Annotated in this window: 39 protein-coding genes (1 of these 39 running past the window's edge); 31 read left to right on the top strand and 8 right to left on the bottom strand. The window is 39.8% G+C overall.

Features of this window, described 5'->3' with window-relative positions; all coding sequences use genetic code 11:
• On the top strand, nt 1-896 hold the 3' portion of the coding sequence (locus Q0976_RS17460) for an ABC transporter permease (protein WP_299495153.1). Its footprint begins 256 nt before the window's first position; only the last 896 of its 1,152 coding nucleotides appear in the window; its start codon lies off the left edge, out of view; its stop codon occupies nt 894-896.
• A 52-nt stretch (nt 897-948) separates the two neighbouring features.
• Here the strand turns inward: Q0976_RS17460 and Q0976_RS17455 are convergent, their stop codons facing one another.
• On the bottom strand, nt 949-4,020 hold the full coding sequence (locus tag Q0976_RS17455) for a putative Ig domain-containing protein (RefSeq protein ID WP_299495152.1): 3,072 nt from the start codon (nt 4,018-4,020) through the stop codon (nt 949-951).
• A 1,207-nt stretch (nt 4,021-5,227) separates the two neighbouring features.
• Here Q0976_RS17455 and Q0976_RS17450 point away from each other — a divergent pair.
• Complete coding sequence (locus tag Q0976_RS17450; RefSeq protein WP_299495151.1) at nt 5,228-5,815, top strand: hypothetical protein; 588 nt, start codon at nt 5,228-5,230, stop codon at nt 5,813-5,815.
• Nucleotides 5,816-5,871: 56 nt separating this feature from the next.
• On the opposite strand, the gene Q0976_RS17445 is transcribed toward Q0976_RS17450, so the two are convergent.
• On the bottom strand, nt 5,872-6,729 hold the full coding sequence (locus Q0976_RS17445) for an Ig-like domain-containing protein (protein WP_299495150.1): 858 nt from the start codon (nt 6,727-6,729) through the stop codon (nt 5,872-5,874).
• 329 nt (nt 6,730-7,058) lie between these two features.
• On the bottom strand, nt 7,059-8,822 hold the full coding sequence (gene ycaO, locus Q0976_RS17440; RefSeq protein WP_299495149.1) for a 30S ribosomal protein S12 methylthiotransferase accessory factor YcaO: 1,764 nt from the start codon (nt 8,820-8,822) through the stop codon (nt 7,059-7,061).
• 277 nt (nt 8,823-9,099) lie between these two features.
• Here ycaO and Q0976_RS17435 point away from each other — a divergent pair, with 277 nt between their 5' ends.
• Complete coding sequence (locus Q0976_RS17435) at nt 9,100-9,831, top strand: TetR family transcriptional regulator (RefSeq protein WP_299495148.1); 732 nt, start codon at nt 9,100-9,102, stop codon at nt 9,829-9,831.
• Nucleotides 9,832-9,893: 62 nt separating this feature from the next.
• On the opposite strand, the gene cysK is transcribed toward Q0976_RS17435, so the two are convergent.
• Both cysK and cysZ read right to left on the bottom strand, forming a co-directional pair.
• Nucleotides 9,894-10,862, bottom strand: a complete 969-nt coding sequence (gene cysK, locus Q0976_RS17430) for a cysteine synthase A (protein ID WP_299495147.1) — start codon at nt 10,860-10,862, stop codon at nt 9,894-9,896.
• Nucleotides 10,863-11,140: 278 nt separating this feature from the next.
• Nucleotides 11,141-11,914 (bottom strand): sulfate transporter CysZ, encoded by a 774-nt coding sequence (gene cysZ / locus Q0976_RS17425; protein ID WP_299495146.1) that lies wholly within the window; start codon nt 11,912-11,914, stop codon nt 11,141-11,143.
• Between the two features lie 254 nt (nt 11,915-12,168).
• Here cysZ and Q0976_RS17420 point away from each other — a divergent pair, with 254 nt between their 5' ends.
• The 8 genes from Q0976_RS17420 to Q0976_RS17385 all read left to right on the top strand — a co-directional run bounded on the left by Q0976_RS17420 (nt 12,169) and on the right by Q0976_RS17385 (nt 29,435).
• The gene (locus tag Q0976_RS17420) at nt 12,169-15,585 is read left to right on the top strand and encodes a chromosome segregation protein SMC (RefSeq protein WP_299495145.1); all 3,417 of its coding nucleotides are present in this window, start codon (nt 12,169-12,171) and stop codon (nt 15,583-15,585) included.
• A 23-nt stretch (nt 15,586-15,608) separates the two neighbouring features.
• The gene (gene zipA / locus Q0976_RS17415) at nt 15,609-16,832 is read left to right on the top strand and encodes a cell division protein ZipA (protein WP_299495144.1); all 1,224 of its coding nucleotides are present in this window, start codon (nt 15,609-15,611) and stop codon (nt 16,830-16,832) included.
• Nucleotides 16,833-16,901: 69 nt separating this feature from the next.
• Nucleotides 16,902-18,962, top strand: coding sequence for an NAD-dependent DNA ligase LigA (gene ligA / locus Q0976_RS17410; protein WP_299495143.1), 2,061 nt, complete (start codon nt 16,902-16,904; stop codon nt 18,960-18,962).
• A 443-nt stretch (nt 18,963-19,405) separates the two neighbouring features.
• Nucleotides 19,406-21,112, top strand: a complete 1,707-nt coding sequence (locus Q0976_RS17405; protein WP_299495142.1) for a hypothetical protein — start codon at nt 19,406-19,408, stop codon at nt 21,110-21,112.
• Between the two features lie 304 nt (nt 21,113-21,416).
• Nucleotides 21,417-21,806: a hypothetical protein gene (locus Q0976_RS17400; RefSeq protein WP_299495141.1), complete on the top strand. Its 390-nt coding sequence runs from the start codon at nt 21,417-21,419 to the stop codon at nt 21,804-21,806.
• A gap of 316 nt (nt 21,807-22,122) precedes the next feature.
• Nucleotides 22,123-24,978, top strand: a complete 2,856-nt coding sequence (locus Q0976_RS17395; RefSeq protein WP_299495140.1) for a hypothetical protein — start codon at nt 22,123-22,125, stop codon at nt 24,976-24,978.
• A 13-nt stretch (nt 24,979-24,991) separates the two neighbouring features.
• Nucleotides 24,992-28,822, top strand: a complete 3,831-nt coding sequence (locus tag Q0976_RS17390; protein ID WP_299495139.1) for a hypothetical protein — start codon at nt 24,992-24,994, stop codon at nt 28,820-28,822.
• Nucleotides 28,823-28,826: 4 nt separating this feature from the next.
• Nucleotides 28,827-29,435 carry a hypothetical protein gene (locus tag Q0976_RS17385; RefSeq protein WP_299495138.1) on the top strand — a complete coding sequence of 203 codons (609 nt, stop codon included), beginning with the start codon at nt 28,827-28,829 and terminating at the stop codon, nt 29,433-29,435.
• A 760-nt stretch (nt 29,436-30,195) separates the two neighbouring features.
• Here the strand turns inward: Q0976_RS17385 and Q0976_RS17380 are convergent.
• Nucleotides 30,196-30,933, bottom strand: coding sequence for a YciK family oxidoreductase (locus Q0976_RS17380; RefSeq protein WP_299495190.1), 738 nt, complete (start codon nt 30,931-30,933; stop codon nt 30,196-30,198).
• 272 nt (nt 30,934-31,205) lie between these two features.
• Here Q0976_RS17380 and Q0976_RS17375 point away from each other — a divergent pair, with 272 nt between their 5' ends.
• Together Q0976_RS17375 and sohB are read left to right on the top strand one after the other, a co-directional pair.
• Nucleotides 31,206-33,698 carry a VolA/Pla-1 family phospholipase gene (locus Q0976_RS17375; RefSeq protein WP_299495137.1) on the top strand — a complete coding sequence of 831 codons (2,493 nt, stop codon included), beginning with the start codon at nt 31,206-31,208 and terminating at the stop codon, nt 33,696-33,698.
• Between the two features lie 175 nt (nt 33,699-33,873).
• A complete protein-coding gene (gene sohB, locus Q0976_RS17370) occupies nt 33,874-34,905 on the top strand; it encodes a protease SohB (RefSeq protein ID WP_299495136.1) in 1,032 nt (343 codons plus the stop codon).
• 29 nt (nt 34,906-34,934) lie between these two features.
• Here the strand turns inward: sohB and Q0976_RS17365 are convergent, their stop codons facing one another.
• Nucleotides 34,935-36,380, bottom strand: a complete 1,446-nt coding sequence (locus Q0976_RS17365; protein ID WP_299495135.1) for a hypothetical protein — start codon at nt 36,378-36,380, stop codon at nt 34,935-34,937.
• A 231-nt stretch (nt 36,381-36,611) separates the two neighbouring features.
• On the bottom strand, nt 36,612-37,559 hold the full coding sequence (locus Q0976_RS17360; RefSeq protein ID WP_299495134.1) for a 2-dehydropantoate 2-reductase N-terminal domain-containing protein: 948 nt from the start codon (nt 37,557-37,559) through the stop codon (nt 36,612-36,614).
• A 285-nt stretch (nt 37,560-37,844) separates the two neighbouring features.
• On the opposite strand from Q0976_RS17360, the gene Q0976_RS17355 reads away from it, so the two are divergent.
• From Q0976_RS17355 to Q0976_RS17270, 18 genes are all read left to right on the top strand, one after another.
• Entirely contained in the window at nt 37,845-39,011 is a 1,167-nt protein-coding gene (locus Q0976_RS17355) for a nucleotide sugar dehydrogenase (protein WP_299495133.1), read from the top strand.
• A gap of 778 nt (nt 39,012-39,789) precedes the next feature.
• Nucleotides 39,790-41,328, top strand: a complete 1,539-nt coding sequence (locus Q0976_RS17350; RefSeq protein ID WP_299495189.1) for an outer membrane protein transport protein — start codon at nt 39,790-39,792, stop codon at nt 41,326-41,328.
• Entirely contained in the window at nt 41,316-42,581 is a 1,266-nt protein-coding gene (locus tag Q0976_RS17345; protein WP_299495132.1) for an amino acid deaminase/aldolase, read from the top strand. The genes Q0976_RS17350 and Q0976_RS17345 overlap by 13 nt, the downstream gene beginning before the upstream one ends.
• A 50-nt stretch (nt 42,582-42,631) precedes the next feature.
• Nucleotides 42,632-44,185, top strand: coding sequence for a GMC family oxidoreductase (locus Q0976_RS17340; RefSeq protein WP_299495131.1), 1,554 nt, complete (start codon nt 42,632-42,634; stop codon nt 44,183-44,185).
• A gap of 25 nt (nt 44,186-44,210) precedes the next feature.
• Nucleotides 44,211-44,684 carry a hypothetical protein gene (locus Q0976_RS17335; protein ID WP_299495130.1) on the top strand — a complete coding sequence of 158 codons (474 nt, stop codon included), beginning with the start codon at nt 44,211-44,213 and terminating at the stop codon, nt 44,682-44,684.
• A 111-nt stretch (nt 44,685-44,795) separates the two neighbouring features.
• Nucleotides 44,796-46,403: an aldehyde dehydrogenase family protein gene (locus Q0976_RS17330; RefSeq protein ID WP_299495129.1), complete on the top strand. Its 1,608-nt coding sequence runs from the start codon at nt 44,796-44,798 to the stop codon at nt 46,401-46,403.
• A 625-nt stretch (nt 46,404-47,028) separates the two neighbouring features.
• Nucleotides 47,029-47,313, top strand: coding sequence for a hypothetical protein (locus Q0976_RS17325; RefSeq protein ID WP_299495128.1), 285 nt, complete (start codon nt 47,029-47,031; stop codon nt 47,311-47,313).
• 33 nt (nt 47,314-47,346) lie between these two features.
• Nucleotides 47,347-47,580, top strand: a complete 234-nt coding sequence (locus tag Q0976_RS17320) for a hypothetical protein (RefSeq protein WP_299495127.1) — start codon at nt 47,347-47,349, stop codon at nt 47,578-47,580.
• Between the two features lie 364 nt (nt 47,581-47,944).
• Nucleotides 47,945-48,286 (top strand): glycosyltransferase family A protein, encoded by a 342-nt coding sequence (locus tag Q0976_RS17315; protein WP_299495126.1) that lies wholly within the window; start codon nt 47,945-47,947, stop codon nt 48,284-48,286.
• An 8-nt stretch (nt 48,287-48,294) separates the two neighbouring features.
• Entirely contained in the window at nt 48,295-49,596 is a 1,302-nt protein-coding gene (locus Q0976_RS17310) for a 1-acyl-sn-glycerol-3-phosphate acyltransferase (RefSeq protein WP_299495125.1), read from the top strand.
• 613 nt (nt 49,597-50,209) lie between these two features.
• Entirely contained in the window at nt 50,210-51,652 is a 1,443-nt protein-coding gene (locus Q0976_RS17305; RefSeq protein WP_299495124.1) for an ATP-grasp domain-containing protein, read from the top strand.
• A 39-nt stretch (nt 51,653-51,691) separates the two neighbouring features.
• Nucleotides 51,692-53,197, top strand: coding sequence for an FAD/NAD(P)-binding protein (locus tag Q0976_RS17300; protein ID WP_299495123.1), 1,506 nt, complete (start codon nt 51,692-51,694; stop codon nt 53,195-53,197).
• A 923-nt stretch (nt 53,198-54,120) separates the two neighbouring features.
• Nucleotides 54,121-54,393: a hypothetical protein gene (locus tag Q0976_RS17295; protein WP_299495122.1), complete on the top strand. Its 273-nt coding sequence runs from the start codon at nt 54,121-54,123 to the stop codon at nt 54,391-54,393.
• 45 nt (nt 54,394-54,438) lie between these two features.
• Entirely contained in the window at nt 54,439-54,669 is a 231-nt protein-coding gene (locus tag Q0976_RS17290) for a hypothetical protein (protein WP_299495121.1), read from the top strand.
• A gap of 146 nt (nt 54,670-54,815) precedes the next feature.
• Complete coding sequence (locus tag Q0976_RS17285; protein ID WP_299495120.1) at nt 54,816-56,432, top strand: GMC family oxidoreductase N-terminal domain-containing protein; 1,617 nt, start codon at nt 54,816-54,818, stop codon at nt 56,430-56,432.
• The gene (locus Q0976_RS17280) at nt 56,425-56,574 is read left to right on the top strand and encodes a hypothetical protein (protein ID WP_299495119.1); all 150 of its coding nucleotides are present in this window, start codon (nt 56,425-56,427) and stop codon (nt 56,572-56,574) included. The genes Q0976_RS17285 and Q0976_RS17280 overlap by 8 nt, the downstream gene beginning before the upstream one ends.
• A 37-nt stretch (nt 56,575-56,611) precedes the next feature.
• Nucleotides 56,612-56,944 (top strand): DUF5992 family protein, encoded by a 333-nt coding sequence (locus Q0976_RS17275; protein ID WP_299495118.1) that lies wholly within the window; start codon nt 56,612-56,614, stop codon nt 56,942-56,944.
• A gap of 347 nt (nt 56,945-57,291) precedes the next feature.
• Nucleotides 57,292-57,558 carry a hypothetical protein gene (locus Q0976_RS17270; protein WP_299495117.1) on the top strand — a complete coding sequence of 89 codons (267 nt, stop codon included), beginning with the start codon at nt 57,292-57,294 and terminating at the stop codon, nt 57,556-57,558.
• Nucleotides 57,559-57,671 lie beyond the last annotated feature (113 nt).

Below are 57,671 nucleotides of genomic sequence, written 5' to 3'. Positions count from 1 at the left end.
AAGACGCTATGCAAGCGATTACTGATGGTAAAGTCAGAGCGGCATTGATTATCCCCCATGATTTGATGAACAGGTATGCAAAGAAATTGGTGGCAGCGTCACAAGATGGTGAAACACCTCAGTTTGAATACTCTTTGGATCAGCCCATTGGTCAATGGGTCGTGGATGGCTCCGATACGACTATCGCTAGTGCCGTTAAGCAGCTTCGAAATATGCCCATGATTAACTTATCGGATTACCCGAAGAATCAAACGTCGGCAACGTTTGAAGTTGTACAATTCTATAATCCTGAGCAGCGCTCAGCGGTGAATATTGTCCCCGGTATTGTGGGGATTATTTTGACCATGACAATGATCATGTTCACTGCGATTTCGATTGTTAGGGAGCAAGAAAAAGGGAATTTAGAGTTGCTTATTACGACACCTATTCGCTCAATCGAGTTAATGATAGGAAAAATCATTCCTTATGTTTTTGTTGGGTTAGTCCAAATGGGCATTATTATTGGTGCAGGCCATTTATTTTTCAATGTCCCGATTAATGGCAGTATGTGGCAACTGTTGTTGGTCACCTTATTGTTTATTTCAGCGAGTTTAGTGCTGGGGCTCATTCTATCGACCATTGCCAAAACCCAGATGCAAGCTATGCAACTCACTTTCTTTATCTTATTGCCGTCAATTTTGTTATCTGGTTTCATGTTTCCTTATGAAGGCATGCCTGCTGCTGCACAGTGGATTGCTGAGATGTTACCGGCCACGCATTTCATGCGGCTGGTACGAGGGGTCGTGCTCAGAGATGCCGATGTCATGGGCATGATGAATGACAGTTTATGGTTACTGGGCTTTACGATAATAGGGCTTGCGGTCGCATCATTCCGCTTTAAGAAATCACTTGATTAGCGTTATTTGGAACAATCAATCAGCCCTTGATGGGCTGATTGATTAGGGGCATTTAGTGCCTTTTATACCTGCGGCCCATGTTTAATAGAGGCAAGAGTAACAATGAGAGGAGTCCTAGGCTACCACCCGAATCCCCCTCTGATCCAATATTAAGATTAATGTTGGTTTCTGAGGTCAGTGCCATTTCATCAATGGCTTTAACGTTAAAGCTATAATGACCTGTTTGATTAACAGCACCACTTATTATCCCTTGATCAGATAGGCTTAATCCACTGGGTAAGCTTGAAGTGTCAAAAGTCAGTGGGTTGCCTTCAGGATCGCTAAATAGCGTTTTTAAATCAATTGATAAAGCCTCTGAAGCCTTAAAAGTAAAGTGGCTGCTTTCTAATACAGTAGGGGCGGAATTGACGGCGATGTCCAGTGTGAGTATGTTTTGCACGCCTTCATCTAATGTGATGGTAATTATTATGCTGTGAAGTCCGGTATCAACTAAGGTCCCTGTTAATAATCCATTATCGGTTAAAGTTAGTCGGTTACTTGCTGTGCTACTTTCAGAAAGAGTGTCACTTGTCACCAAAGAAAATATCAGATCATTTGTCTCTAATGTACTGTCTTCGCCAAAAAAGTGTGTCATTAAATCCAGAGAGATAGCTTGATTGGGATTCACCATGATAACTGGGCTGGGATTGGCGTTGAAAGCAGACGCTTTAATGTCATATTCAAGGCTTAGCTCTGTGGTTAATCCATCTTTATCGGTAGCCGTAATGGTCATGAAGCCTGAAGTGGCTTGAGTTATTGAGCCGACGACATGATTATGTTCATTGAGGCTGAGGCCTTGAGGTAATCCTTCAATTTTGAAGGTTAAAGTATCATCATTGTCTTCTTCAATAAATAAACTTAATAAATCGAGTGTAATGTTACTCTCGGTTAAAAATGTGTATTTATCTTTTTGACCGCGGATCAATGGCGCCCGTTTGATTGGTAATTGGAAGATTTCTTTAATGTTATTGTTGTCTTGTAATAAGTTAATATGTTTTAGAAACCTATTATTAGAGGGAATGAAGTTCAGGCTATGTCGAGATGGTAAAGGCAATGTTTTCTCATTGAAAGACCAGATACCTGTTTTGGGATTGATATGATAAAAATTGATATTATCATTGTAGTGATTTAAGGATATTGCCAAATAGGGACTCATCAAAGTAAAGTCACTATCATTTTGTTCAAGAGGAGATAAAGATAATAATGTGAGCTCACCATTATCTTGTTTCCTATAAGCTTGTATAGATCGGCTACTGTAATTATAAAAATACAGGTTATTTTCCGTTAATAGAAGATCACGCGTGCCATAAGGAATGGCCATTTGGGCTGCTTGACTCAAGGTATTTGATTGATCATTATAAATAAATGTGGTGATAGTATCATTATCTATTGTGTAGAAATATTGGCCTAATGTCTTTAATTGGGTATTATAAAAATCATTATTTTCATTTTCAATAGAGGTGATTATTTCAAATTGAGATTGTGCATTGAGCTTGAAAAAGTAAAGTTCATTATAATTAAATGCCATTAATACGTTGTTTTCTTGATTGAATGTGGCATTTTGTGCGCTAAAAGAGAGATAATTTGTATCTGAATAATTTGTTTGGTGAATAAATGACAGTGTATTTTTCTCGTTAATAGAGAATACTATGTAGCTAGATTCACTAATAATAATGAGTTGGTTATGCTCGGTGAGGAGCAGTTGACTGTTATATAGATTGGTATTTGCACTAAGAGCGGATAGATCAATGGCTTCAGCATGAAGATAGGATTGGCTATCATCTTTGATTAATAAGTGAAGATTCTTTTTATTTTGATCGAGTAAAAATAACTGTTCTCCATCAGCAGAAAGTAATGAATACTGAATATTGGAAATACTTGGTGGGTTGAATTTTCCATCTTTTAACAGCCGAGTTGAACTGATGGTGGCATTATCATTGATTGTACTGGCGAAGATTGCATCAAGATCGGTTGCAAGACCAATTAACTGACCGTTATTAAATAATATATGCTCAAGATTAGCTGGATTGCCATAATCGTTACTATAAATATTGGTTTTTTCAAGTAATGTTAATCCAGTATCATCGATTGTAAAGCTTGCTATATTTGATTCGGGGCTATAATCTCTTTCATTAAAGTAAAGGGTATGATTATAGATTGATGCATTGCTGAGATCATAATTATCCCCAAGATCATTATAAGTATTAAGTTGCCATTTTTCGGTTAATGTGTTGTCAGCAGTATTGTATGCTAAGTTCGTTATTGTTTGATAATTCTGTATTAGGACATTATTATCATCATGACAAAGCACATTATAGCTATCATCACTTTCGTAGCTTACTTTATGAGTGAATTGATGGTTAGTTTCATCAAGCTTAAAAACAGATAATGCAGGTTGATTATTCCAAGAGTTGCCATAACCGGCAAGAAAAATATGATGACTTGTTTTATCGATACAAAAGGAGCGGATATTATTAGGCAGTAAATTTTGATTAATTGTGCCGGCTTCAATAAGTTGATTATTCTCTATATAAAAGGTTAGATTATTATAATCTGATAGGAGTATATGATTATTGAATACAGTCATAGTGGAATAATGACTATTGATTGTTAGGGAATGCTCTTCTATTAAGTTAAATGTATCATTAAATGAAAATAAGCTTAATCGCGGTTCAGTTTGATAATGATTATCTTCGGTATCGACCTTTATACTTCCCCATATGAGTACTTGTGTGCCCTCATTGATGAGTGTGACTTGGTTTATATTGCTATATTCATATCCCAAGTTGTTTAGGTTGACTTCAGTTAATAAAGCTGGAGTTTCTGTTTCAGTGCTAAATAATGCAATGTATTCTTGGCTAGTATCCCAGCCGAGTACTCTGTTTCCACTGGACGATAACTTGTTGAGTGCGTTAATGGTACCTGAATGCCAAGTTTTAACTTCACCTAATTGAATTGCCCGCTGCTGGTTTTTTTGTTGATTGTCACTAAGGGAATGAGTATCGAATTGTGCAGTATGCTCTTGAGCATGTGAGTATTGAGCAGATAATAAAGTGGCAATTGCTAATTTTTTAAAGTGTTTCATGCAAATCCTTTTGACTATTTACAGTGGTGATATTGTTCATTCTGTGAAGTATATTTTCATTTTGTAACGACGCGGGAGTATATCTATGTTATGAATATGTTTCAATATTAATTTATATTAAGTGTGTGTTATTTAACCTATTGTAATTAAATATTATTTTTTCATCGATGATGCTTTTTATACGTGGCTAATTTGTCTGGGAATGTTTGGCAAAAGCAAATGATTACATTTTAATCATGCTCAATAAATCGATCTATTAGTGGTAGTAAAAAATTGGGAGTAAAGATTTATGGATGAAATAGCCTTGCTCTGCAATAAAAGCGAATATTTAAGTGACGAGGGAAAGTATGAAGGTTACTTTAGGCTATATTGAACTTTGATGATTAAACTATATTCAGATAAAGGTGTTTAATAGAAGCAAGAGGGGGTGTCTAGTCACTCTAAGTTCCTTTTTTAAACAGCGGGGCATTTAACAAAGCGTAAAACACGTTTAGTGAACCCTGTTTTATAACAAGAATGAAGACAGCACTTGTCGCTCTTTTGTATGGCGTTATCGCTTATTGATGGACGACTTCAAGATCGTTCATTCACATGGCTGTACTGTGATCACAATATTTGTTCATCCATAAACATCTGATGGGTAAGATAGAGCAACATTTGGAATCAAAGCTGAGATTACGAGACCGTATAAGCTCTGCTTTGTATAAATAACTGAAAAACTGCTCTAATATTTACAGATGTGACTTATAATCGGTGAGAGTAACATATTGGCGGCTAATACGCTTATTGAAAGTCACCTTCATCTGCTGGATACAGCTAATTACATTTTATTTTCCTTTGTAACTTGTGGTTATAACCAGAGTATCGAAATTATTTTTATTATTAATTTAAGTCATTGAAAATAAATGAGCATATTAAAATAAAGGTTGTTTTTATTATTAACAACATTGTTAATTAAAGTGAGTTATTAGTTTCTTATGTGTTTTTTATTTTTCTGCGTACTGTAAACTAAGTAACAAACGTTTAATTTGGTTAAGATGTCAATTTTGATATTTTAGTGATTAAAAACAGATTGTTATTATTATTTTTTATGTTTTTTTTAAATCAAACTAGATTAATTAATATCATTTATATGTTTATATCTTGTATATGATTACTGTAAGCTGATGATGAAGTTTATCATTAAATATAATAAAAAGAGGGTGGTATGGGAGATATTGTTAAGCAGAAAATGTATGGAGGCTACTTTGTTTTAAAAAGTAATTACTGGGAAATTTTTGGTAATGAATATAAGTCGGTCGTTGGCAGCGAACAAAAAATTAATCTAGGTTCCTTAACGGATATCAAAATTGTTGCATCATTTGAATTTAATTTAGGCCCGAGAGTAGAAACCTCACTTTGGCATAATGTATATACGTTAAAGAACTGGAAACTGATTGCTCAAGAAGATGAGTTTAAGGGAGAGGTTAATGCAATTGTGGCAAACAAATTTGAAACAATCGCTGAAGATAGCAGTATGAAAGCATCTGAATTCCAAGCAATGCTCAATTATATGCGACTTATTACTCAGCAAATTGAAGCGGTTAATAATAGAGTTACCACGGTGAATAATGACTTAAAGTCTTCAATTACAGAAGTAAAGCAGAGAGTCACTGTTGTAGACGATGTGTCGGCAAAATTGCAAAAAGTGGCCGTTGCAGTCAATGACTGTGAAACGAAAATATCTAATAATATCATTGATATTGCACTCAATACTTTGAGTTTACAAGATAATGATCTGACAGTGATGAGCTAGAATCATCACTGTCAGATCAGTTAAGCATATGCGTTTACTTTTATGGGCGTAGTTGGTCAACTACTGAGTTTATCTTTAGTATACTGGATAGGTTGACTTGTCGAAATGGAAGATTGATTACCTGAGATGTCATAGCTCGTTAGTGTTGCTGTAATTTGTTGAGCAGCAAGCACATCTTGATAATCAATATCTAGACTAAAGTACCCGTGTGTGTCGATTCGAGTGATATATTGATGATGATTGATTGTGATAGTGACTTTATCATTTTCAGAGAATTGGTATTTGGCTAGGCCTTTTACTGTGACTTTATTGTTTGCTACTTCAGAAGGTGGCTGTTTATGAACATGTATGGGGCATAGTGTCAGGTCGATATAAGGACCGACTAACATGACGTTATATTGTTTAACTTTACTGGTACAAAATATATTATGCTTTTCATCTTTAATACGATAGCGAACCGTAATATGATCATGTTCTGCCAGAATGAAACCTGGAATATCAATGCTAAAGTGTCCACTTAAATCCAAGTGAGTACAATATTGATTGTTTTTAAGGTCGATTTGGATCTCTCCATTGGGTTCGATATCCCCTTTAACATAACCTGACACCTTAATGTCTCTAGATGCTTCAATAATATTGATGATGTTATTAGTGGTAATATCATTAATGACTAATTCTGTGAGTGGAGTGGAGGAGTATGCCATGGGCTGTGACTTTATTTGTCTATGGCAGATCTCACTCCCGTTATTTAGAGTTAAAGAGAAAATTGAGTCTTGGTTAAATAAAATCATTTCGCCTTCATTAATATAGTCTGTTTCATGCAGAGATAAAGTTTCTCCTTGATGATCTTTGACTTTCAATAATCCAGAGACAGACTTAACAATTGCACTTTGCGGGGTAATATAGATACTCATACCTAGATACTCTCAATATTCGCCAGTGAATAACAGAAAGACTTTTTACGATTAATAAGATATTGACTATTAGATAAATACTACTCAATAAAATCAATAAAAAGTGTTATGTATAAAGAATGGCAATAATAATAGCCGTGTTTTGAGGATAAAAAAACCTTCTATTTGTAGCTAAATATGTCAATTGTAAATGTTAAGTTTAGGTTCAGCTTTGTTATATGGAGTTGATTATCTGTTAATTAAATTGTTTAATAAAAAAGCCAGTTAACATCGGTTAACTGGCCTTGTTATTTAAGCGTGTTATCGTAATAAAACCTTATTGATAAGCATTAGCCCCATTGCGTGAATTTTGCCTTGGCTTGTTGTAATTTATCGTAGGCTTTCAATAAGCTTTGATGTTTATTAAAGCCAAGTAAGTCATCGATATTGACTAAATCATACCCTTGGCTTTTACCCATCACATGAGCCTTAGCCGCTTGATAATCGACTTGTGTGTACATACGAATAAGTTTAGCTTCATATTCATGCAAATCCTTACCTTCCATCAGCACTGTGATAATGGCTTTGATGGCATGATAAAAACGTAAACGTTTTTGCTGAGCTGGGCTTATTCCGCCGGCATTAAAATCGGTGGTCCACATGGCCCAGTCAAAGGCGGTGTCGTGATCGTTTGTGGCTAATGCTAATAAACACCTTAACTCACCAATACGCAAGGTCGCCCAAGGAGAGCTGGCATCCACACCTAAGCCTAAAAGTTGATCAAGTGGTTGGAATTCATCTAAATCTAACGCATCAATTTCATCAATAATCTCTTGACTTAATGTGACATTTTGACAGTCATTGATCCATTGTTGAATAAGCTTACGCAACGCCATGGCGCGGTTATTATTGACCCAGCTAAGCTCATATACAGGATAAATTTCAGAATATCCAGGCACCAGTACACGGCAAGCATACGTCTCTAAATGGGCATAGTCAGCAATATATACATCAGCGCCTAAGGCATGGAATTTATTCAGTAATTGAGTGTATTCTTCTTCTGTGTTGCCTTGAAAATTCCAATCACTAAAGGCAAAATCAGCAGTGTCTTTAAACAGATCCCAAGAAATAAGCCCTGAAGAGTCAATAAAATGGGTTTCAAGGTTGGTGTGATCCGCTACTTCGTCGTTATCAAAGGATGGACTCGGAAAAATATCCAAATCTTTAAGACTGCGACCTTGCAGTAATTCGGTGACGGTGCGCTCAAGGGCAATCTCAAATCTGGGATGTGCACCAAAAGAGGCGAAGCAGCCGCCGTTTTCAGGGTTAAATAGGGTCACGCAAATAACTGGGTATTCGCCGCCTAAAGAGGCATCAAAGCAAGTGATTGGAAAGCCTTGTTGCTCTAATTCTTTAATTGATTCAACCACTGTTGGGAAGCGGGCAATCACATCGCTGGGTATTTCAGGTAGTGAAATGGCCTCTGCAATGATTTTATTTTTAACAAAGCGCTCAAAGCACTCCGATAAAGCTTGAGTACGGGCTTCGGTTTTTGTATTGCCAGCAGACATGCCGTTACTGACAAATAAATTACCGACGATATTCATTGGAATATAGGTTAATTCACCTGTAGATTGATGCGTGAAGGGTAGGGCACATATGCCTCTATCATGGTTGCCAGATTGAATATCAATTAGTGTATTAAGATTGAGATCGCCTTCAGGATCGTAATGTTCCCATAAAGAAGCGTTCATTAGTCCATGAGGCCGAGCTTCAGTCCCGATAGGGAACCATTGCTCATTAGGGTAATGGACAAATTCACTATTAGCGACTTGTTCACCGAGATGAAAATCAGCAAAAAAGTAATTACAGGCTAAACGTTCAAAATATTCTCCTAATGCGCTGGCAAGGGCTGCGTCACGACTGGCACCTTTACCATTGGTAAAACAGGCAGGACAATTTTTATCACGAATATGAACAGACCAAACGTAGGGCACAGGGTTTAACCAAGATGCTTCTTCAATATCAAATCCTAGCTCTGCGAGCCTTTTTTGCATGATGGCAATAGAGACTTCTAAAGCTTCATCTTTACCCGGAATATATGTGTGGTTCATTACGACCTCTAAATAGCTAAATAGGATAAGTCGCTCAATAAATTGTACTGTGATTATTGAGAATATCGACTAGGCAGGGATTGTATCGTTTAGAGCATAAGAGTAGCAATCATCATAGTCATTATCCGTCATTTTTTTATCTTTTTTTTGTCAAAAAAACCGACTATGCTGGGTTTCTTGCCATTGTTCATATCCTGTATTGCAATGCAAGGAAACGACATTGCAGTGAACTCAAGCACCATGCTGCATGGATGAAAGACAACAGGGATAACAAACTATGTTGCAGCCTTTAGTATATGTGGGGCGAAAAGCGAGTCGAAAAGATGGCCAAGCACGAAGAATTGCGATTTTAGAAGCCACTTTAGCAGTGATTGTTCAAGAAGGCATAAGGGGTGTGCGTCATCGAGCCGTGGCTAAACAGGCTCAAGTGCCTCTAGCGTCTACGACTTATTATTTTAGTGATATTAAATCTTTAATCAGTGATGCGCTGACCTATTTTGCTGAGAAGCATCTATGGATGAGAGAGAAATTGGAACATAAGAGTTGGGGGTTGCTCAATGAATGGTCTCCAGAATGTTTACAACAAAATGATAAACAACAACTTATTCAAGCATTAAGTGACATTGCTTGCAGTTTTGTACAAGCGAAAGTGGCTCAAACTGATGATTGTATTATTGAAATGGCATTTCATGAGGAAGCATTACGTAACCCTCAACTTGCTGTGGCGGTGAGTCGTTTAAATGAGGCAATGCTCAATAGTATTGAACGCTTTTTAAAACAAGTGGACTCAAAGGCATCTTATATTGACGCTCATCAAGTATTAGGGGTGATAAAGTGGTTGGAGTATCAATATTTAGTGCATATCAGTGCAGCACAATATGATCATCAACATTATGGTACAAGAGGGATGTTAAAAGAAAGAACAAGTGAATTAAGTCAAAAAAATAAAATGATTGAGGGTCACCTAAAACCGATTGTCTCTGTCATGGTAGCTAATGCAATAGGCTGAATGCCCTTATTGTATATTAAAATATAAAGGGGCATTCAGCTTCTTATTGAGTTTATACCTTGTTACTGTACGTTTTCAGCGTCACTAAATTCGCCTTGGAAGAGTACAGAAGATAAATAACGCTCAGCCGCAGAAGGTAAAATAACAACAATGGTTTTATCTTTGAATTCAGGCAGTGCAGCAATTCGGTTAGCGGCAACAACTGCAGCCCCTGAAGAAATGCCGACTAAAATACCTTCTTCTTTCATGAGCCTTAACGACATATCAATGGCATCTTCATTGGTAATAGTTTCAACACGATCAATAAGATTAATGTCTAAGTTACCGGGAATAAACCCTGCGCCAATACCTTGAATTTTATGTGGGCCAGGTTGAATTGTTTGTCCTGCTAATGTTTGCTGAATAACGGGAGAATCAACAGGTTCAACAGCAACGGATGTGATGGCTTTCCCTTGGGTATTCTTAAGGTAACGACTTATGCCAGTAATTGTGCCTCCTGTTCCCACACCAGCAACAACAACATCGACTTCACCGTCGGTATCGTTCCAAATTTCTGGACCTGTGGTTTTTTCATGTATTTCAGGGTTAGCAGGGTTATTAAATTGCTGTAATAACACGTACTTTTCAGGTGCAGATTGACGAATTTCTTCGGCTTTATCAATGGCACCTTTCATGCCCTTAGCCCCTTCTGTTAGCACTAAATGTGCGCCTAACGCTTTTAGTAACTTACGTCTTTCTAAGCTCATCGTATTAGGCATCGTCAGGGTTAACTTGTAACCTCGAGCTGCTGCAACATAGGCTAAAGCAATACCCGTATTACCTGATGTGGGTTCAATGAGCTCTTTGTCTTTGGTGAGTGTCCCTTTCTTCTCTGCATCCCAAATCATATTCGCACCGATCCGGCATTTCACACTGAAACTGGGATTACGGGCTTCTACTTTGGCTAAGACATAACCTTGACTAACGCGGTTTAGGCGGACGAGCGGGGTATGGCCAATTGTTTGTGAATTATCGTCGAAAATTTTACTCATGAGCTACTTTCCTTTTTTGTGGACCTCCCAAGCATAATCTCCTTGAGCGCCAATAGAAGTGATTGTTTGTTCTTCTTTATAACTTTTGGTTATTAAAAGTCTGTTGTATATTCTATGTTATAAAAAAAAACTTTTTTCTCATAGTGTTAATTAGTATTGGCTAAAATGAAATATGGCGATACTGGCAGTGATTTAGCTATAGGGTTTGGTTAAGTATTGCGCATACTTTTATTTTAAGCAGTATGCGCTTTATTTTAATACACTGTTTTTTGAGGCCGTTAATCTGGCGCTATCAATGAATTTTTATAATCAGCACGATATTTATCATTCCACATTGCTGTTGCGCCACAAATGGCGACAGGCATCACAATGAAGTTAATAATAGGGATCATTGAAAATAAAGTGACCATAGCGCCAAAACTAAAGCTGCTACCTTTATTTTGTGTTAATGCCGTTTTCATATCACTGAAAGGCACTTTGTGATTATCAAAAGGATAATCACAATATTGAATGGCCATCATCCATGCGGTAAACAAGAACCACAAAACAGGGGCGACAGTTTGACCAAGTAAAGGCACCCAAAACAAAATTAAAAATACCAAAGCACGTGGAAGGTAATATTTCAGTTTTATCCACTCACGAGAAAGTGTACGGGGAATATCTTTAATCACGTCCAGATTTGAGCCAGTATTCATTGACTGACCCGATAGTAATTGTTCGACCTTTTCGGCCAGTAAACCATTAAAAGGGGCGGCAAGCCAATTCATGACGGAACTAAAGATGAAAGAAGAGACAACCAGTAGGGTGATAATAGCCAGTGGCCATAAAATAAAATTGAGCCAACTTAAGTAACTGGGCAGTTGTGCTGAGAGCCAATCAAACACATGGGTTAATTGATTAACAGCCAGATAGAATAATCCGCTGAAAAGGATCAAATTGATAAGCAGAGGAATAAAAACAAAGCGGCGCAATCCCGGACGTTTGATGAGACTAAATCCCATGAGAAAATAATTCACGCCGCTTTTTTTGTTTGATTGATTTTGAGGTTCCATAAAGTCCATATTTGTTGAATTTGACACTAAATGCTTAGATTGTGTTCCACTAGGCCTGAGATGACAAGTTAAAAGCGCCGATCAGGCAATAAAAGCATTACAAATTACGGCAGGCTTTGGTAAAGTGCAGAGATATTCTTATTTTTATCTATACTTGCATTATCCAAGGGAGCTTGAATGCATCATTTTGAGTATATTAACCCTTTAGGACGTGATGCAAGTTCTAGTTCTGACATGACCGACACACTGACAACATGAGACTCAAACAGATAAAATTGGCAGGATTTAAGTCGTTCACTGATGTCACTAAAATCCCTTTTATTCATCCACTGACAGCCATCGTTGGCCCTAATGGCTGCGGCAAATCCAATGTGATTGATGCCGTAAGGTGGGTGCTGGGTGAGAGTTCAGCTAAAAATCTGCGTGGTGAAGCCATGACAGATGTCATTTTTAATGGTTCCACTGCCCGCCGGCCTGTTTCTGTGGCCAGTGTCGAGCTGTCGTTTGAAAATATTGATGGTCGTTTATTAGGCGAGTATGCCAGTTATCAAGCGATTGCGGTCAAACGTCAAGTGAGCCGAGAAGGAGATTCTCATTATTTCTTAAATGGGCAAAAGTGCCGCCGCCGAGATATTACTGATTTGTTTATGGGAACGGGCCTAGGTCCGCGCAGTTATGCCATCATTGAACAAGGCACCATCTCTAGACTCATCGAATCTAAACCTCAAGAGCTTAGGGTGTTTATTGAAGAAGCGGCGGGGATCTCCCGTTATAAAGAACGTCGCCGTGAAACTGAAAACCGCATGCGTCATACTCGAGAAAATTTAGAACGACTCAGTGATATTCGCATTGAACTTGCAAAGCAATTAGAAAAACTTTCAGAGCAATCAAAAGTGGCGCTTGAATATCGGCAGTTAAAGCAGACTGAACGACAACAAGAAGCACAGCTGTTAGTCATGCGTTATCAAGAACTTCAAGATCAAAGTGATACTTTAACATCACAGTTGAGTGAACTTGAGTTAACCATGGCAGCGGAGTCGGCGAAATTACAAGCGTTGGAATTATCCTTGACTCAGTGGCAAGTCTCATTAAATCAGCTCGATAAAGAAGAACAAACCCAAGTAGAAGCATGCTATTTAGCCAAAAACCATATCAACCAACTTGAGCAGGCATTAAGCCATCGTCAGCAGCAAGAACAGAGTTTACAATCACGCCTGAGCGAGTTAAATACCGCGATGACAGGACTTGAAAAAAAGCACCAGCATGATGAGCAAATCCATAAAGGCTTGCAAATAGAGATTGAAAAACATCAGGCTGACCATACCTATATGCAGGTCGCGTTGAGTGACAATAAGTCAGTACTTGTACAATTAAATGAAAAAATGACTCGCCTCAATGAGGCGCTTAAACAACAAAATGATGTTGTGAGTCAGCTGACGTTGTCTTTTGAGTTAACCAGTAAACAACATGAACATCATCAGGTTATTTACCGTCAAAAATTGCGTCAACAAGAAAAAACCGCCGAGCAAATACAGGTATTGCAGGCACGTTTGCTTGAAGATGAATCCCCGCAGTGGGCGCAACAACTCAAAGACAAACAGCATCAGCGTGAGAAGTACACGTCACTGGCACAAGATATTCAAGGGCAAATTACGGCGCAAAGCCAAGCAAAAAACTCTATTCAAGCCGAGGAATCTTTGCTGAATCAGTCTCTGGCAGAAAAGCAAGGCCGGTTAAGTGTGGTAGAGAGTTTGTTACATACTGAAGATAACGTGCAGACTGAGCAAGCATTGTGGCAACAATTAGAGGTTAAGCCCGGCTGGGAAAAAGCGGTGGAATGGGTATTTGATGGTTTACTCAATATGCCGACGCTTGTGGGGGCGCATCAAGAAGGGTTTACTTTACATGATCTTTATAAGGATGAGGTCATTCAAGCCAAAGTGAATCTTTCTCCTTGGTTAACCCACGTTCATTGGGTGAATGATAAGGCTGCCGCATTAGCGCTGTTACCTGAGCTGAAAAGTGATGACATGATGGTCACTGCCGATGGGTTTATGATTGGGCAAGGTTTTGTGCTCAAGAAAGCCACGGCCAGTGATAATGTCGCTTGGGTGCAGCTCAAGCGTGAGCAAAGTGAATTAATCGCCCATGTGGCAGAGCTTAAGCAAGGTTTAATACAAGTTCATCAAGCCTTAGAAGAAACCCAAGAGTGTTTGGCAGAGCTCAATGCGCGGCAAGGGGATAACCGAGAGGTGTTACAAGCTTGCCAGCTAAGTATTGCCTCTTTGACTTCAAAAATGACTGAAAGGGCGCAGCAACAAGCGCATAATCAAGAACAGCTTGAGCAATTACAACAAGATAATCAAAGTCTAACCGCTGAAATGGTCACAGAACGCTCGAGAATAGATGCGTTGTCTGCTGAGCAGAGTGTATTAAACGGTAGTTTAGGGATAGAGCGAGATAAAAAACATCAATTAGAAGAGACAAGGAAGGTCGAACAATGCCAATTAAATGAAAAAAACACATCGCTAACTCAGTCCGACAGTTGTTATCAACATTCGTTAAATCAGTTGCAATCATTGACGATGCAATTAGCGGTTAATCAACAAAAAATAGATCAACATGCTCTCAGCATCAAAGAACTGCAGTCGGCAAAATCCAAGCTTAAGCAAACTCAATGTGAACAAAATGCGAATCAAGAGATTGATAGTATAGAGCAGTTACAGGGTAAGCTTTCACAAGTGTTGGCTGAACAAGCATTAAAAGATGAAAAATTAACCGAGATCCGTGCTCAACAAGCCCACATTCAGTTGTCATGTGATAGTGTCACTCAGGATAGAAAGCAATGGCAGGCTAAGGTTAACGAGTTGACGCAATCCATGAGTGCGATAAAATTGCGTCGTGAGGGAATTAACGGACAAATTAATAGCCAAATGAGCTTGTTGAAAGAGCATAATATTGATGTGTCCGATGTGATGGAAAATCTAGATTGTGAATATTCGTCACACAAGCGCCAAAAAGCATTGGGAGCATTGCGACAACGCATTTCGGCTCTGGGGGCCATTAACCTTGCAGCAATTGAAGAATATGAACAACAAAGTGAACGTAAACATTATTTAGATAGTCAAGATCAAGACTTACATCAAGCATTAAAGAGTCTTGAAGCTGCTATCAATAAAATTGATAAAGAAACCAAAGTTCGTTTTAAAGAAACCTTCGATAAAGTGAACCAAGATTTAGGGCAACTGTTCCCTAAAGTATTTGGTGGAGGCAGCGCATATTTAGCGTTGACAGACGATGATCTGTTAGAAACAGGTGTCACTATTATGGCAAGACCACCGGGTAAAAAGAACAGTACGATACATTTGCTGTCAGGTGGGGAGAAAGCGTTAACAGCATTATCTTTAGTTTTTGCTATATTTAGACTGAATCCAGCGCCTTTTTGTATGCTAGATGAAGTTGATGCACCTTTAGATGATGCCAATGTCGAACGTTTTTGCCGTTTGGTGAAAGAAATGTCGCAAACGGTACAGTTTATTTATATTAGCCATAATAAGATCACCATGGAGCTGGCAGATCAACTTATTGGCGTTACTATGCATGAACCCGGTGTGTCACGCATAGTTGCGGTAGATATTGATGAAGCGTTAGCGATGGCTGACGCAGAATAAACATAGGAAAGACAGGGTAGCCAATGGAAAATTTGCAACTGGTATTGCTTATATTAGGTGCGATAGCAATTATCGCAGTGCTTGTGCATGGTTTTTGGTCCATTAGAAAACAGCAACCAAAATCATTGAAAGAAGTATCGCAAAAAGGATGTTTTACGGAGAAAACTGACAGAGATGCTGATGGTTTTGATGCTGATGGAATTGGAAAAGTGAGGGTGAGTAAAGCCAAGCCTAGGGTTTCGCCGAATATGAATCCTGTTCAAAGAGAGTCAAAGGCCACGAGAGGAAGAGGGCAACAATCTGCCGTGATGACGCCCACTCAAGAACATCGTTCATCTCCTCAACGGACAGAGCCAGTGGGGACGGGTGGCAGGCCTGTGCACAGGCAAGAAGATGTTGAGTCGGCTCAAGTGATAGCGTCACAAAATGTGGCTTCATCTCAACCAGAGCCTTTAGCAGAACATCAGGTTGATATTGAACACTTAACTGAGATGCCAGGTATTTCTGAGCCCTTCCCTAATGAGAAGAGAACACCAGAGAAAAGCATCAAAGAAGCGCCGTTAAAGAGCAGACAAGTGGATACATTGGCTCATCAAGATGCGCTTCTGTTTGGTTATGCTGAGCAAGAGGCTGAGCAAGAGGCTGAGCAAGGAAAACAAGACGTTATTGCTGAAGGCTCTCAGCAACAAGCTTCGCTGTACAGTGCTGCATCAAGTCAAAGCCAATCTCAGGTGCTGGGCTCAGAACATCAATCAGTGAACAATACATCAAAAGCTCAAGAAGCATTACCGCAAGAACAAAAAGAGGAAGTGAGTGAAACCTCAGAGCCACAAGATGTGTTGGTGTTACATGTCACAGCCAAGGAAGGAGAGATTTTTAATGGTGCAGAACTGCTTCCTTGTTTACTGGCCTTGAACTTTAAATTTGGGGAGATGAATATTTTTCATCGCCATCAAGATAATGCGGGTAAAGAGCAAGTCCTGTTTTCATTGGCTAACATGGTAAAACCTGGTGTATTTAATCCCGATCATATGGAGCAGTTTAATACGCAAGGGGTCGTTTTATTCATGACCTTGCCGTGTTATGGCGATGCCTTGATGAATTTTTCTATCATGCTCAATTGTGCCCATCAAATTGCCGATGATTTACAGGGGCAAGTGCTTGATGGCGGCCGAGAACGTTGGCTTGAGTCGACTAAGCAAGCATACTTACAACGTATTAAAAATCAATTAGCGCTATCGGCGTAATCCACTTTTTTCATTTTTTTAGAGGCTGTGCGATAAGCACAGCCTGATTTATTTTTGGGATTGAATTTAATGAACTCAGTACAAACTGAAATAGCGGCATTGACACAATTAATCAATGCTCATAATTACCGTTATTATGTGGATGATAACCCTAGTATTCCAGATGCTGAGTACGATCGTTTAATTAAGCAATTAACATTATTAGAACAAGCTCACCCCGAGTATCGTTTTGAAGACTCGCCTACACAGCGCGTAGGTGGAGAAGCGCTGCTCAAGTTTGATCAAATTACGCATTTAAAACGGATGTTGAGCTTAGATAATGTGTTTAACGAAATCGAGTTTGATGCCTTTAATAAACGCCTGACAGACAGAGTAGGTAAAGCATTAACTTATTGTTGTGAGCCTAAGTTGGATGGCTTAGCGGTGAGTATTGTGTATCGAAACGGTCTCTTTGAACGGGCTGCTACGCGAGGTGATGGTTTAGTAGGTGAAGACATTACCGAGAATGTGCGCACCATTAAGGCTATCCCCTTAAGCTTGAGAGGGGATGATTTTCCGCCTTTATTAGAAGTTCGGGGTGAAGTGATTATGCCTCAAGCGGCGTTTGATGCCCTCAATGAAAAAGCCAAGGCAAAAGGGGAAAAACTGTTTGTTAACCCTCGTAATGCGGCGGCAGGGAGTTTGAGACAACTTGACAGCAAAGTGACTGCCAGTCGGGCGCTTTCTTTTTATGCCTATGCCCTTGGGGTAGTAGAGCCCGCGACGTGGGGTTTAGCAAACACACATTTTGCCCAACTTGAACAGTTAAAAAGTTGGGGTGTTCCCGTTAGCCGTGAAGTGGCATTATGTGACAGCCCTAAAGCGGTGTTGGATTACTACAGCGATATTTTGAGTCGCCGGGATAAATTGGGATTTGAAATCGATGGCATGGTGATTAAAGTCAACGACATTGATGCTCAATTGGATTTAGGCTTTGTGGCGAAAGCCCCTCGTTGGGCGACAGCGTTTAAATTTCCGGCTCAAGAAGAGATGACCCGATTAGAAGGCGTGGACTTTCAAGTAGGTCGCACCGGTGCGATCACACCGGTTGCAAGGTTAAAGCCTGTCTTTGTGGGCGGTGTGACTGTCTCTAATGCGACTTTACATAATGCCGATGAAATTGCCCGCTTGGATGTGAAAGTGGGTGACAGTGTGATTATTCGCCGTGCGGGTGATGTCATTCCACAAATTGTGGCCGTTGTACTTGAAAATCGCGCCGCTAAGCTAAAAGAGAATGAGTCACAAGAAAATGAACCGCAAGAGGCTGAGCTTCAAGACATCGTCTTCCCGACAGCATGTCCTGTATGTGACAGTGACATTGAACGTATTGAAGGAGAAGCGGTGGCCCGCTGTACTGGGGGCTTATTTTGTGAAGCTCAGCGTAAAGAAGCCATTAAACATTTTGCGTCACGTAAGGCGCTCAATATTGATGGTATGGGCGACAAAGTGGTTGAACAGCTTATCGATAAAGAATTAGTGCAAAGCCCTGCCGACTTATTTCATGTGTCAGCATCGGCCATGACTATGCTGGACAGAATGGGCGTGAAATCGGCAACCAAACTGGTGAGTGCTATTAATGATGCCAAACAAACCACCTTTGCTCGCTTCTTATATGCTTTAGGTATTCGTGAAGTGGGTGAAGCCACTGCGGCCAATTTGGCCGCACATTTTAAAACCTTAGATGCTCTAAAAGCCGCCGCTGTGGAGGCGTTAATTGAAGTTGAAGATGTGGGGGGAATCGTGGCCCAACACTTAGTGCACTTTTTCAGCCAGCCTCATAATGTCGAAGTCATCGATAAACTCATCGAGGCGGGTGTTAGCTGGCCTGCTATTGAAGCCGTCGATGATGTGGCCTTGTCGTTGAAAGGGCAAACTTGGGTCCTAACGGGCACGCTAAATCAATTGAACCGGACTGATGCGAAAGCTCAGCTACAAGCGCTTGGTGCAAAAGTCGCTGGCAGTGTGTCGAAAAAGACCGATTGTTTAGTGGCGGGTGAAGCGGCAGGATCAAAGTTGACTAAAGCCCAAGATTTAGGCGTGAAAATTATCGATGAGGCCGAATTAATCGCCGTATTGGCAGCCGGCGCGTAAAGGACACACTCAATGTCATACTCTATGTCATATTAGCTGTTATATTAGTTGTTTTACAGGTTGCCATTATTCGCTCAATCAAGCCTATAAGCCCCTAGATTAGAGGGGCAGTTAATGAAGAATTCATGACTTATTTATGTTCGATTGACTGAACATCTACTTGATGAAGAGCATGGCTATTGTCATAGTCAGTTTTGTCAATCTGTTAAAATAAGGCATTGATAAGCTATTGAATAAAAGTGGACTAACAAGCCAGTGACAGCATGTCACTGGCTTTTTTAATGGGCGCTCTTAAGGGGAAATAGCACAGCATAGCAGAACATTAACGGATGCTTTTGTGACATTAAAAGCAGGTTAGCGTAATGAGCATTGGCTTAATGATAGCGTAATCAAAGTTGTTTTGAACCTTTAGCTCACCCTTTTTAATGTCAGGAGGACGTTTAATGAAACCGCTTCATTGTTTTTATTTGTTGCTTGTTGTGATGTTGTCGCCAGTGGTTAACGCGCTGGATTTGTCGAGTTACCAACATCGAGTGGATGAAATACTCACCCAATCTACAGTCTCACCTAATCATGACAATATGCTGGCGCTAAGCTATCAAGGCATAGAAAATACGGCCATGGTTGATGATATTATAGCTAACGTACAAACGGCTCGTATTCCTGACTTTAGCTTGATAAAACTCATTCGTATTTTACTCAATTCCGATCAATATGATGAACGTATATTATCGGGCATTGAACATTTTCCTTATTGGATCAGTCAAGGCGAGACCCAATATCAGTACTGGTCGGAAAATCATATGATCATGTGGATGTCCAGTGAATGGTTATTACATGAGCATTTTGGTCGTTTGCCTACGGCAAATTTAGAGCAAAGATTAAGGCATTATTTAGACTTAAAAGTCACTCACGGCTTTTATGAATTTAATTCACCGGTGTATTATAAATTTACCTTAGCAGGACTCCTTAATCTAGCGGACTTTGCCATAGACAGTGAGATCAAAGCGCAAGCTTCATTAGCGGCACAAAAATTATTAAAGCAGTTCCTACTCTTTACCACTGAGGCGGGCACCTATGCGCCGACAACGGGCCGCGCCTATACCGAGCATTATCGCAATCCAGGTAATCATGGGTTAATTTATTTACTCACAGGGAAGGGCAGTGTGCCACCAAATCCGGGGATGGATGTCAGCTTTCTGGCAACGAGTGCCTTGGATATGAGGCCAGTCCTTGATTCATGGCAAACGCAGTTCTCGGGGCAGTTTGTTAACAGTCATTCGTTAAGTGAAAGCTTTACCTTAAACAGTGAACTTAATCGTGAAGACAGAGCGGTATTTCAATGGAGCATGGGGGGCTATTTTGCACCTTCAGTAGCAGAAGATACATTATGGGCGATTAATCACTATGATCTCTCTGAGCATGAAGCCTTTAAAAATTTCGCGGGTATTCCTAATGCACTGCAATGGTTTGCAGATACTGCAGCAACTATAGGGGCCACATTTAGCCGCAGCTCTGTGCTGACCGGGGCGAGATTAAATCTGTATAAACAGGGAGGTTCGGCGTTAAGCTCCATGGATAATTATTGGGGGGGTTATTATGGTTATCAGCAATGGCCAATGGTCGCAGTGGCTGATGATATTGCGGTGTGGCCGTTATCGGGGAATGTCGATGATTGGTCGACTTACCGTCCATATACAGCCAATACGCATTTGCCTAAAGTGTTACAGCAAGATAATTTAGCCCTTATTTTATACTGGCCCAATACGGAGTTAAGTTTAGCCAATACTTTTGGTTTGGGTGAGATCAGCACTAAAGTCAATGTCTATTGGCCCGAGAGTGAGTTTGATGAGTGGCAACAAGAAGGTCGCTGGCTCGTCGGCCGCAAAGGAGACAGTTATGTGGCCATGTTTCGAGACTGTACTGATAAGAGCAACGGTATCTACAGCTGTAAAGGTGACAGAGGCAGACAAATGTGGGGCAGTTATGTGGGTAATGCACAAACCCATGGCAGTTACAGCGCCTTTGTGGATCTGATCCGTGCATCAAGTTATAAAGAAAGCTACACATGGAATTGGAAAGAATGGCAGTTTCAATATTATGGCCGCATTACTGTGGGAGATAAAAGCCTCAGCTATACATGGAAATAATATACGTTGAAGTCATGTATTTTTAGCGTGAGTACACTTATGATACTCATGGCAGTGACAGCGGTTATCCCTTGATGTGATAACCGCTCTTCTTACTCGCTTAGGATCATCCTTTCCCTTTTCTTTTTCATGATCATTACCACCTTAGACATTAGTCTTGTTTTGCTATAAAAACAGTCACTTAATAAGTTGTGCGATTGCAAGTGTTTCATTAGCCGCTATTATCCAACCCCTTTAAAACCTAAAGTTAACATTTGTTGCTTAAGGTTGGATCTGTCCTGTTAAAATTGTAAAAAAGGTAAACATGAACGTCTCAGTTGTTAAAAAAATACAAGCGCTTTTAGCGAATACTTGCTTAGTCAAGCGTGTCAAAAACTTACTTAAAGCCAGTGTCATCGCCTTGGGGCTATGTTGTGCTTTTGGGGTGAATGCGGGGCATAAAGTGGGGGTGGTGACCCATGTATTCACCTACACCAACAGCGATCGTATTTTGGTGAAATTGGATAACATGCCCGAAAAATCAATATGCAAAGGCAAAGATTATTTTGCTATTGCGGATAATGTGCCTGCGGATCGTCGTCATCAAGTCTTATCTCGTTTATTAACCGCCTTCGCCACAGGTAAAAAAACGGTTATTTATTACAGTGATAAAGACTGTGCTCACGATAAACCAAAAATTATTCGTGTAGGTTAATGTTTAGTTGAGCTTATGTCACCGTTGGCAGTTTTGAGATTGCTCCTCTATTCAGTGAGTGTCAGCTAGAATCTAAGCGTTGAGTTCAAGCGCTTAATGTTTTGGCTGTTAGTTTTAGTGATGAGGTTAAGCCAACGGAGTGAAAAAGCGTTTTCTAAAACGTAAAAGCACACAAGGACAGTGATCTGAGATTGCCCTATCGATTGTCTGCCGCATGAGGTTGCCGCATTAGGTTGCCAAAAATACCTGTATGCAAATGTGATGGCCTCGATTTTCCTTCCTTGTGTTTTATTTTTTAAACCAATGAAGGTTTTTTATGTTGTTATTTGTTAATACTCGCCGACATTTATATCGGCGAGGTGGTGTGAATCGAATGGTTAATTCGGTGGTGGCTCCAATTGAGAGCATGGTTAAGAGCATGGTGCACTTGAGCTTGTGCATCAGTATTATGTCGGTGTGTTCGGTCAATGCCTCGACCTTTGATCTTCAAGCTGTTGGTAAGATTAAGGGCAAACTTATTCAGCACTCTAATACTCAGCAAGATATGCTGGTACCTGCAGCGCCTAAAAAAGGGGTCTCTTACAATAAATTCGGTGAATTTTCGGTATCGAAAAAACCTTTAGTGATTTTCAATGGTGGCGGTGCAAAGGGGGCTTTCAATGCTCAAGCCCCCGCGAAAACCATTGTCATCGAAGCGACTAAAATGGTTTTAGAGCAAGACATTAAAATTGTCGGTCAACCCGCTGATATTCTGCTGCTGGTGAAAGGAGCCAAACAAACCATTACTTGTACAAATTGTGGTTTTGACAATATTAATCGTGTCACTATGGCGGTTGCGACAATGGGAAGCAAGCCAGAAGACATGCTTAAAAAGGGCAAGGTCGGTCAATTATCCGCGCGCGCTGGTGGCACCATTAAGGTGAATAAATTATCGGCGCCGGGAATTTTGTCTCTAGAATTATTGGCGGATAATATCACCACAGCAGGTGTGCTTGATTTAAACCTACGTGCCGATAGCCACCCGCAAGGCGGTTACATTGTTCACCCTAAGGGCAATAAAATTGTTGGCTCTGGTGGCATTAACCTCTATAGCGGGCTATTGACAATCAATTATGATGATTTAGCCATTAAAGCGGCGAAGGAAAGCGCGAGCAGTCATACTGTGGGCGGCAATCTAAAGGCGGCCAGTATTGCCATTGCCAGCCCCAAAAAAATCGTCATTGCGAAAAACACTAAGCTCAATACGGCATCAGATATATTAGCCACCAGTACCCACAATGGCCAGTTCTATGCTCCCAATGAAGGCATTTATTTGCAAACCATTGCGGCATCCAACACATTGACCAATAAGAAAGGGGGAGAACTGCATCAAGGTGTCGAGCTGCGAGGTCAACTCATCTCAGATAATCTGCTCAGCATTAAATCCTCAAAGGATATTAAGTTCACCACCTCAGCAAAAGTCATCACCCATGATGCTAAATTCATGGCCATTACAGATGTGAGACAACAAGGCTTTATCCAAGCCGACAATCAAGTGGATATTGCCGCCAAGCGAATGATCAACAATGCTAAGATCACCGCAGGCATCCTTAATATTGAAACTACCTATAATATTCACAACAGTTTTGGCGGCAGACTAAAAGCCACTAACATGGCGCTTAAATCTAATAAAGGCTTTGTGGTTAATGGTTCTCGTAGTCAGCGAGAAGCTTACTCTGATGGCAGTTTAAAAGCCTTACCATTAACGAAGGATCCAACGGCGCTAAAGTTTGGTATTTTTTATGATGTCAATGAAAAAACGGGTAAGGTCAATAAACAAGTATCGGCGCATATTTTAGCCAATAAGCTGGCCATTCAGGCTAAAGCTATTGAAAATATTAACCCTTATTCACTCGAACAATCTAACAAAAAAGAGTGGAGTGCTGGTATTAGAGTCGATAATCGGCAAGCGCAGCAAGTATCCATTCAGGTAGAAAATCAACTGGATTTAAAAGCGGATATCTATGTATTGAATGCTTCAGCTATTTTGGGATTGAATCAAGCAGGTAGAGTGACTATTGATACTGCAAAATTTAGTAATGAGCGTTATCGGCTGCAAGCTGAATCTTATGCGTTTAAGCAATTGCTTTATGATCCTGCTAATCCGAAAGAGGAAAATGAATCAGAAGAGGGGGTTGTGACAAAAATTATTGCTTATTCTCCCCCTGCGCGTTTTTATAGTTTTGGTGATCTCCATATAGGAAATAAGCTTAAATCAATAAAAGGGAAAGGTCATTTTATTAATGAGTTCTCTTATTTTGAAGTATTTCAAAATAGTCATTTTAGAAAAACACAATTTAATAGCTTTGGTTTGGAGTTATCTAAAGTTACTGACATTGTTCCATTAACGGGAGTGCGAGAATGTTTACGGTATCGTAATTGTGAAGATGAAATAGTCACGACTTTAGCAGAGGCAGAAACTTTAACGGCATTCCACGGTAATGTGTATGGCGTAAATAAGAACAGTCCTTCTTTTGCAGATTTGGAAATTGGCAACATTAATGTATTAGATGCCAAAAAGAGTCGTTTAGTTAAAGATTACTTAGCCAGTTTATTTGTTAAGAAAAGTGAATATGATTATACAGAAGTTAAATCTTCTCAAGTCGATGAACATTATATCAAAGGTGATTTGAGAAAGTGTAAACCTAAACTTAATGGGAATTTATTTGAATTATTACGTGGTGCTGATATTGCGTTTGGCAAAAGTTGTAAAGTCAGTCAATTTTCAAAGAGTATCGATGAACTTGTAAGTGAGGATTTGGATAATCGGGAATGGGGGAGTTCTGGCTATACCAATAAAGAGATTAGATTAGCAAGTGAAGCTTATGTAAAGAAGTTACCTTTATCATTGCAGCCTGAATTTAGCATAGAAGCTAAAAAACTATGGGAATCTTATGTTGCTCGGACTAAAAAGAAATATCACATAAAATTTGATAAATTTTTACCTAAAAAGAATAAGCATATCAAAACTATCGGTATTGAAAACTATAAAAATGTACAAGTACATTTTAATCAAAGTGCTAATTATTTTCGTATTGCTCCTAACAATCAGGGTAAAGTTAATCAACTACTTACAGCATCTGGCTTCCATACCTTAACAACCAAAGATCTCATGAAACATTTGCCAAAATAAGTGAATTAAATTAATGAAAGCATTTTTTAAACCGCGCAGGGTGGTGAGCCCTGCCGCCAATTTGTTGCGCCAATTTGTTGGTTTACCCATATCCAATTCTTTTTCTTTAGGGCAAATGCAGCAGCAATTGACTGGGGCGCAAAAAGCCCAACAGGCTCAGCAAGAGGCACCCTCAACTGAACAGCCAAAAACGCTTTGGCAGCGCTTCACAGCGTACCTAGTCACCTTTGTGATGTTAGCGCAAATTATCGTGCCCGGCGTGGCCTCGGCGGCGCAAATTATTACCGACAGCCAACTGCAAGGCGATGTCAGCAGCAGCGCCCAATTTGAGCGTGCCAAAGGCGACAAGCACCTCTACCAGCGCGCCAATTATGTGGAGGTAGGTAAAAAAGCCGCCTCGCAACACATTGCCAGCTTTCAGCAAAAGTTGCTAAAACACAATAAATGGGCATTGCCAGCCCCTAGCATGATCCCTATCATGACGGGGGATATCACCATCATCATTCCGCATTTTGGTGTGCCTAAGCTCATTGGTGATGAATTTGTTCAGTCGCGGCTCATTCGCTCACAAGTGTTTAACTTGCTGAATCGTAATTTACTCAGTGAAGCCTATGCCACTGAGGCGGTTCAAATTAATGACTTGTACAATGCTGCCTTCACCTTTAGTAAAAGCAAATCCGCCATCAAATGGGGCATTAAGTTTGGCGACAAGCTGACCCAAAGCCAAGTGAACAGTTATAACAAAAACCTTATTTGGCCCGAGCGACGTAAAATCAACGGTCAGTGGGTGTTAGTGCCTATCGTGCATCTGCCTACCCAAAATGTTAAAGACTTAATGCTGTCCAGTCATGAAGTCCGCATTGGCGGCAGTCAGGCCACTTTTAATAGCGTCACAGTGAATGCGGGTAAACTTTATAGTGCACGTAACACTTTTATTAAAACCTTAGGTGACTTTACCGTTAAGCCTAATGCCACTGTGGTGGCGTCTGGGGATCTCAATCTACTGGTGGGTGGCACACTGCAAAACCTGTCTGGCACGATATCGGCCAAGCAGAATGTTAACATCGTGGCCAATCAGTATCTGCAAAAAACCATGGTGCACCGCTATGCAACGCCTTATGAGCAAGGTACCCGTTTAGGGCCCATTGCTAGCGTTAATGCGAACGGCAATATTAGCATTCGCAGCATGAATGACATCATCATTCAAGGCGGTAAGGTCGACAGTAAAACAGGGTCAATAACGCTAATGGCCGATGGCAATATTGCCATTGTCAGTCAACAAACCAGCTATGTGCGCAATGATAAAGTGGGTGGCTATGACACAGAGCAGTCGGTGGTCAGCCATACTGCCTCTGTCCTCAGTGCCAAAGACAGCATTTATTTGATGGCCTCAGGCGTTATTCAAATTAATGCCTCAACCTTAACCGCCGATCAAGGCGTGATTGAAATTTTGGCCGATCAAGGCATTTACATCACCAACGAGTTTGATGAGTTTCAACAAAGCCGCCAGGGTAAAGTCGGTAACGTTACCCTGCAAGAGCAAGAGTTTCAAACCATTGCCATTCGCTCGGCGTTAGAGGCGGGTAAAGGCGTGCTCATCGCCTCAGATTTTGGTGATATTACCCTTAGAGCCACAGACATTAAATCCGGTGACGGTACCCAAATCACTGCCAATGACGGCGCGGTGAATTTATTGCTTGCTAAAGAGCAAGATCACTACTTCATGAACCGTGTCAAAGAAGGCATGTGGAAAATAAAGACCGAAACCATTAACAATAAAGTAGACACTGCGGTGTATAACAATATCGTCGGTGGCGTCAAAATTCATGCGACTCATGGCTTAAGCATCGAGCTGGGTCAAAATGAGGACATAACCTTAGATGACATTCTCAATGAGTTCAGCAAAACTCAAGGCTTGTCATGGATGGCGGATCTTTATAACGATCCTGAGTATCGCGACAACATAGAAACCAACTATCAAGAACTGCTTAACATTCACGAGCATGATAAAACCAGTAGCCTAAGCCCTGCCGCCATGGCGGTGATCGCCATTGCGATGTCTGTGGCGATGGGGCCAGCTGCTTTAGCGGCTGCAGCAGCCGCCGCGCCGCTAGAAGTAGCTATGGTCGCAGCTGTTAATGCGGGTATGCAAGCGATTGCGACACAAACGGTAATGAGTCTTGCTAATGGTGATAGTTTGTCGACTGCGGTAAAAGGGTTGACTAGTCACGATAGCATTAAAAATCTAGCTATGACTATGGCAACTGCCGGAGCACTGGAATATGTCGGTGGTATGGATTTCTTTGATGCCACACAAGAAGTTATTAAAGATGGTAAAGTTGTTAAAGAGGTCAATACTGGCATTCAATTAGCCAATCAAGCCACGCAAATGGTGACTCACGCGACGGTGAATGCGGGGATCAATACCATTTTTTCCCATGGTCATTTAAGTGATTTTGGCGATCAATTTGTTCAAAACTTGCAGCAAGATGCCATTAATCAACTCGGCAGAAGTATGGCGAAGGAGATAGGTCAACTAGCCAAAGACAAGGATATTAATCAGCTAGTACGCTATATGTCACACGCTGCCTTAGGCTGTGGTATCGGCTTAGCCACGGCCAATGTGCATGGCAGCGATAAGAAAAATAAAATCAGTTGTGTATCCGGCGCAGGTGGCGCTGTGGTCGGTGAGGTAATTGGGGATATTTATAAGAGTCAAACAGAATATGATAATAAAATAACGGAAGTTGAGAATGCATTTCAAGAATTAGGTTTAATTCAAGATCCTGATTTAAGGTTAGCTGAAGAACAATTAATTGAGAAGCAATATAAAGCTCTTGAAAAATTAAGAAAAACAGGTACTGATCTTGCTAAAATAGGAGCGGCATTGGGAGCCTTTGTGGCCAATGCCGATGTGAATATTGCAGCGGATGCAGGTGCTAATGCTGCTGAAAATAATGCATTATTTTTATTACCTTTTGCTGTAATGGCTTGGAATGCATATAACGTTTATCAAGATATACAGAAAGTTATCATTTTTGTTGAAGATTATAAAACTGCATCGGAAGAGAAAAAAATTGACGTAATTAAGCAGTTTGCACAAGATTATGTCACTGATTCAATCATTAATAAAACTGGTGCTGGAATGCTAAAAGGTGTTCTTGCACAAATGAAAAAGAATGGCATTGGTCAAAATGTGATTAATGAAATGACTTATGCCATGGCTTTAATTGAAAATGGAGATATATCAAGTTACAAGCCTGGGGGGGGGCAAACAAAAAGTAATAAAGGTGTTTCAAATCAATCTGGTAGTGGGTCTAAGTCAGATAAGTCTAGTGATAATAAACAATCGAATAAGTTGCCTACTGCTAAGTTTGAAGAATTAACACAAAGCTTTGCTGATGAGGTCACGAGTAGTACTTTTGCTAAATGGAAGAAATCTATGCAGCAAAGTGGTATCAGTGATGAAAATATTAGAGATATAATACATCATGGTTCTATTAAAAAAGGAAAAAATATTTTTGGGGATAACTGGAAAAAATATTATTCTGAAATTTCTGGAACTTCTATACCTAAAGGTGAGATGCGTAAGCCGCATGCACATCATAAAGTAGAGAAAAAGGGTGGTCGTTCTGTGGGGGAAAGAAATAGAGAGCTTTTAAGAGAAGTGAATATTGATCCTGAATTGTCTAAACATAATTTGACTTGGGCGCCTAATGTTAAAGGCCAACATGGTATATATCCTCAAACACAGCTTTATGAGAAGTTACTAAAGGTAAAAGGAGATAGGCAGGGAATGATTAAAGTATTAAAAGAGTGGGATGATATTTCAAAATCTAGGTAATGAAATGAATATACTGAATATCAAAAATGAGTTATCAGAGCAGTTGTTAGCTGCATGTCAACAATCGCTACAAAAAATAGTAGAAGACTTCACATCTTCCTTGAGTAAGGACAGAATATATGCTTTTGTTTTATATCCATCTTCTGGTTTTGTAGATTTTGGATTAGCTTACTCAACAAGAGAGAGCTTAGCTAAAATAAATGAGAAAATGTCATCATTCATTAAAGATAATTCTGATTTACTTATTGATAACAAAGGCTCTATCATCCCTGATGATTATTGTGAGTTAACAGCCTGTGAATGGGACTATATCTGGCCTCACTTTGAATGCTTTGAAAATATCAACGATTTTCTTGACGAAAATTTTGATTTATTTTATGAAGCAGAAATGGAACCTGATGAAATAAATCTTTTGTTTAAAGGCATTGTAATAAATGTATTTTTTGAATTGTTGAAAAGAAAATCATTTGATGCTCATTGTTTTGAAAATGACCTATTATTGGGTGTGCAATTTCCAGATGGTAACAATACAGATCTCATTAAGTCTATTTCTAAAGAAGTTAACTCTGAATATTGGCACCAGAAGTTTATTAAGGTTGTTGAAAGTGATTAAAATTAACCAATCTCCTCATCATTAATTGATGTAATTTCAACAAAAACCACCGTTTCTGATATGACATTCAGCGGTGGTTTTTTATTTTATGAAGGATGCCATGCAGCGAATACATTTAGATGATGCCAGAACACCCAAAGCCCGTTGTTATCGAAAACTGATTTTATATGTTTTCATCATTCTGTTTGTTCTTATGTTGAATATTACAATATATTTAGTTTCAAAGGTCTTTGGGCTAGATATGTCTATCCCTATTAGAACGATGGATTCATTTGATACTTTTTTGTTTATAGTTTCATTGATAATCATGTTATTGATGGGATGTTTTTCTTATGGTGAAATGTTTGGCAGCGTTATTCAAAAAGTTTAATATTTAATTTAGATGGTAAGCGTTAATATACATTAACCAATCTCCTCATCGTTAATTGATGCAATTTAAACCAAAGCCACCGCTTCTGATATGACATTCAGCGGTGGTTTTTTATGGCCTATTTTTATTGGTTTTACCGTTATTGAAAGTGTTTGAGTGAACTGGCTCAAGTTTTGACTTAAGTCGAGTGGAGGTAATGTCAAAAAAAGATTAACTAAGACCCCCATCGTTAATTGATGTAATTTTAGCTAAAACCACCGCTACTGCTGATATGGCATTCAGCGGTGGTTTTGGTTTTCATGAAAGGGATTTGAGTGAACTGACTCACATTGGGGAGGGATCCCCGTGAGTCGACAGCGGCTCTCTTTATGACTTTCTTTATGGCATGAGTTATTGAGCGTTCAATTGCTGACCTGTTATGGCTGTGGAATCATCGCCCATTAAATAGAGGTAGGTAGGCATGATATCTTCAGGCGTATTAAGGGTGTCTGGGTTTTCAGCAGGGTAGGCCGTGGCACGCATCTCTGTTCGTGTGGCGCCAGGATTGATGGTATTGACGCGTATTGTGGTGTCTTCATACTCATGAGCCAGTAGCTGCATAAAGCCTTCTGTGGCAAATTTTGATATTGAGTATTCGCCCCAAAATGCGCGGCCTTTACGACCCACACTGCTTGAGGTTAATAAAATAGAGGCATGGGGGGCTTTTTTCATGGCAGGCAATAGGGCTTTTGTCATCATCAGTTTTGCATATAAGTTCACTTGCATGACTTCTTCAATGGAACTCATTGAAATTTGCTCAAAAGGCCCTAAAATGCCGAGTAAGCTGGCATTGTGAAGCAGTCCATCTAAATGACCGAATTGCTCTTCTATGGTGTCCGCCATATCGTTGTAGTTTTGTTCTGAGGCGCCTTTGAGATCAAGCGGAATAATGGCTGGTTTTGGATAACCTGCTTGTTCTATTTCATCATAAACAGCTTCGAGTTTCTTGACCGTGCGGCCCAATAAGATGACTGTGGCGCCATGGGCGGCAAATGTAATAGCGGCAGTGCGGCCAATGCCATCGCCTGCGCCCGTCACAAGAATGGTTTTGTTCATCAGTAAATCTTTTCTTGCTTGATATTCCAACATAGGTCCATTTTTCCTAGTGAGTCTAAAGCGGATGGTGTCTGCCACGATCGCCTAAATAAACAACTGTTTAAAACGTTTGAATAAGATTATTATTGTATAATACTAAAAGATAGTAACAAAAATGTAGCCAATTCAATGATTTTACGTTAAATTCTAATTCTCTTTTACTGAGTATAAGATTGACTCAGTGCAATATAGCCATATTTTACAGACTTTTGTGGCTAATTTCCTTCGGAAAATAAAATTATTACAACAAGATTTGGGAATTCAGAATGAAAAAACTTATGTTAAGTGTCGCGATAGCGTCAACCTTTGGGCTTACGGCTTGTGGAGAAGACAGCAGCGATGAAGTGACAGAGAAAACAGAATCCTTACAACCTTGGTCAAGTATTGTCTTTGATCCGGCCACGGCCGATTTTGCATTGCCTAATGATTTAGTGTTCAGTGGCACCGTGGATGGAACATTAAATGTCCCTGGTGAAGACACAGGTGATTATACCGATCCTGCTATTGCTTTGGGGGCATTAGATGGTTGGTCAACCACCGCGCCCATTGCTATCAGTGTGAATTTAGAAAATGATGCCGATGGTAACCCATTAACATTAATGGCGTCATCTGTTGTTCAACCAAGCGCTGTGCGCATGTTTGAAGCCGTCGCGGGTGGCGCATTGTCTCAAAAAGACGAATGTAAAGATGCGGCAACCTTGTCGGCGTGTGAAGTGGGCGATGAACTTGAATTTGGTGTGGACTTTATAACGAGTGTGTCTGGCGATCAAATTGTTATCGTGCCGCTGAAACCCCTCAAAGCGCAGCAGTCTTACCTTTATGCTCTGACCAGTTCAATTGAAGACTCTTCAGGTCAATCGGTTTCAGCATCAAAAACCTATACTTCGTTAAAGCTCGATATTGATGTCAATCCTTTAGCGTCACCAACCCAACTGACGTTACAATATCTCATTAATAGTTATGAAAAGGGGATGGCGGCAAGTCATGGTGTAGATGCCAGTACTATAACTTATTCGGCGCTGTTTACCACGCAATCAGTTGCCCCTGTTATTGAAACCACGAAACTCTTGATGGTGAATGCAACAACGGATAACCCTTATCAACCTGAATTGTCTGATTTTGCACCTAAAGGTTATACCGTTGCCCAAGCATTAGGCTTAAATGCAGCAGATGGTGTGTCGTATTTAGTGGCTGATGCAACGGATGTCTATAGCATGTCGTTGAAATTACCCATTTATAGCCAATGTTCATCGGTGAAATGTTTAGATGGCGATTTAAACCCTGCCGTTAATGGGTATTGGACAGCCTTGGGTGACAGTCCTGTTGCTGTATTAGCCGCGATTGAGGCAGGCACATTAAGTAAGAGTCATTTCATTACCCAAGCCAGTGCTTATGGTATCGATGGAACCGCAGCCTTAACGAACCCTGCTTTGTTAGTGGGTCAAACTTGGTTGTTAGATGATAATACCCCTGTTGATCCTGTAAAACATTTAACCCAATATAATCCAGTGCCAGCGATTACGGCTTATGAAACGGTGAATGTGCAAATTACCTTGCCGAATGTGACCAAAATGGCGGAGCTCTACACATTACAAGGCAAAGGCGATTTCACTATGCCTGCAACAGGCTGGCCGACAACCATTATGATGCATGGTCTAGGTGGCGGTAAAGAAATGATGTTGTCCACCGCGGGTAGTTATGCCGCTGCAGGTGTGGCAACGGTGGCAATTGATATGCCTTTACATGGTGAGCGTTCTTTTGATGCTAATGGTGATGGCGTTTACGATGTCAGTGCCACGGATGAGAGTTACGGCGCTGTGATTGGAAAGCCTGATGCGTTTGTTAATGGCAGCACCTTAGCGTTTGTCAACGTGGGTAGTAGCTTAACCGCCCGCGATAACTTCCGCCAAGCCATTGTGGATAACTTAGCCTTACGTTTAGGTTTAACCGGCCTTGCCATGGAGCTGGCTAATAACGAGCAGGCACAACTCTTTGATGCTAATAATATTAGCTTGCAAGGATTAAGCCTTGGAGGCATTGTGGGCACGAATATGGCCGCTTATGCCAACTCTGGAATGATTGACCCAAGTACGAATGAGCAAGTGGCGGTGAATCCTTATGCGTTAAATGCCGCTTCACTCATTGCGCCATCGGGCGGCCTGGCTGGCAGTTTTGTTGGTTCAGCCACTTTTGCACCAGCTCTTTATCAGACTGTGATAACCGATCCTGCTTTTATCGCACTAGTTGAAGAAGCGAATGTAAATAGTTTTGCTGCAGATACGCCTGAGTATACCGCTGTTGTTAATGCGGTATATGAAGCCTTTATTCCTACCTTTGCTTTTGCTGTGCAAACGGCGGTTGACAGTATCGACCCTATTAACTTGGCTAGCACATTAGTGGCAACTCAGTTACCGGTTCAATTACTTGAAGTGGTGGGTGATGGCGCAGGAAACTTAGCGGATCAAGTTTTACCTAATCAGGTAGAGAGCTTCCCGTTATCAGGTACTGAGCCTCTGATCAGTACACTAGGGTTGACGTGTGTGGACAGTGCTAAAGTGGGTTCAGGTGTTGTACGTTTCATCAAAGGTCATCACAGTTCAGTGGTTGATCCAAGTGAGAAAGACGGCATTACCGATGGGTATGCATTAGCGGCAACCGCTGAAATGCAAGCTGAAGTGGTGACGTTTGCCAGCACGGCTGCAACGGGTGATGCAACCATTAATGTGACTAATCCTGATTTGGTTCAAGCTTGTAACTAATTCTCGATAAATTATTTTAAAAACCCGGCATCGTCGGGTTTTTTTATTGCTGTTTAGGCTGTTACAATAGTGGCGTTGAGATCAGTATCATGATGGTATATTTAAGTCATATGACAGTTTGGTCTTTTGCTCACTTAGGTATATCGCTTTTTCGCAGGTTAATTCGGAGCATATAGTGGAATTTTTATACGAGTATGGATTGTTTTTTGCTAAAACAGTCACTTTAGTGATTGCCATTTTAGCAGTTGTGTTGGTGATTTTAGGCTCAGCAGTGAAGCAAAAAAGTGGTAAAGGCGAGTTAAGTTTGACAAATATGTCTGATGAACTTAAAAAGCTTAAGCATTATTTGAATGAAGACTTGATGTCTAAAAAGCAGTTTAAGGCTTATGAAAAACAGCTCAAAGAGGCACAAAAAGAAAAGGATAAAGCGGAAAAGTCAGTCAGTGAGCCGACCGTGGAGCCTAAAACATTTGTGATCAACTTTAAAGGCAGTATTGATGCTAATGAAGTGAGCTCATTACGCGAAGAGATCAGTGCAGTACTGGCCATTGCAACGAGTCATGATGAAGTGTTAGTTAATGTGGAAAGTGGCGGCGGTATGGTGCATGGTTATGGTCTAGCGGCAAGCCAACTGGATAGAATTCGACAAGCCGGTATTCCGTTATCGATTTGTATTGATAAAGTGGCTGCCAGTGGTGGCTATATGATGGCTTGTGTGGCAAATACCGTCTATGCCGCGCCTTTTGCGATTGTAGGCTCCATTGGTGTGATAGCACAAGTTCCTAATTTTAATCGATTACTGAAAAAGCATAAAATTGATTATGAGCAGCATACTGCTGGAGACTTTAAACGGACACTCACGATTTTCGGTGAAAATACCGATGAAGCCCGTGAAAAGTTTAAAGAAGAGCTGCAAGAAACCCATGTGCTGTTTAAAAGCTTTATTGCTAAATACCGCCCTGAGCTGGATCTTGATAAGGTCGCGACAGGTGAGCATTGGTATGGGCAACAAGCCATTGAATTGGGCTTGATTGATGAAATAGCCACCAGTGATGATGTGATAATGAAGCTGGCGAATGAGCGCAGTGTCTTTAAGGTACAGTATAAATTAAAGAAAAAACTGTCTGATAAAATAGCCCATGGTGCGCAATTGACCATTAATACTATTATGAATCAATTTGCCGCAAAAGATCAGCCATTGAAGTAATCTTAATCGGGATGATTGTGAAAGCCACTTCATTTATTGGGTGGCTTTTTTTGTTCTATTTTTTTAATAAATACAAAGATTAATAGTATTAATAATGATAGATATGCAATTGAGCTTGCATCGTCTTTGGTACTGCTAACATTATCGGTATTGCTATTATCGCCACTGTTATTATTACTGTCATTGTCAATAATGGGGGCTGACGGGTTAGGGTTAGGGTTCATTTCTTTGGTGGGATCTACCGGCTCTGTTGGCGCACTGGGGCCTGTATTGCTGATGTCTCCAATGATATTCACTTGTTGGACGTTGCTATCTTCCACCATGAGGCCATAGCGCGTCCCGATACTGAAATTGGCGTATTGACTGCTTGGTTGAATTTCTAAACTGATTTTTTTTTGTGTTTCCCCTGCTAAAAACACAATGCGTTGATAAAATGATGCCGGATAGTGATAAGCGGCAACGGCTGTGCCAGAACGAGTGAAGAGCTCAACAGAGGTGTCTTGTTCAAGTGGCTGACGTTCGCCTGCATCATTAATTAATTGTAAAATGGCTTGTGTATGGCGCTGCTGATTGGATAGCTGAGATTGTTGAATTTGAAGTTGAATTCTGGCTATTTTTGGCATGGCTGGCGACAATGCACCCAGGTATAATCGGTTGTCAAAATGGGCTTTAACGGGGATATCCTGGCCTTTGACTAAGCGGCCTAACCATGTCATATCATTGATAGACAGTGACAAGCGGGAACCATATGGACTGCACATAACCAGTGCAATTGATTGGCAAATGTCAGTGCTGGGATGCTCAAGGGCTAAGGTATGACCCAGTAAGTGGGCGAGCACACTGGGCATGGTCATTAAAGCTGGCGCATGGACACTGATCCCTGCTTGATAAAATGCTTTACCAAAGGGCTCGACACTGAGATCGTGCTCTTGGGTAATAAAAATAAGTTTGTCAGCAAAGAATTGTTGTAAATACGTTTTTGCCCTTAGATCTGCTGTGTTGAATGAATCTGTAGGATCACTTATCGCTGACATCAGATGGCTTAGCGCTTGCTGATAGTCATCCCCTTGGCTTAATTGTTGAGAAACAGCGTTGTCTTCCCAGTCAAGAATCGCCACAAGTGAATAGTGGATGTTGGCGAGATTGTACAGGGCGTTGGCAGTGTTAAGTTGCTGCTCTATGGCGGCTTGCAAACTTTCTCGTGATAGCCGCTCTGGATTATTTTCTGCAAAAACATTTGGCTCCACAACAATGAGTAAATCAATATTCTCTTTCCCTTGAGTGTGAGGCGCCAGACAAATTAACCCGAGTAGTAATAATGTCTTTAGTGCTTTGGGTAAGGTGTTAAGGGAGAAGAGTCGCTTTAAGAGCAGAGTCTTCAATGGGGGGGGGCAGCTCGCTTGCCGAATACCTTGAAAAAATACGTAGAGAAGGTGCATTGGAAGTAACAAGACATTCAGGCTGGTTTGTTGCATAAGCATCCCTCTCAACGAAATCCATTTATTGACTTGACTGGTGGTGCTGAACCTTAGTTCAAGTATTGTTAAGGATGACTCTTTTTGCCATTAATTATCTTATGTATTAGTCATTTTGTTTGGGAGGGCGATATAAGGAGTGAGAATATTGAGCGAGCGTTGCCATTATGTCGATGAAAGAGAGTGCTTGCTTCTGACATGCCTCCACGGGGAATAATAACGCGATAGGGGTTATTTTTTTGCATTTTCTCTGTGGTTGAGTAGCGTGTTTATTTTAAAGAGGGCACTGTTCGTGGTGGGAGTGGGAATATTGGCTTGAGTCGCCAGCTCAATAAAATGATAAAACACATTTTTCATTTCAAGCGGCAAGCCTAAGTCAAAGTCTTGTTTCATACTAAAATAAACATTTTTATATTGAGTAGCATTAAAGCTGTTGACGATATCAGTCATCATATTCGCTTTTATTTCAACATTGTAGTATTGACTGACTTGGCGTACTTCTTCTGATAATAAATGGATCATTTGTCGACTCGTTTGGCTTTGAGATAATCCATATAAGGTTTGGTTGTCAATGATGGAGGCGGCATTACAAGCAATATTGATCATGAGCTTTGGAAAGCGCACCTGATAGATGTTTTTTAAGCAATGAACATCTCTAAAAGTGGTGTGGAATAATGCGGGTAATGATAATAACCGTTTTTGTTGCGAGGGATTTTTGGGGGCAGGGTTATGGCTGGTTGCATAAACAATATTACAAAAGTCACTGTGTAATATGACTTGGCCGATTGCCTCCCCTTTGGTGAGTTTAATATTTGAAATGGCCCCGATAATGGTATTACTGTCATCGACGTGCTGGGCTAACAAATCTTCTACACCTATCCCATTTTGCAAAATGATAAAAATTTTATTTTTTAGATGACGAAGAGATGCAAATAATGTGTCATTACTTGTTGATTTTGTAGTTATAAAAATAACATCACCATTCATTTGATTGATATCGGTGATGATTTCATCTGTGGGCGTTGTGAGTTCAGTGAGACCGGCGACAGACAAGTGGGTCGATGTGAGTAAAGCACTGGAGGGTTTGACCAATAATTGGACTTTATATTGCTGACATTTTAATAAGTTAGCGGCAATATAACCGCCTATAGCACCGACACCGATAATGGATATTTTCATGACGTTTTGAAATACAACCAAATTGAAGGGATATCATGACAAAAAATGGCTTAATTAACAACTACAGCTAAATCAATATTGCATCTTCATTTCACTTGGGTATATATTATCCAAAGTTATGGTTTTGTCACATAAATGACCCTAACAAGGCACTTGATATCTACTTGCATGTATTGCATGTTTAACAAATAGTTAGTTGTTGTTACTTAGATTAATCTTTAAAGAAAGATCTGAAAAGTAAGCCGTCTTCAATTTTTTCGACATGATGAAATGGAATAACGTTTTATGAAAATTGCGATTGCTGGAATAGGGTACGTTGGATTATCAAATGCAATTGTTTTAGCACAGTACAACCAAGTGATTGCTTATGATATTGATCAACGTAAAGTTGATTTAGTCAATGATAGAGTGTCCCCAATTAAAGATGATGAAGCAGAGCAATACTTAGCGACTCATTCACTTGATTTATGGGCGACACAAAATAATCAGCTTGCCTTTAAAGAGGCGGATTATATTATTGTGGCGACCCCCACAAATTATGATCCCGATAGTAATTATTTTGATACCCATTTGGTCGAGTCTGTGGTGAATGACATTATCACGATTAATCCCAGTGCTGTGATTATTATTAAATCCACTGTACCTGTTGGGTTTACGCAAAGGCTGATAGCTGAAACTGGGCATGAGAATATTATTTTTTCTCCAGAGTTTTTACGGGAGGGAAAAGCGGTCTATGATAATTTATACCCTTCTCGCATTATTGTGGGTGAGCGTTCAAAAAGAGCACGCATTTTTGCAGATTTATTAATTGACGGGGCACTGAAGCAAGATATTCCTGTTTTATTTACCGATCCTACCGAAGCTGAGGCTGTGAAGTTATTTTCAAACACGTATTTAGCGATGCGTGTGGCTTATTTTAATGAATTAGATACTTATGCAGAAACACACCATTTATCATCGAAACAAATTATTGACGGTGTCGGGCTCGACCCACGTATTGGTGATTATTACCATAACCCTTCCTTTGGATTTGGCGGATATTGTTTACCTAAAGACACTAAGCAATTATTAGCGAATTATGAAGATGTCCCTAATAACTTAATTCGAGCGATTGTTGAGGCGAATGTCACTCGAAAAGATTTTGTTGCCCAGTCAGTGATCAATAAACAGCCGGCCATTGTTGGGGTTTATCGGCTCATTATGAAATCGGGTTCGGATAATTTCAGGGCTTCTTCCATACTGGGGATAATGAAACGTATTAAGGCAAAAGGGATTAATGTGGTTATTTATGAACCACTCATGGAGGATGCAACGTTTTTCAACTCTGAGGTCATCGCATCATTGTCTGACTTTAAGGCCATGTCTGATGTGATTGTCTCGAACCGTATGGATGAAGAATTGCTGGATGTACAAGATAAAGTCTATACCCGTGATTTATTTGGTATGGATTAATGCTGGGGGATGCTGTCGATAGCTAAACCACTTGAAGCGGTTAATTTGAGCTTGTCTTAACTCTGATTACCCCGTGACATTTCCAGCTGAGTATTTCATTTTATATTGATTTAGCTATATCACGGGGACTGAGGGATCCCCACTTTTCTGGCTCATAAACAATGAATACTTATTGTTTATGAGCCAAGTTATATAGTACATATACCCGTGATACTTGAAGATGCCTGTTTTCAGAGCCTGTAAAAGTGCCTAATTCAAGGCCTTTTATACTGTGTTACTGAACATCAAGGATGATGGAAATGTCATTTATGCAGGCGCAATTAATGACCTTGTCTAAAAGGCTTTTCATTCCAGCTGAATTTTGCAGCTTGAAGTGTCACGGGTATAACAAACATTAATCTGACCCTGGAATATCGATTGGGTCTTTTTAAGTGAAATGGATTGATTTGAATTTATCTATTATTTGGATATGTCTCTTTAATGCACTTTCTCTTTTGTTTTAGTATAAAAGGGTAATGCATTTTATGAATATTTGTTGATATGTTATTTAAGTCATTTAAAGAGTGAATAGCATAAACAGTCGCTTTTTAATTAACGAGATGATTAATAGTGTTTTTTGTTAAGTTAATTATCATAGTACTTACAATAATAATAATGAGGGTTTATTTAAAAATATCAAAGTCATTACTTTATTTAATAAAAGCCTTGCATGACTTTACAGTCCATATATTAGGTATTGGTTAATCAACCCGTTAAATGAATAAAGGCAAAAGTGGTGATGCTTTTAAATGCACCTCCTCAATTTGGAGAAATGCAAATGAATGGATTAGGGTCATTTAAAAAGTGGACATTGAGTGTTAATCAATTACCCCATAAAACCGCCCTTCAGCGCAGTGATAAAAATGAAAAACAAAGACACATGATGACGGCATGTGCGATGCGAGTGAAGCAGGCTTTTATGCTACCCACAATATTGCTAACAGGCATGAGTATCTTGTCATTGGGCACGGCATCTCAAGCGTTAGCACAAGGTTATTATATTGATGAGCAAAGTGCTAAACGACTCGGTGATGCGTTTTCTGGCGGCGCGGCTGATGCCAGCGATGCCAGTACCGTGTTTTATAATCCAGCAGGCATGGTTCGCCTTGACGGTATGCAGCTGGTGGGTAACTTAAGTGGTGTTTATACCCAAACCGAAGTGACGATGTCGGGTAACAGTTTTGATGCCTCATCGGCCTCCATGGCCAGTGCCATTCAAGGGCAAGAACAGGTTAATCTCGATGAAAGTTTTTTGATCCCGTCGGTGTATTTCAGCTATCAGTTATCCCCCAGTTGGCATTTAGGCGCTAGCCTCAATGTGCCTTACTCCAGTGGCTCAGAGTTCGATACTGATTTTGTGGGGCGGTATTTTAGTTTGAAATCGGATATTACTAGTGTGAATTTAGGCTTGATGGCGTCTTATCGTATTTCTGCAAAATGGAGTGTCGGTTTTGGGGTTAATTCACAATATATTGAGGCGGAAATCCAAAATCAGATCAACAGCTCAGGGATTTGTCAGTTGGGTGTGGCTTCTGGAATGCCCTCGCAGTTGTGTGCAGGACTGGACAGCTCTGGAACTTATACCGATGATGGCAATGTCAAAATGACTGGAGATGATTTGGCTTTTGGTTATACCTTAGGGGTCTTGTATCAGCTGGACTTTGACACGCGAGTCGGCTTGAATTACCGCAGTAAAATCAGCCATACACTAACCGGTGATGCTACCATCAGTGCCCCAGCCATAGTGGGTATGATTGAGCCTATGTTGACTTCACGGGTTGAAGGAGGCTCGGTTGAGTTAGTCACCCCTGAAACCTTAGATCTCAGTGGTGTTTATCAACTCAATGAAGACTGGCATGTACAAGCGACAGCGAGCTGGTTTCGTTGGAGTCGTTTTGAAACATTAGACATTGAACTGGACAACGGTGGCGGTTTTTCTACCGCACAAAATTGGGATGACAGTTACCGTTTAGCGGCGGGAGTGGGTTTTCAATTAACGCCAAATTGGATGTTACGTACAGGCATGGCTTATGAGACAACGCCCGTGCCAGATGACACGGTATCGCTAGACTTTGCCTTTGGTGATTTTTATGCCGTTTCTGTTGGTGCCAGCTATGCATTCAGTGAGACCTTGTTTTTTGATCTGGGTTACCAGCATACCTTTAGTTTTAATCGGGATATTTCTCAAGGATCCTTGATTGTTGATAGCGCTGAGATCTCAGGAAATGTTGAAACCTCCATTAACTCATTGGCATTGGGGGTCAATTGGCTATTTTAACTCGAGTGATGAAAGCGGAGCGGTTTTCGGCTAAGCCGCTTAACGCCTCACAAAATAGTGACTTGACGGATTACCGTCAAGCGCTGAATGAGGCGGCTTTACCTTTGGCTTATGTGGATTTGAATAAGCTGGATGAGAATATTGTGGCATTGTTGGTGCTTGCGAAGGATAAGTCAGTGCGCATTGCGTCTAAATCCATTCGCAGTGTCCCTATGTTGCATTATCTGTTGACTAACACAGACAAATTACAAGGGGTGATGTGTTTTCATCCCAATGAGGCGGCATTTTTAGCTGAGCATGGATTGGACGATTTATTAGTGGCGTATCCGTCTATGCAAAAAGCGGCCATTGCTTCCTTGGTACCTTGGGTGAAAAAAGGGCGGCGTATTGTGCTCATGGTGGATGCGCTTGAACATGTGCTGCTTCTTGATGAAATAGCCCAAGCGTCTGGAATGTGCTTTTCGGTGTGTATGGATATAGATGTGTCTTTATCTTTGCCAGGCTTGCACTTTGGTGTCCATCGTTCTCCCATTAATAGTGTGGAAAACGCCTTATCGTTATACCAACACATTAAACATAAAAATGGGGTTCATCTCATCGGTGTGATGGGGTATGAGGCGCAAATTGCAGGTTTAGGGGATCGCGTGCCGGGGCAATATTGTAAAAGTGTTGCGGTGCGCTGGTTAAAACGCGTCAGCATTCCCAAAGTGGCTAAGCGTCGGCAAGAGGTGGTCACAGCGTTAACGCAAGCGGGTGCACAACTCGACTTTGTCAATGGCGGTGGTACGGGCTCATTATTGTCTACTTCACAAGATCCCAGTGTGACTGAAATGACCATAGGCTCAGGCTTTTTCTGTCCCCATTTGTTTGACTATTATGACCATTTGTCTTTGTCTCCTGCTGCGGGATTTGCGCTTGAAGTGGTGAGGCAACCTCAATCGAGTCGAGTGACATGCGCAGGTGGTGGCTATGTAGCCTCAGGCGCTGCAGATAAACTGAGGTTACCTGTTCCGCATTTACCAAAAGGCTTGTCACTGGACGCCAATGAAGGGGCAGGGGAAGTGCAAACGCCTTTATGTTATCAAGCTGATGTTTCAAAAAAGATAGCCTTGTCCTTAGGTGACAGTGTGTTTTTTCGCCACGGGAAAGCAGGCGAGATAAGTGAGCGGTTTACCACGCTCTATGGTATTCGCAATGGGGCCATTGAGCAGCATTTTCAAACCTATCGGGGAGCAGGAATGTGTTTTTTGTAATGTATTCCTATTCTATCAGTGCCCAATAAGGATAAATTGGAGAGCAGTCGATGCAGGAAAGCTTTGATTTTAATTATGATTTAACTTGTGATTTGACCTATGACTTTGCCATTGTTGGATCGGGGCCATCGGGCAGTGTGTTAGCCCATTATTTAACAAAGGCGGGTGCTCGTTGTGTGATGATTGAAGCCGGAAAAGCGTTTAATAAACAGACTTACCCTAGTAATGAGCTACATGCCAACAGTCAATTAATGTGGAATGGCGGCATGGATATGTCAAAAGATGCTCAATTGCTTTTTCTCAGGGGAAAAGTCCTTGGCGGTGGCAGTGTCGTGAACCAATGTTTGTTAGACAGGTTTGATGCCTTGGCATTAAATGACTGGCGGTCACAATCTAAGATCAATTGGCATGATTTAACCGCACTGGAGCTGCATTACGATGAAGTAGAGTCACACCTTGCTTTGCATCATTTCACTCAAGATGAGCATCAACCCAATGCACAGCTTTTTATGCAAGGGTTAGATCAATGTGGCATGAAATGGGCGCCACTTAGGCGAGGGCAATCTCAATGTGGGCACAATCATCAAACCGGTCAAGCTAATGACTGCATGCAATGTTTAGGCGGTTGTGTACGGGATGCTAAGCAAAGTATGCCAGTGACCTTTTTGCAAAAAGCCAAAGTACAAGGGCTGCAAATATTGACTGATTTTCATGTGGCTCAAGTGATCCACGGTCAACATTTTGTGTCTATTTATGGCCATCAACAAGGTCAAGCTCAAAGCGTGCGTGCGCGTCATTGCATTTTAGCCGCGGGGGCCATTGGCACGACTGAGCTGTTATTAAAATCTGGTTTTTTATCGTCATTACCGGCTTTAGGTCAAGGGTTTACTTGTCATCCTCAGCGTATGAATATTGGTGTGTTTGATGACATTATTGATGCCCATAAAGGCACATTTCAAAGTGTTAAATCTGATGATCCCAATTTTAGACGGCAAGGTTTTAAATTAGAAAACGTCTTTGCAGGCCCGATAGCCATTGGCATGCTCAAACCTGGTTTTGGCCGTGATCATCAAGATTTTATGCAAGACTATCGCAAAATGGCCTGCATAGAAGTGGCGGTGAGAGACGCCACAGCAGGGCAGATTTTGTTGAATAACAAAGGGCAATTAGTGATTGATAAACGCTTGCAGCAAGAAGATCTGCAACGTATTCAAGCAGGGTTAACTGCGGTGGATGGCATTTTTGATGCCCTCAAGGCGAAATCTGTGTTGAAGTCACCTTTCTCCTTTGGTTTGCATTTAATGGGAGGATGCGCCATGGGAGACAGTCAAGAGACCAGTGTGGTCAATAGCGAGTTTGGTGTTTGGGGGTACCACAGACTCAGTATTGCCGATTCTGCTATTTTCCCCAATGCCCCTGGCATTAATCCCAGTTTGACGATTATGGCCATGGCCCATAAAGCCAGTGAAGGTTTATTAAAACAATACTTAGGTAAAGAAGGTTATCAGTCGCTTAACGTGCCGAAAAAGCGACAAAAAGAAACTCAAGCCATGAAAAAATTTGAATCTAAACGAGTCAGTCTCAGCAAGGATGAGTGCATTTAAACGTGAATATGAGTGAAGGTTTAAAATGATCTATTCAAAATATTTAACACCAAGAGCATATCAAGGGTTAATGCGATTAGGGGATGTGTTATTACCGGGGACAGCACAGATGCCACGGTTTTCAGATACCGACTGCATTAACCATGTGGATGAAATTTTAATCGCGACCGCTGCAAAAGACAGAGCAGACTTATTATTCATTTTACGTGTTTTTAGTGTGTTACCTATAGGCTGGCTAAGGGGAATATTGCATTATGCCAGCAAAGTGTCATCGGCCCCTATTTTCCCTGCCTGTGTTATGAAGGCGCCGATTGGCGTGCTTGCGCGTGGGCGTGATGGGTGGAAAGCCCAGTGGCGTTTACTGGATTTAGGCCTTCGAGGCGTCGTGTTTAGCCTTTATTACTCAGGCTTAAATAATGGATTAAGTCAAACACCGAATGTGCATCAACAAATGGGTTATCAATTAGTGTGTCAGCCCCTTGATGCCGATAAACCATAAGCTGATGCTACCCATGTTTAGCCTATGTGTATGAATGTGTATGAATGAACGCAGATCAGATGAATAAAACGGCGAGCCAATCAGGCTCCCAATCGATAAAAGGGATTGGTTATGAATGCCACGATGGCCCAAAATAAAGCCCCAAATAGCACGATAGAGATGAACAAAATAGACACATTGACAAAGAGTAAGACCGTTGAGATTGCCCAAGCTCAGTTAGAGCAGCAAGTGAGCGCGGCTCGATTAGCCCAAAAACGCTTAGCAAAGAGTAGCGTGCAGCAGCGTATTGAAGGCATTAAAGCCATACGTCAGCGCTTGTTTTCAAAACGAGAAACCATTATTAATCAAGTCACAGCAGAGACGGGAAAATGCCGCACCGATGCACAACTTGCTGAAATTATGGGGGTGATTGATTATGCTGATTGGCTTTGTGGCCATGCACATAAGGTGCTCGCCAATGAGAAAGTAGCAACCCCTATTAGTTTGATGGGCAAAAAATCCCAGATAAGCCATTGTCCTGTCGGTGTGGTGGCGGTCATTTCCCCTTGGAACTACCCGTTTCATATTAGTTTTACCACAGTGTTAGCCGCGCTAATGGCGGGTAATGCTGTGCTGTTAAAACCTTCAGAAGTGACCCCATTAAGCGGATTAATTGAAGATCTGATGTTAGCTGCGCCTTTATTTCATGATTGCGTGCAAATTTTCTATGGCAGTGGCGATACGGCCCAGCGCATGATAGCCATGAAGCCCAATAAAATCATGTTTACGGGCAGCGCGAATACGGGTAAAAAAATATTGGCTCAAGCGGCGCCATTATTGATCCCCGTTGAATTAGAATTAGGCGGCAAAGATGCCATGATAGTGTTTGATGATGTGGATCTTAATCGCACAGTAGCAGGTTGTTTGTGGGGCGGGCTCACTAATGCGGGCCAGTCTTGCACGTCCGTTGAAGCTGTGTATATTCATGGGTCGATTTATAGCACTTTTGTTGACAAGCTCAAAGCCCAATTGGCGACATTGATCCAAAATAATGGCGATCAAGGCGATGCGGACTTGGGGGCCATTACGGCGGATTTTCAGCGGCAGATCATCGATAATCAAGTCAATGATGCACGCGCTTCAGGTGCAAAGGCTTTTGTCGCATCAAAGGCTGACAACGGGACGATTACTGAAACTCTCACAGAAGCTGAGCAAGCATTTTATCCTCCCACACTCATTGAAGATGCAAGTGACGAAATGAGTGTGATGCACAGTGAAACCTTTGGTCCTGTGATGACCTTGCATCGCTTTGATGATGAGGATGAACTTGTTGAGCGTTGTAATCGCAGTGAATTTGGTTTAAGTGCCAGTGTGTGGAGCCGTGATGTCACTAGGGCTCAGCGCATAGCGGCTCAGCTGGAGGTGGGGGCGGTGTCAATCAATAATGTCATGCTCTCCGAAGGTAACCCTAATTTGCCTTTTGGCGGCATTAAGCAAAGTGGTTTTGGCCGCGTTAAAGGGGCTGAGGGCTTGTTGGGCATGACCTACTCAAAAGCCATTATTATCGACAAACAGAGTAACAATATCGAGGCCAATTGGTATCCCTATACGCGGCAGAAATACCAGTTATTTGATAAGTTAATGTCTGCTATGTACGGTAAAGGGCTTAAGCGTTGGCTGGACTTTGCCAAAGTGGGCTTGAAACTTGAGTCATTTTCTCAGAAAAAACGCGGAGAGTAAGGGGCTGTTTAGTGTGAACAGGGCACGAATTTTTTCTTTTCACCTGCGGTGAGGCTAAGGTCGTGAGTTTCACACTCACAGTGGGAGAGCCTAGAATAGCGTCTAGCTATATTTGATTCAATTGCTGCCGCAGGCTTTTGTGCAGATGCCCCTGCGAGATGCTGTGAAGCCATCCATGGCCGCTTTACGGTTTCATCCTTGAAACCGAAACTAGCAGGTGCATCTACACGGGGTGTTAAGAACAAAAGAAAAAAATCAAAAGCAAAGAGAAAGCCAGTGGATTTCTTCGAACGGTCTGTGATTTATTAATCAACTCTGAAATAGCTACCTGTATTTTGTTCAAGGCTAAAAAGGCTAAAAAAAGGTAATAGAGTCATTCAATCACTGTGAGAAAGATCATGGATTTACGCTTGTTTTTCCGTTTTTTATTAGTTATAAATAATTTGTTTACATGAGTAACATTTGAGGGTGTTTTGTTGGCTGATTAGAATTCACACTGATCAACAATGGGTTAGCTGTGTACTCCAGCTTAATTATTTGTTTTAAAAAACTGTTTTAAAAATTGGCAGACTGGAAGATTATCCTGCTGCTGTTGAATAAACTGTTAGTCGAATAAGAGAGTGCTGTGGATCCTGTAGCGTTAGTCTTTTTTAAGTTAGTTGCTCATGAAATTGAATTATCAGTATTTGAGAGGTGGGTGTACTGTGAGTCAACGCTTGAAGAAACATTACACCCTGATGATTATCTCGCACTCATTACTATCAGTTATACAACACCTGGGGCTCTTTATGAGGCAGAGAAAGTGCTTTCCAATTATTTTTCAATAGGTAAATATTATGAATGGAAAATTCGCAATATACTGCAAAAAATAATTGAAAAGCCAAATGATGTTCAACTGTATATTAAGTAGCGTTATCAGCTATATTGTGATGGTTTTGACTTCATGGATAACCTAGGTATGGGATATGGCCTTGGTATAGTTTGCCCTGATTATTACAATGAAACAGTAGAGGATTATTCCCCTCAAATACTAGATGAAGTTGAAAAAGTGGCTGAATGGTTGGATAGTGGTAAAAGTGTAATAACGGGTCATAGCGGTCAATATCAAGGTATTGAATATGACGATAACCGTAGCCCAGAAGAAAAAGTCCCTACAGGTTACAAAGCCCAAAAATAATCAAGACGCCTATGATTACCTGTTGGTAATAGATTGAAAATAAGATGCTCTCTAAGCTAAGCGGCATGTAGGCAGAAAGTGATATTACCATGTTGGTGCTGGCTGGCTAAACAAACAACTAAGACATATATGGACGCTCCCAATGAGTCAAGTCTGTTTTGACTTTAAGGAAGCCAAAGAAACCTAGCCTTAAACGAACTAGTGCAAAAGGACTAGGTTGGGCATAAATTATACCTGTACAGCTAGGTGAAATTTCATACTTACGCCTCATGATTTTATGTAAAACAACTATTAACCTATAGCTTTAATCACTTTTAATATTTTAACGTTTACAGTACATGGATAATATTTGAGGAAAGTCATTATGACCGCTAAATTTAGTATTATCATTCCTGATTACAACAATAGTGACTTATTCCTTAATATATTGTATGGCTATGCTAAACAATCGTATGATAATGATCAATTTGAAGTGATGCTCATTGATAATAATTTTAACTGTAAAAATTTAGTCAACTGTTATCATCAATATAAAGATAAATTTTATTCAAGCATCTTTTTTAGAGCTAAATTTAAAAGCAGTTTCTCACTCAACTTGGTAAGAAATATTGGCGTTAATACTGCTAATAATGAATCAACTGTATTTTCAGATAGTGGTTGCATTATCTCACCAGATTTCTTGTTTGACATAAATAAATCAAATTAGGTTGTATTATGAGCACTGATAATATTAGTAATACAAAAAGTAGCATTAAATCGCATCAGCATTATGATCTGGATATAAATTGTAAGTTTCAATCAACTATGAGAAAAATACGCCATCGTTTATCACATCATCATACTCATAAAGTAAGTGATATAATTCCATCTGGCAATATGTTTGTTTTTTTCTTAATAAAAACATTATATAGAGTATTTGAAACATTCTCATTAAAAGATATTAATGAATCTAAAAAATCAACTTATGTATTGGATCAAAGGCAAAGTGCAACCATATTTGTTTCAAATCATATATCTCATAGTGATCCATTCGTTATTTCAGAATTATTTTCAAGACATAGAACAAGTTTATCTTACATTTTATCTTTTAGCTCCTCTCATTTAAATACCTTTCCGCTCAATATCTTTTATAAAGCCTCCTCTAGTTTTATAAAAAGAAATGATAAAATGGATACTCAAGATAAATTACTGTTACAAGAGTATATCTGTGAATGTAAAAAACACGATTTATCTTTTTTTCTTTATCCAGAAGGTACTTTTTCAGTATCGGGAAATGCTATAAAAATGAAGTTAGGCCTATTAAAATACCTGATAAAAGCAGATTACGAAAACATGGTTATTGTAAAGGTGCAATACACAAAAATATTAGACTTTGATCTTCATTCTACAGTGCGAAAAGAAGGAAGTTGGCCTAAAAATAATCCGCTATCTTTTGGCGTTATTATTGAACGATTAAAACAAATCTTTAGCTATTCAAGCTCAGTTTATGTCGATACAAAGAAAATGTCATTACTTCCTTTCTCAGAGAAGAATATTGATCTTTTAGCTATGGAGGTAGGATTTCAACTCAATAATATGTATTTATTTTCTGATATGGAAAAAATAAAAACAGCACTTTACATAAGCCAGTGTAATCGAGTTAACATAAATGAATTGAGCTCTTCTATTATCGGATATTTGGATGCCAATCAAATTAACGAGGTAAAATACAAAGTATTGAAAGTCTGTAACACATTCAACTTTGATATTGTTAATGATGAAATAATATTAAACAAAAATGGATGTGAAGAGTTATTCACCTCGATTAATCAATATATTTATGCTTGGTTACCTTATGCAATTAAGGCTTGTCGGTATACCCTATCTCCCATAGAAATGGAATGCCTATATTTAAACAAGGTGACATATAAAGAAATGACTAATATAGAATTAAATACTGAATTTATAAAGTTTTTTGAAAAATTCGACATACAATCACATTTACATACAATAGTAAAAAGTTTTGATATCAGATAAATAACAAAATCTTCAAGCCCCAATTGAAATACACATAGACTCACATTTTTATTTGATAGGAATTACGCATAAGATTTCGTGTTAAATTATTTAACCTGAACTCGGGATAATGAGTGTCAAAAATGTTAGGTAACCCATTTAATATCAAAAAATTGAATGAAATTGGATTATCCTTTATTTTTAAATTTGGTTTAATACTGCAATTTTTGTCGATATCAAGGTGAGATTTCGTATCTAATAGCGGGCTATTAGTAGAGAGCGCAACACAGATAGGGGCAAAAATAGTGCTATTAAGCGGCGCTGCTTATCCCGAATTCAGGTTATTTAATAAGGTTTTATTTTATGGATGATAAACATCTGATTCAGAAAGAGGGGTTTTCATAGGAAAACGCTTAGCCGGTAATGTGTCTAGATATCAGATAGCCCTTTCGCAGCCGAAATGCACAAATTGACTTAACGAAGCATCGAAATTGAGAAGCTAGGGCTCACCGATCTGGTTAGTCTGCCTTAAAAAACATTCAGGCTCTTGTCCTTGCGACAGAGCCCGATATTGCGTCTATAATAAACATTCAGAAATAGACTTAATTGAAATAGGTTTCTTATAAATATTCTATTGACATCTTCAGATCACTCTGCGGTAGCCTATTTAGTTGATGGCCTCAAAAAGCAGGATCATGAGGTAGCGATCATAGACAGTAAATACTATAGGTCATTAACCCCTAAAATAAGGAGATTTCAAATAGGTTTTTCTCCTGATTATGAACGATGTGAATACATAGAAAGCCTAAATCGTATTGTTGAAGAAAATCATATTGATGTATTGATGCCGACAGGAGAGGAATCGAAAGCAATTTGTGAACGTATTGATAGTATAAATTGCAAATCAATATTATCGACAGATTCATTTGTGGACTTCAACACAATGAGCAATAAAATATTATTCTGCAAATTTATAAATGAAGTAGAGTTAGAAAACACAGTATCCCCAAATATTGTTTCGGACAATAATTTTATCGATAACAAAAAATATATCATAAAGGATGCGTTTTCTGTAGGAGGGTACAAATCCTATGAAATAGGGCTTGGCAGTGAATTTAATGTGAGAGATATTGTAGCCCCAAGTTTTGCCCAGGAATATATAGAAAATGGTGAAGAGTTTTTTATAGCAGGATGCGCTTACAAAGATTCTTTTGACTTTGTTGTTTATTCAGGAACTTCCGCTATTACATCAACGCTAGACAGACATAAAGAAATTGAAATAACCATGAGGCCAACCATAAAAAAAATGTTGAATTTTTGTCGATATCAAGGTTTTTTTGGTATTGATTTTATAAGGAAGAACGATATTAATTATTTTTTGGAGTGTAACACAAGAGTGACATTTGGGTCGGCTTGTTTGCATTTCCTGATTAACAGTAAACTTATAAAAATTGAAAAAAATAACAAAGATAAACTATATTCTCCTGTGATTGAGACTATTGATTCCGGAATAGTGAGGGCTTTATTTATTCCCAAAAAATACACTATCCACGGCGTTAGATGCTCGATTATAGAGCCGATTTTATGGAATTTGTCATGTTTCCTAAATGGTATGACGCCACTTATTAGCCATGAATATGGGATCCTTAGGAGCGATAAAAATGTTTCTCTTTTCAAAGGAAAAATACCCGAAGCCAAAATAAAATTACTATCAATGCAAGACAAGGTTTTGTATGAAAATATAATCTCCAGTGCAGATCATGACAAAAAGGTAAAAAGACTCGTTTTTATAATGATAGATGCTGTGTTGTATTATTTTGTGCAGTCAATTTCATCCAAAGAAATTGTTTTCCCTTGCCATATGAATAAAAATGCAGTGTCATTCAAGGATAGTGTTCATATTGAGGTGCTTTGTAAAATACTCTCAGAAAAGTCTGGCAAAGCCTCAGTGCATTGGGAAAATATATCAGAATCAAGCGAACTGTACGCGTTTTTACAATATCAGTCTGAGAGTATATTTCAGGCACAAAAAAATCTTATGTATTATCTAAAGAAGATATTTTTATTCTTTAAATAATGGCATTACATGTATTCACAATAATCTGGGTTAATGAAAATGAAATCAATGTGTATAGTTGGTGGTGGATCAAGCGCCATAATATTATTGATCAGCCTCATAAAATATTTTTGCGAACACAAAGACATTCATCATTTCAATATTAAGATTGTTGAAAAGAGAGAAAGAGTTGGTGCTGGAATGGCGTATTCAAGTCACCATTCGTGCAATATTTTAAATAACCGAATTGATGAAATGGGTATCGTTGCTGGGTCGCCAAATCACTTTGTTGAGTGGTTATCCAGTAGAGACGAAGAGGCATATGGCGATATTATAAAAACGACTGATGATTTGTTAATGCGGGCGGACATACCTCGTAGTGTTTACTCTGAATATCTCAATGATGTCGCCAATTTGTTTTGTTTAAAAGGAAAAGAGATAGGAGTAAAGGTAGAGTTTATACAGGACGAGATTTTAGATATTGAGCGTAGAGAAGCGTTTTCTGACTATGCATTGTACGGCAAGAATCACACGATAAATGCAGATTATATTTGCTTGTGTCTTGGCCCGCAACAATCTACTACATTCGATGAATTTGACGGCATAAGCCATTTCATACCTTCACCTTATCCAGACAAAGATCTTGCTGAAAAGATACCGAAACATTCAAGTGTTGTTATAGCTGGTACCGGTCCTAGTGGAATTGATGCATTATTAACGCTAAAAACGGCAGGGCATAAGGGGAAAATCCTGTGGATATCACGAAATGGTTTTCACCACAGAGTACAAGGGCTATCTTGTGACTATCAACTGAAATATATAACATTTGATAGGCTGAATACGTTGATTTCAAATGGGGTCAATTTGTCAGATAATATTTTTCAATTGGTCTTGGCTGAGATAAAAGCAGCGGAAAACGAAGAGTTTGATACCGGTAAATTATTGCCGACAGTAGATAATCCTTTAACGTGGTTTACCAGTGAGCTGAAAAAATCACAAACGGCAAGGCCGTGGTTAAATGCATTGGCATTGATGGATCATTTATTCCAGCATTATTGGGATAAAATACCGCCTATCGACAAAATAGAATGGTTAAGTAAATACCAACAGATTTTGTCAATTAATAGAACAGCATTACCGCAAGAAAATGCGCGCAGATTAATACAATATTTAGATGATGGCACAATAGTTACAGGATACGGCATAGATGACATCAGTTATTTGAATAGTTGTAATCGTTTTACTATATCTCTATCTCATTCCTCTACGGGTGAAAATGACTTTGAGCAGGATTTTTTCGTTAATGCTACCGGAATTGAAGTAGATATCAGGAAGTATCAGTCAACTTTGTTACAGAATTTGTTAGCACGGGGTATGATTGCACCACACCCCTTTGGGGGGATTAACGTAAGCAGGGAGTCACTAAATGTGATTGATCAGGGGGGCAAGCCAGTCGATGCTATATATGTGGCTGGACATTCAGCTAGTGGTGTTTACCCGATAACAAATTCTCCCGGAATAGTTAGACAGGTCAACTTAATTGTTAAGTCAATTAGTGGAAAGTAGGGGGTAGATCGAGCGCCAAGTTAAACCGGTAAAAAATTGTAGGTGAAAGTCCTTACTCAGTAAGGCGTAACTCGCCGCTGAGAGTGAATAACTAAAATAATTGAGATAAAAATAAATAAGACACTCAGTGTGCCGAGATAAAAGGAATCACCTATTCCTCTTAAATAAGAAAAATACGTGATTAGTTAAGTGAGTTCGTTTTGTCGGGTCAACTAATAGTGACAGCCGCTCTCCCTTTTTCTCTCGGATCATTACACTCTCCATGAATATAACGACCATTGGCTCTAAAAGGCCAATGCGCTGAGCCTATCAAATTATGATCTTAGCTGCTTTTAACATTATCACTGACGATAATCATAGCCAGCCATTATTAATCCTCAAAGAGGCCTATATTATGGCCTTCGCCCTTTAAGAACTCCCCTTAATACCCAGCGAATGTTTGCTTTCAAATGAAAGCGGAGCACATTTTTGTGTGATCATTGGATCATTGGATCATTGGATCATTGGATCATTGGTTCATTGGTTCATTGGTTCATTGGTTCATTGGTTCATTGGTTTATTTGATATTAATAATATGTGTTTGTTAGTCGAACTTCCATGGTGGATGCTCCTAATTTAACTGTATAATTCAACATCAGTTTGGCACATTGACGTCGTATTTGGGAGCGTCCATCATATCTACCCAGAATTTTTTAAGTAAAAAAATTTACGTCATAGATAGCCGTTAAAAAGTGATATGTGGGCCTTGTACATACGGGGCATGTTTTTTATTGGCTTTTGTTGTAGGTAGGGGATTAATAACTATTTACAGCAATTGGTTAGCAATGTACTCTAGCTTAATTATTTGTTTTTAAAAAGTGTAAGCAGTCTGGTAGGTTATCCTGTTGCTGTTCCATGAGCTGTTAGCCGTATAAGAGAGTGAAGTGGATCCCGTAGCGTTAGTCTTTTTTAAGTTAGTTGCTCATGAAATCGAATTATCAGAATTTGAGAAGTGGGTGTACTTCGAGTCAAGGCTTGAAGAAACATTACACCCCAATGATTACCTAGCACTCATCTCAATCAATTACAAAACACCTGTTGCTCTTTATGAAGCGAAGAAAATACTGTCTACTTATTTTTCAATGGCTCAGTATTACGAATGGTATATTCGCAATATACTGCAAAAAATAACGGATAGGCCTAATGATGTTCAATAGTATATTAAGCAGTGTTATCAGCTATATTGTGATGGTTTTGACTTTATGGATAACCTAGGTATGGGCTACGGCCTTAGTGTCGTTTGTCCTGATTATTACAATGAAACAGTCGATGATTATTACCCTCAAATACTCGGCGAAGTTGAACAAGTCACTGAATGGTTAAATAGCGGTAAAATTGTAATAACCGGCCATAGTGGTGAATATCAAGGTATTGAATATGACGATCACCGCAGCCCAGAAGAAAAAATATCGACAGGTTACCAAGCTCAATAATAAAAGATGATAGCTTTTGCTGTAACACCCAAAACGCCCATGGTTATTTGTTTTGATGACAGTGCAGTATTGATCTTCATGAAATAAAATGGGCTCTATCAGTTTTCGCTTCGTGTGTTAACGATATCAATAATAAAGGATTATTAATGAAAAAGTTTATTTTTATTCTTACGATCACTTTTACGCTTATTTTTACTTTTATTTTTACTTTTATTTTTCCTGTGACGAGTAGCGCGTTTGCCTATACGAAATATCCTAGTCATCAAAATGGTTATGACTATATCGTTGTTGGCGCGGGATCGGCGGGCAGCATTGTGGCTGCAAAATTGGCTAAAGGAGGAGAGAGTGTGCTCTTATTGGAGGCGGGGGGGGATGACTCTGAACCTGCCATTAAAGATATGACACAATACTATAATGTGGCTTTTAATCCATTTTCTTATGGCTTTCTGAATTGGCATTTTGTCACTCAGGAACAAGTGTTCGTTGATGGCACCGGTCCTGTCACCTTTAATCTTCCTCAAGGAAAAACATTAGGGGGCTCACATTCCATTAATGCAACTGCCTTTGTCACAGGTCATCGTGATGACTTTAATTATATCGCGGATGAAATAGGCGATCCTGATTGGTCGTGGCATTCAATTGCTCAATATATCAATCAACTTAAAGATACACTGCACACGATGACCTATGCTAGGGAACAGGTTGGCGCCCAGTCCCATATAGAATCGGCCAAAAAGGTACTGGGTTTTACGTATAGGAAGGATTGTACTCAAGGACGACAAAATGGAATATGTCCAACAGTGTGGACAGGTCAGGAAGGGAGTAATGGGGGGATCCGCAGTACTTCTTATGGCGCCTTTGTGCGTCCATTGCTGGGCAAAAGCAAAAGCAAAATCAATCTGGTGTCATTAACGTTTCATCGAGTCGACAAGGTTAATTTTGATCTCAACGACCCCTCACGTGCTGTAGGTGTTAGCGCATTGAATACGCGAACCAATATTCAAACAGAATTTACAGCGAATAAAGGTGTGATTATTTCTGCGGGGGCCTATCAGTCGCCTAAGATCTTGCTACTGAGTGGAATAGGCCCAAGGGATGAATTAGAAGCGCATGGTATTACTGTTAGAAATGAATTGCAGGGAGTAGGTAAGAATCTTCGAGATCATTATGGTGTGTCTACTTTTTGGAAACATGAAAACTTAGGTGTGAGTAGTCCTTTTTTATTCAATCAGCCAAGCCTCAACCTGTTTGGCCCAGAAAAGACACAGGCGACGACTTACCAGTTTGAAATATCGGGCGGTTATGGCAGTGTTGTGCCGCTTAAGGCAACGAGTGTTGGAGAAGTGCTTTTGGCGAGTGCTAACCCTGAAGATTACCCTTTAATTGATCCTAAGGTGCTGTCGACACAAGCAGATTTAGATATGTTAGTGACAGGGGTAAAAGACTATTTGCTGCCCTTTTTTGGTGATTTAGTGCAAAAGAATATCTATTCAGCGATCAGCATCAGTCCTTTGGCGACCGAACAAGAGATCGTTGATTTTGTGCGTGAAAATACTGAATCAAAGCATCATCCAGTGGGGACTGCTAAGGTTGGGACTCACGATGATCCCTTTGCCGTTATTGATAACAACTTTGTTGTTATTGGCACAGATAATTTACGTGTTGTGGATGCCTCTGTTTTTCCTTTAGCGCCTTCTGGGAATATTAATACGCCAGTTATGGCTATCGCGCTTCTAGCGGCAGATAAAATATTAGATGATTGAATTCAGTGATGACTCGGTTAATCGTGACGGTCATTTAAATATCTTAGGTAAAATAGGCAATGGCCAAGGCTTCATGAATATCATTAATGGTAATAGTGAACTCATTGATGTTAGAAAGATGTTTAATGTTGTACAGTATTGAGGTATACTGCCTTAAAAATTATAACTAATTAACTTTTATGAAGAAAAATATTCTTTGTTCTTTAACTTTTATCTTATTTGCATCTAATGCGAACGCTACAGGTTCTTACATTGTTATCGATGGGATCATTACCAGTATTTCAAATACACGAAGTAATGAGAATAGTTTTACTGTATCGGTGAGTGGTGGTGTTGGTAGCTGTAAAGACTCAACCATCATTTTTCCTCTTTCTGCAGCGGGTACTCCTGAAGTGCATGAAAGAGCTTACTCCTCAGCATTAACAGCTTTTGTATCTGGCTTGAAAGTCAAAATTCATAATTATTCAGGTGATAATTGTGATACTGCAAGTTATATCAGGCTGTCAAAATAACCTTGATTATTGTGAGATGAAAGTGTTGACTTTTGTTCAAAGTAAAGGGTGCATGCAGTGATGAGTTATTGAACTGAAGTCTGAGTATTCGTTGCGGGTAAATGTTTAATAAAATAATTTATAAAAGAAACATGAGTATTATCAAGGAAGCGATTAAAGATTATTACTTCCTTTTATTGAGTAGTGGATCCATTGCCCAAAAGTGCTGAACTGTACCGTTTTTCTGGAAAAACTTAACCATTTGAATTCATTTAGCCAGGGAAATAGGAATTCAATTTCCTGAAAAAATTAGGATTATTGAGGTTGATAAAGTCCCATATCCTTATGACAATGAGGATTTAAAGAATATGGGGTTATCCTTAGGTTTTATTGGTGACAATATTATTAATAATGCCCAAGTTTTTGGCTATTCAATATACGTTAGAAACGGGTATGAGCTTGATATGCCAAAATTGGCACACGAATTTGTTCATGTATTACAAATTGAAAGGTCAAGTTTGGAAAAAGTTGTTTTTCAGCATTTCTCTGATTTGGCAAAATACGGATACGCTGATGCCCCTTTAGAAGTGGAAGCATTTAAAGCAAATATTAAGTACACTAGCAGCACAGGTTAATTTGTTAAGCCAGAGAGTGATCAACTCGTGATTGGGGTAAGTACCTGAGTATAAAATTACCAACAATTAGAATGATATTTGAGCGTTAGATTACCAATGACTGATGCTTGCAT

It is taken from the genome of uncultured Shewanella sp., from assembly GCF_947501665.1.
Taxonomy (GTDB): domain Bacteria; phylum Pseudomonadota; class Gammaproteobacteria; order Enterobacterales; family Shewanellaceae; genus Shewanella.
The sequence above is the reverse complement of the archived record's forward strand: the minus strand, read 5'-3'. Positions and strand labels throughout refer to the sequence as shown.

What these genes read in the sequence shown, in the direction of transcription:
- Q0976_RS17455 (WP_299495152.1), bottom strand. Translation starts at nt 4,020, where the DNA reads ATGAAACACTTTAAAAAATTAGCAATTGCCACTTTATTATCTGCTCAA.
- Q0976_RS17450 (WP_299495151.1), top strand. Translation starts at nt 5,228, where the DNA reads ATGGGAGATATTGTTAAGCAGAAAATGTATGGAGGCTACTTTGTTTTA.
- Q0976_RS17445 (WP_299495150.1), bottom strand. Translation starts at nt 6,729, where the DNA reads ATGAGTATCTATATTACCCCGCAAAGTGCAATTGTTAAGTCTGTCTCT.
- ycaO (WP_299495149.1), bottom strand. Translation starts at nt 8,822, where the DNA reads ATGAACCACACATATATTCCGGGTAAAGATGAAGCTTTAGAAGTCTCT.
- Q0976_RS17435 (WP_299495148.1), top strand. Translation starts at nt 9,100, where the DNA reads ATGTTGCAGCCTTTAGTATATGTGGGGCGAAAAGCGAGTCGAAAAGAT.
- cysK (WP_299495147.1), bottom strand. Translation starts at nt 10,862, where the DNA reads ATGAGTAAAATTTTCGACGATAATTCACAAACAATTGGCCATACCCCG.
- cysZ (WP_299495146.1), bottom strand. Translation starts at nt 11,914, where the DNA reads ATGGAACCTCAAAATCAATCAAACAAAAAAAGCGGCGTGAATTATTTT.
- Q0976_RS17420 (WP_299495145.1), top strand. Translation starts at nt 12,169, where the DNA reads ATGAGACTCAAACAGATAAAATTGGCAGGATTTAAGTCGTTCACTGAT.
- zipA (WP_299495144.1), top strand. Translation starts at nt 15,609, where the DNA reads ATGGAAAATTTGCAACTGGTATTGCTTATATTAGGTGCGATAGCAATT.
- ligA (WP_299495143.1), top strand. Translation starts at nt 16,902, where the DNA reads ATGAACTCAGTACAAACTGAAATAGCGGCATTGACACAATTAATCAAT.
- Q0976_RS17405 (WP_299495142.1), top strand. Translation starts at nt 19,406, where the DNA reads ATGAAACCGCTTCATTGTTTTTATTTGTTGCTTGTTGTGATGTTGTCG.
- Q0976_RS17400 (WP_299495141.1), top strand. Translation starts at nt 21,417, where the DNA reads ATGAACGTCTCAGTTGTTAAAAAAATACAAGCGCTTTTAGCGAATACT.
- Q0976_RS17395 (WP_299495140.1), top strand. Translation starts at nt 22,123, where the DNA reads ATGTTGTTATTTGTTAATACTCGCCGACATTTATATCGGCGAGGTGGT.
- Q0976_RS17390 (WP_299495139.1), top strand. Translation starts at nt 24,992, where the DNA reads ATGAAAGCATTTTTTAAACCGCGCAGGGTGGTGAGCCCTGCCGCCAAT.
- Q0976_RS17385 (WP_299495138.1), top strand. Translation starts at nt 28,827, where the DNA reads ATGAATATACTGAATATCAAAAATGAGTTATCAGAGCAGTTGTTAGCT.
- Q0976_RS17380 (WP_299495190.1), bottom strand. Translation starts at nt 30,933, where the DNA reads ATGTTGGAATATCAAGCAAGAAAAGATTTACTGATGAACAAAACCATT.
- Q0976_RS17375 (WP_299495137.1), top strand. Translation starts at nt 31,206, where the DNA reads ATGAAAAAACTTATGTTAAGTGTCGCGATAGCGTCAACCTTTGGGCTT.
- Q0976_RS17365 (WP_299495135.1), bottom strand. Translation starts at nt 36,380, where the DNA reads ATGCAACAAACCAGCCTGAATGTCTTGTTACTTCCAATGCACCTTCTC.
- Q0976_RS17360 (WP_299495134.1), bottom strand. Translation starts at nt 37,559, where the DNA reads ATGAAAATATCCATTATCGGTGTCGGTGCTATAGGCGGTTATATTGCC.
- Q0976_RS17355 (WP_299495133.1), top strand. Translation starts at nt 37,845, where the DNA reads ATGAAAATTGCGATTGCTGGAATAGGGTACGTTGGATTATCAAATGCA.
- Q0976_RS17350 (WP_299495189.1), top strand. Translation starts at nt 39,790, where the DNA reads ATGCTTTTAAATGCACCTCCTCAATTTGGAGAAATGCAAATGAATGGA.
- Q0976_RS17340 (WP_299495131.1), top strand. Translation starts at nt 42,632, where the DNA reads ATGCAGGAAAGCTTTGATTTTAATTATGATTTAACTTGTGATTTGACC.
- Q0976_RS17335 (WP_299495130.1), top strand. Translation starts at nt 44,211, where the DNA reads ATGATCTATTCAAAATATTTAACACCAAGAGCATATCAAGGGTTAATG.
- Q0976_RS17330 (WP_299495129.1), top strand. Translation starts at nt 44,796, where the DNA reads ATGAATGCCACGATGGCCCAAAATAAAGCCCCAAATAGCACGATAGAG.
- Q0976_RS17320 (WP_299495127.1), top strand. Translation starts at nt 47,347, where the DNA reads ATGGATAACCTAGGTATGGGATATGGCCTTGGTATAGTTTGCCCTGAT.
- Q0976_RS17315 (WP_299495126.1), top strand. Translation starts at nt 47,945, where the DNA reads ATGACCGCTAAATTTAGTATTATCATTCCTGATTACAACAATAGTGAC.
- Q0976_RS17310 (WP_299495125.1), top strand. Translation starts at nt 48,295, where the DNA reads ATGAGCACTGATAATATTAGTAATACAAAAAGTAGCATTAAATCGCAT.
- Q0976_RS17300 (WP_299495123.1), top strand. Translation starts at nt 51,692, where the DNA reads ATGAAATCAATGTGTATAGTTGGTGGTGGATCAAGCGCCATAATATTA.
- Q0976_RS17290 (WP_299495121.1), top strand. Translation starts at nt 54,439, where the DNA reads ATGGATAACCTAGGTATGGGCTACGGCCTTAGTGTCGTTTGTCCTGAT.
- Q0976_RS17285 (WP_299495120.1), top strand. Translation starts at nt 54,816, where the DNA reads ATGAAAAAGTTTATTTTTATTCTTACGATCACTTTTACGCTTATTTTT.
- Q0976_RS17280 (WP_299495119.1), top strand. Translation starts at nt 56,425, where the DNA reads ATGATTGAATTCAGTGATGACTCGGTTAATCGTGACGGTCATTTAAAT.
- Q0976_RS17275 (WP_299495118.1), top strand. Translation starts at nt 56,612, where the DNA reads ATGAAGAAAAATATTCTTTGTTCTTTAACTTTTATCTTATTTGCATCT.
- Q0976_RS17270 (WP_299495117.1), top strand. Translation starts at nt 57,292, where the DNA reads ATGGGGTTATCCTTAGGTTTTATTGGTGACAATATTATTAATAATGCC.